Raw genomic sequence first — 57671 nt, 5'->3', positions numbered from 1 at the left:
AACGGCCTTGGTCTCATCGTCAATCGCGCCCTTGATCAGTTCGAGATACCAGTCGCAGAAACTGTTCCACACAAACGCGTAGATGGCATTGGCCGCCGCGTCGAAGCGCAGGTCGGCAAGCGCCTTGTCCAGCGCGGCGACGGTTTCGGCCACTTCGCCAATGATCCAGCGGTTGACGGCAAGCGTGGCAGACGGCGCTTCGTGCGTTACCGAAGCGCCGATGCCGTTGCTCATGGCGAAGCGGGTCGCGTTCCACAGCTTGGTCGCGAAGTTGCGATAGCCCTCGACCCGCCTGTCATCCATCTTGATGTCGCGGCCCTGGCTTTCCATCGCGCTCATGAAGAAACGCAGCGCATCCGCGCCATAGCGGTCGATCAGGCCGAGCGGATCAACGACATTGCCCTTGGACTTGGACATCTTTGCCCCGTCCGCCGCGCGCACGAGGCCGTGGAGGTAAAGCTTGCGCCACGGGACGCTCTGGTCCAGCGGCTTCGCGCCATGCTCGCCCATGAACTCGATGCCCTGCATCAGCATCCGCGCATCCCAGAAGAACAGGATGTCGAAGCCGGAAATGAGCAGGTCGTTGGGGTAGTGCTTGGCGAGGAGGGATGTCCCCTCACCCGTTCGCTCGGCACGAACGGTGGAGATGTGGTCCTCCGGCCAGCCCAGCGTGGCGAAAGGCCAGAGGGCGGAGGAGAACCAGGTGTCGAGGACATCTTCGTCGCGGGTCAAAGCCCTTTCGCCCGCGAGCGCCCGCGCTGCTTCTTCGGTTTCGGCGACGAAGACGTTTCCATCGGTGTCATACCAAACCGGGATCCGGTGCCCCCACCACAACTGGCGGCTGACGCACCAGGGCTGGATATTCTCCATCCAGTTGAAAAAGGTTTTTTCCCAGTTCTTGGGCACGATCTCGACGGCGCCGGAGCGAACGACCTCCATCGCGGGCTTGGCCAGCGTCGCGGCGTCGACATACCATTGGTCGGTCAGCCACGGCTCGATGACGACGCCGGAGCGGTCACCATAAGGCGTCTGGATGACGCGGTCCTCGATCTTCTCCTGCTTGCGGGTTTCCGGGCCATCCTCGCCCTCGACCGTGACCATCGCAAAATCGAGCCGGTCGAGCACACGCATCGCGTCCACGACTTTCGCGCGCGCATCGAAGCGATCAAGACCGAGGTAATCCGCCGGGATCAGGCCGTCCGCCGTCTGCACGACCTTTGCGTCGGCATCGAGCATGTTGAGCATGTCCGCGGGCGCGATCCCCGCGCGCTTGCCGACTTCGAAGTCGTTGAAATCATGCCCCGGCGTGATCTTAACAGCGCCTGACCCAAGTTCCGGGTCGGCATGGTCGTCCGCGACGATCGGGATACGCCGTCCGGTGATGGGCAGCTCGACGAACTTGCCCACGACCGAGGCATAGCGCGGATCCGCGCCGTTCACCGCCACCGCCATGTCCGCGAGCATCGTTTCCGGGCGTGTGGTCGCGACGACGATGTAATCGCGTCCGTCATCCAGCCTCACACCGTCGGCCAGCGGATAACGGAAGTGCCAGAACTTGCCCTGAACCTCGCGGGTTTCGACCTCCAGATCCGAAATCGCCGTCTTGAGACCCGGATCCCAGTTGACGAGGCGCTTGTCGCGGTAGAGCAGCCCGCGATTGTAGAGATCGACGAACACCTTGGTGACCGCGCGGGAGAAATGCGGGTCCATGGTGAACTGCTCCCGGCTCCAGTCCATGGAGCAACCGAGGCGGCGAAGCTGGCCGGTGATCGTGCCGCCGCTTTCACGCTTCCATTCCCACACTTTCTCGATGAACTGCTCGCGCGAGTAGTTCGTGCGCCTGTCTTGCCGCTCGGCCATCTGCCGCTCGACAACCATTTGCGTGGCGATGCCCGCATGATCGGTGCCGACGACCCACAGCGCATCCTTGCCGCGCAGCCGTTCATAGCGGATCATGATATCCTGCAGCGTGTTGTCCAGAGCGTGGCCGATATGCAGGCTGCCCGTGACGTTCGGCGGCGGATTGACGATGGTATAGGGGGCAGCACTCGGGCGTTCGGGCCGGAACAGCCCTTCCCTCTCCCAGTGCGCGTACCATTTCGCCTCAATTGCGGCGGGATCAAAAGTCTTGGGAAGCTCGGTCATGGCCGAGCCTTTAACGGCTGTGCCGCACAGGTCAAATGCGAAGCGCGGGGACGGCTTATCCCCGCCCGTCACCCATCAAAGCGCGCGTCCGGTAATGCGCGCAATTTCCTTGGCGACCATACCCTCGACCAATTCCGGGAGATGGGCGTCGAGCCATTCCTTGAGGAGTGGACGCAGCATAGCGCGCACCAGGCCTTCGAGCGTATTGTCCCCGCCTTCCGGTTCGGGCTTGACGATCATTTGCGAGAGTGTAGCGAGCGATGCTCGAGCCGCGCTTTCGCTGGCTGGTGAAACAATCCCGGCCGTCGGCTGGGTAACCGTTTCGGACTTGATGGTCCGCTTGATCGGGGCGTTTTGGCTCATGGCCGTTTCCAACGCTTCGAATTCCGCGTCGACATCCTGATCGATCTCGGGAAGGCTGTCATCCGCATCATATGGAACGGCTGCCTCGCTCGTCAGCTCGAGAATTTCGTCGACCATCGAAGGCGGATTGTCCTGCACAGACCCCTTCTTGCCCGAGTCGCGTGCGCTGCGCGCTCGCCGTTCGCGGGGTGCGACGGCGGCTTCGGCATCATCGCCATCCTCCGCAATGATACGCTTTATCGACGAAAGTATCTCTTCCATCGACGGTTCCTTGCTCATATCCCCCATCCTGCGACCCTTGTATTAACCATTAATTCCCATGATTTTGCGGGAGAATGGCAGTTTGCGCTGGCGAGTCAACGGTTCTCGTTGCAATCGGTTGCGGCGTGGCATCAAAATCAAAGTCGACCCACTTGCCGCTGACCCGCTTGTAATTGACATTGGGATCGTACAGCGGCCCGCCATCGAGCCCCAGATCGTCCGCCTCGGCGTGCCCCATGGCGGCGAGCAGCGAGAAGCCCGCGACATAGGCGTTACGTTGGGCGACCGCATATTGAACGCGGGCGTTGAGCGCCTCACGCTGCGCGTCGAGAATGTCGAGAATGGTCCGGGTGCCCGCACTGTTCTCCGCGCGCACGCCTTCGAGCGAGAGCGATGTGGAGTCGATCGCCGACCGGGTGGATTCAATCGCCCGCAAGGACGCGCGATGGCTGGCAAACGCAGAACGCGTCTGCGCAATGACGTCCCGTTCGGTCGCGATTTCGCCCTCGATCGCTTGCGCTTCGCGGGCTGTACCCTGCCGTGCGAGCGCCGCAGGCCGTCCACCCTGATAAAGCGGGATCGTAATGTTTGCTCCAACGATGGCCTGGCTGACGGACCCGGAAGGACGCGCCGCGACCACGATCCCGCGTTCGCTGTTCAGATAATCCTGATAGCTGCCCTGCGTGAAGGCGGAGATGCGCGGCAAAACCTGCGCCTTGGCGACGCGCACGTCATAGGCGGCCGCATCGCGAGCCTTCTTCGCGGCCAGAATGTCCGGATTGTCGGTGAGGGCGACCGCTACGGCTGCTTCGGGTGTTTCCGGAAGGCCGGGCAACGGCGGCGGCGTCTCCAGATTCTCCGGCGCACTGCCGACCAGCGCGATGTAATTTTCCCGTGAAGCGATCAGGTTGGCCTGCGCGTTTTCCAGATCGGCCCGCGCGATAGCGAGACGCGATTGCGATTGCGCCACGTCCGTGCGGGTCAGATCGCCGACCTCAAACCGGTCGCTGCTCGCCTGAAGGTTGACGCCCAGCGCGTTCACGTTGTCGAGGTTGAACACGACAATTTCCTGATCACGGATGACGTCGAGATAAGCAGCGACGACGCGCGTGAAGACCGATGCTTCCGTACCGCGCAGGTCCTGCTGGCCAGCCTCTACCCGCAGTTTTGCGGCATTAACGGCGTTGCGGACCGCTCCACCCGAATAGAGCGGCACGTTAATCGTGCTGGACGCGCTTACACTCCGTCGTGGCGTAAAAACACTCGGGCGGTCGAGCAATTCGGCATATTCACCATTGGCCCCGGCGTTCGGCCGCCCATCCGCCTTCTCGATCGCGACATTCTCGTCGATCGCCCGCTGTTGCGCCCGCGCGCCCGTAAGCAATGGATTAGTGCGATACGCCTTGGCAAGCGCCTCGCGCAGTGTTTCCGCGCTGGCCGGAGCGCCCGCCAGCAGCGTCACGGCCATCGCGACCCCAGCTGCCTTGTGAAATCCGTTTGCCTTGCGCATCATGTTACCTTGGAAACGAAGAAACCCGCGGGGATCGCTCCCTGCTTCAGAATGTGAAGGCTTTCGGCCGGACGAAGCCCGGCAGCACGACCATGTCGATGTCCGCCCGCCGCGCGAGACCGATCACGCCACCCGCTTTCCGGCCAACGCACAGGCGCGTCACATTGTTCTCGACGATACCGACGCAGATCCGCGCATCATCGGCCAACTGCGCGGCCAGCGCTGCCGGTATTTCCTCGATCGCTCCGTCGATGATGAGCACATCATAAGGCACCCCTTTGGCCGCGCCCTTTTCGAGCGGTCCGCTAATGGTGGTAACACCCGCACGTGCTTTGGCACCAAGCGAGGTATCCGATTCCACGCTCGTGACCTGCGCGCCCATTTCGGCCAGGACCGCCGCACAATAGCCGGACGCGCCGCCGATCAGCAGCACCTTGTCCCCGGGATTGATCTGCGCCTCGGTCAGCAAACGTCCGGTCGCGAGCGGTGGATTGAGCGCCCGCCCGTTGCCCAGCGACACGGGGCGGTCGATATAGGCCGACGCCCGCCGCTCGTTCGGCACGAAGTCCTCGCGCGCGACACTGCCCATGGCGGCGATGACGGCCGGATCGTTGACGTCGCTGGTCCGCAGCTGGCTGTCCACCATCGCCGACCGCATTGCCGCAAAATCCGTGTCGCCCAATCGAGCCTCCCTTTTAATCCATCATCCGGATCGCACCGCCTCTAATGCAGGACGCGGGCAAGACCAAGCGCGTTTTGCGATCGGCCCTGCATCAGGCGTACTGTCACTGCGCCGTCCAGCCGCCATCCACCGAAATATTTGCGCCGGTAATGTTCGCCGCGGCGTCTGAACAGAGAAACAAGGCGGTCGCCGCGACCTGCTCGACCGTGACGAACTGCTTGGTCGGCTGGCTGGCGAGCAGCACGTCGTTCATCACCTGCTCGCGGGTCATGTTCCGCGCTTTCATCGTGTCGGGGATCTGCCCCTCGACCAGCGGCGTCCACACATAGCCGGGAGAGATGCAGTTGGCCGTGATGCCAAAAGTCGCCGTCTCCAGCGCAATCGTCTTTGTCAGTCCCGCAAGACCGTGCTTGGCCGTCACATAGGCGCTCTTGAAGGGCGAGGCGGTGAGCGAGTGGGCCGACGCCGTCTGGATGATCCTGCCCCATTTCTTCTGCTTCATATAGGGAACGGCGAGCCGGGATGTGTGAAACGCCGAATTAAGGTTGAGTGCGATGATGAGGTTCCACTTGTCGACGGGAAACTCCTCGATCGGGGCGACATGCTGTACTCCGGCATTATTGATGAGAATGTCGACGCCGCCGAACGCATCGGCTGCCTGCTTCATCATTGCCTCGATCTCGTCCGTCTTGGTCAGGTCATGACCGCTGTAGAGCGCCTTCGCGCCGCTCGCCTGTTCCAATGCGACCCGCTCCGCTTCGATCGCCGTCGCGTCGCCAAAACCGTTGATGACCACGTTCGCGCCTTCGCCCGCCAGCGCTTTAGCGTAGGCAAGGCCGATGCCCGACGTCGAACCGGTGATGAGGGCAGTTTTGCCTGTGAGCGTCATACGGGCTTCTCCTTCAGGTGATCGGGGGCGTCAAGATCGAACGCGGCGCTGCGACCGCTCAGGATATTGCGGGCGATCAGGTCACCCTTGTGCATGACGCCGTCAATGGCGCTCTTGCCCTGTTCCCAATGGTCCTGCATCGTTGCGCGTGAGAACTCGAAGTCGCGGGCGCCCCCTTCCCACTCGCGCGTGCGATAGATCAGATGGACGATATTCGCCGATCCGCAGTCCGCCATGGCCCGCGCACTCTGCACATCGGGATCGTCAGCCATTTCGGGCGGTAACTTGTCGAGCACCTTGCCCATCGCCTCTCGATAACGTTGCAGGCGCAGATAGGTGTCGGTGACCTGACGGGTGCGGCTGCTGTACTGGATATCTTTGGCGCGATTATACACATCGCTGAGCTGCTGGGGCAGCGGCCCTTCGGCGGGAAACAGGTCGACCTGAAACGCGAGCAGGTCTCCGCTGCGATGATCGATCACATGAGCAAGCGGCGTGTTCGACACCAGTCCGCCGTCCCAATAATAGTCTCCGTCGATCTCCACGGCCGGAAGTCCGGGCGGCAACGCGCCCGACGCCATGATATGCCGCGCGTCCAGGCGCTTGCCGTGCTTTTCGTGTGTATCGAAATACGCAAAATTGCCGTTGCGCACATTGACCGCCCCGACCGACAGCCGCACGGGTCCGTCGTTGAGCAGATCCCAGTCGATCAGCGCATTGAGCGTGTCCCGTAGCGGCGTGGTGTCGTAGAGGCTGGTCGCCTCGGCACTCCCGGGCGCAGACCAGAAACTGGGCCACAAATGCGGACGAAAGAACCCGGGGACGCCGCCCATCGCCACCGCGGCAGCGGAGGCAATGTGTGATGCCTCGCGGATATGGTCGTTATCGGGAAGCCAGCCGTTCAGGAGCCCTTCGGATACCTGATCCCAAAAGGCGCGCAAGCGCTCGACCCGGCGCTCGGGCGGATTGCCTGCAATCAGTGCGGCGTTGACGGCCCCGATCGAGATGCCCGCCACCCAGTCGATCGTAATGCCCAGCGCCGCAAGCCGCTCATAGACGCCCGCCTGATAGGACCCGAGCGCTCCACCGCCCTGCAGCAGCAGCGCAACCTGATCGGGCAGCGGCATGGCGGCACGGCTCGCCCGACGAACTGGTTGTGGCTGCATATCCATGGTGCACTGCAATATAGGACACTCAGGGCGATCGCCAAGGCATATACGCCACGGTGCACAAAATTCTCCTGATCTCCCGCTCGCGTCACCTTTCTTTGCCACGCGCGTTTCGTCGGGTTAGAACAGTGCCCATCTGTGAAGAAAGGAAGCCGATGCGCCTCGACGACGAACCGGAAAGCTCGAATTTCGAGGTGCAAAGCGGCCATTCCGGCGGCGGGGGCTTTGGAGGCGGCGGTAATCTGCTGGGATTCCTCCTGCCGATGATTGGCAGCCGATTCGGATGCGGCGGCATCGCCGTCGTGCTGGTCCTGTTCGCGGTCATGGGCGGCGGGCTGAACCTCGGTTCGCTGGTGAGCGGGGGAAGCGGCGGCGGGCAGCAGGTCGCCCCCGGCTCAACCGACGCCAGCCAGTTGACGCCGGTCCAGCACTGGTCCCTGAAAGTGCTGAAATCCACCGAGGATGTCTGGGGCAATGTCTTCGCGCAGAGCGGACAGCGGTATGAGCCGACGACGCTCGTCTTCTACACCCAGAACGGCATGTCGGGATGTGGCGCCGCGCAATCGGCCATGGGACCGTTCTACTGCCCCAACGATCGCAAGGTCTATCTCGACACGACCTTTTTCGACGAACTGACCCAACGCTTCGGATCGCCCGGCGACTTCGCGCAGGCCTATGTCATTGCGCATGAGGTCGGGCATCATATTCAGGATCTCGAAGGCACGCTGGGCAAAGTCAATGCGCAGCAGCGGCAGGTGAGCGAAAAGGAAGGCAATGCCCTGCAGGTGCGCGTGGAGTTGCAGGCAGACTGCTATGCAGGCGTGTGGGCGAAGGCGACCGGCCGAATGGAGCCTGGCGATCTGGAAGAAGGCATGACTGCCGCACATGCCATCGGCGATGACACACTCCAGCGCGACGCGGGCCGAACCCCTATGCCCGACAGCTTCACCCATGGCAGCAGCGAAGAACGCATGAAGTGGCTGAAGCGCGGGCTGGACACGGGCGACCCGGCGCAGTGCGACACGTTTTCTGGAGTCTGATCGGTAAAAGGCTGAGTCATGCAGATCGCAGTTTTAACTTTTGATGGCTTTAACGAACTCGACTCATTCATTGCCGCAACGATTCTGAACCGGATGAAACCGTTTGGTTGGTCAGCGCATATCACATCGCCAACGGCGCGGGTCACATCGATGAACGGCGTTACCGTCGAACGGCAGAAGCCCTTGGCATTCGCCAACGAAGCCGATGCCGTATTAATTGGGAGCGGTATAAATACGCGCGCTATTGCCACGGACGCCGAGTTAATGTCGCAAATTAACTTGGACCCGTCGCGCCAAATTATTGGTGCACAATGCTCTGGCACACTCTTGCTCGCGAGGCTTGGATTGATCGGTGATCTGCCGGCATGCACCGATCTGACGACCAAACCATGGGTTATTGAGGCGGGTGTGAATGTGATCGACACGCCCTTTGTAGCCCATGGAAACGTTGCGACTGCTGGCGGGTGCCTCGCATCCCAGTACCTCGCGTTTTGGGTGATAGCGCGCGGTGCATCGCCCAGCGACGCGGAGAATGCGATCTATTACGTCGCGCCGGTTGGTCAAAAAACGCACTACGTTGAGCAGGCAGTGACTGCCGTTAAGCCCTATCTTACTGCCGACACAGAAACGCTAGCCGACTCGGCTGACCCGCGCGCGGGCCTTTCGTAAGTTACCAGCAAAAAAGGCGGACCTTCCGGCCCGCCCTTTCGTTCAATTTCACACCAATCTCAGTAAACCCGCGCCTTCGGCTTGATATACTCGATCTCGTCGGTCAGCGTATATTCGTGGACCGGGCGGGTATCGAGCGTGACGGTGCCGCCCTTGCCGCCCCAGCCGTCGAACCAGCTGATCGTGTGCTTCATCCAGTTCGCGTCGTCGCGATCGGGATAATCCTCGTGCATGTGGGCGCCGCGGCTTTCCTTGCGGTTGTATGCGCCCTCGATGATGCAGCAGGCCTGGCTGACGAGGTTGTCGAGCTCCAGCGTTTCGACCAGATCGGTGTTCCAGATCAGCGAGCGATCCGTCACGGCGATATCGGACATGCTGGCATAGACCTGCTTCATCTTCTCGACGCCCTCGGACAGCAGCTTGTCGTCGCGGAACACGGCGGCGTGCTTCTGCATCGTCTTCTGCATGTCGAGCCGGATCTTCGCGGTCGGCGATCCGCCCTTTGCGTTGCGGAAATGATCGAGCCGGGCGAGCGACAGGTCGGCGCTGTCGCTCGGCAACGCCTTGTGCGCGGTCCCAGCCTTCGTGATGTCGGCAATCCGCTTGCCCGTCGCGCGGCCGAACACCACGAGATCGATGAGCGAGTTCGAGCCAAGGCGGTTCGCGCCATGGACGGACACACACGCCGCTTCACCCACGGCGAACAGGCCGGGGACGACCGTATCCGGGTTCCCGTCCTTCAGCGTCACGACCTCACCATGATAATTGGTCGGGATGCCACCCATGTTATAATGGACGGTCGGCACCACCGGCAGCGGCTGACGCGTCAGGTCGACATTGGCAAACACCTTGCCGGTTTCGGTAATGCCGGGCAGGCGTTCGGCCAGGATCTTCGGATCAATATGGTCGAGATGGAGGAAGATATGGTCCCCATCCTTGCCGACGCCGCGTCCTTCGCGGATTTCCATCGCCATCGAGCGCGACACCACGTCGCGGCTGGCGAGATCCTTCGCGGACGGCGCATAGCGCTCCATGAAGCGCTCGCCTTGGGCGTTGGTGAGGTAACCGCCCTCGCCGCGTGCGCCCTCGGTGATGAGCACCCCCGCGCCGTAGATGCCTGTCGGGTGGAACTGGACGAACTCCATGTCCTGCAGCGGCAGGCCCGCGCGCAGCACCATCGCGTTGCCGTCGCCCGTGCAGGTGTGCGCCGACGTCGCCGAGAAATAGCAGCGGCCCGATCCGCCGGTTGCCAGCACGACATTATGCGCGCGGAAGCGATGGATTGATCCGTCCTCCATGCACAGCGCAATTACACCCCGGCATTCGCCATTTTCCATGATGAGGTCGAGCGCGAAATATTCGACAAAGAAATCAGCGGCATATTTCAGCGACTGCTGGTAAAGCGAATGGAGCATCGCGTGGCCGGTGCGGTCGGCCGCGGCGCAGGTGCGCTGTACCGGCGGACCGGCGCCCATGTTCTGCATGTGCCCGCCGAACGGGCGCTGATAGATGGTGCCGTCGTCGTTGCGGCTGAACGGCAGGCCCGCATGTTCCAGCTCGTATACCGCCGCCGGAGCTTCACGCACCAGATATTCGATCGCGTCCTGATCGCCCAGCCAGTCCGATCCCTTGACGGTGTCGTACATGTGCCAGGACCAGTGATCGGGCGAGTTGTTGCCCAGCGAAGCCGCAATGCCGCCCTGTGCGGCGACCGTGTGGCTGCGCGTCGGGAAAACCTTGGTGATGCAGGCGGTCTTGAGGCCGCTTTCGGCGATCCCCATGGTCGCGCGCAGGCCCGATCCGCCCGCGCCCACGACCACGGCGTCATAGGTGTGATCGATGATCTTGTAAGCGTCGCTCATGCTGCCGGAGCCCCCGTGAATGCAATCTTGGCGATGGCGAAGATGCCGAGCGCGGCCCCGCCAATCGCGTAGAAGTTGAGAAGCACGAACACGCCGAACTTCAGGCCGTCTTCATGCACATAATCCTCGATCATCACCTGCAGACCAAGGCGCAGGTGCCAGAACACACTGATCAGCATCAGCATCATCGGCACAGCGACCAGCGGCGCGGACAGCCACGTCCGCACGCTTTCGTAATCGAGGCCGGGCATGCGCAGGATGCTGATGATCATCCATAGCACCAGCAGGATGTTACCCGCCGCCGTGAAACGCTGAAGCAGCCAGTGATGGGTACCCGACTTTGCCGAGCCAAGACCCCGGACGCGGCCAATGTTCGTACCGTTACCCATCAGATTTTCCCCGCCAGAATGGAGAACCAGATCATCGCCGTTACCGCGATAGCCGCCACCGGGATCAGCAAAGACCAGCTCTTGTTCGTTTTAAGCTCATAGCCCGCGCCGACATCGAGCACGAGGTGACGAAGGCCCGAGAACAGGTGCTGGAAAAACGCCCAGGTCAGGCCGATCATCACAACATAGCCATACCAGGAAGTGGCATGGCCCAGGAACGAGTCGTACGCTTCCTTGCCGCTGGCAGCCGCGACGAGCCACCAGACAACGCTGGCTGCACCGACGATCGCCATTCCGTCACCGGTGACCCGGTGCAAGATGGAAATGGCCATGTGCGGCCCCCATTTCCAGATGGAAAGATGCGGCGACAATGGGCGGCTACGCGGCCCGTTCGATGCGCTTGCCATGCGGTGTCAATTCCCCTGAACGATCTGAATCGGACCCCTTTAGCGCGGGCTTTACCGCGGCGCAAACAATGAAATGGCGGAAAACCTGCCACGGTTGTTATCGCGCAAGGGCGGATATGTGCAGTAAAAAATCACCAAAGATTAACCCCGTTCCTTTATCATCCCCGGTGAACAACGCGAAACGCGAACGACGAGGCGCAGGAACAGCGATGTCAGTCATGCTCGGTTTAAAGGCAGATGCTACGATGAAAGAACGCTTGGCGCAATTCGACCTGGAGAACCGGCTCGCTGACGATGTCCGTGCGCTCAGTGTCCTGCTCACCAACGATTACGACGTCGCCACAGAGCATTTTTTCGATGCGTATGTTTTGCACGGAAATCTGAAAAGCATCCTTAGCGAGCAGGCGCTCGCCACACTCAAAAAGGAATATCGGACCTTCCTCGTCCAGCGTATGACCGATTTCGGCGGCGAAGGCTGGGGAAAGACGATCCGCGACTGTGTCGCACACATGCACAAGCACAACATCCCTGTGCGCGCCCTGCTGATCGCCGTTACGGAGGCAAACGACTTCATAACGGGTATCCTGTGGGAAAAGACCGGAGAAAACGAGGATCTCCGTCGAAGCATGGTGCATACGATGCTTCACGTCGGCATGGTCGAGTCCGAGCTCATCTGGTCCACGGTTGCAGAACGCATCGCCGTCAATGACGAGCAGAACCGCAAGCAAACCACATCGCTTTTCGAGCAGCACATCGCCACAGAAGTCTCCGATGCTTCGCGCCTCGGCGAAAGCCTGAGGGAACAGGCGAAGGACGCGTCGACCGCAACGCGCGGCATGCTGGACAAGGTATCCGAAGTCGCTGCGGCAGCAGAACAGTCCGCCCTTGCCATGCGGGAAGCAGCGCACATCTCGGCGGGGCTGATCCGGGCGATTGACGACACCCGCACGCAGGTCGATAGCGCCGCCGCGGTCGCCCAGCGCGCCGCCGGTCAGGCCGGGGATGCGGTCAGCATGTCCGTTACGCTGTCGGACAATGCGCAGGCGATCGAATCGATTCTCGGCCTGATCCGCGATATCGCGGGGCAAACCAACCTCCTCGCCCTCAACGCGACGATCGAGGCAGCGCGGGCCGGAGACGCAGGCCGTGGCTTCGCGGTCGTCGCGCAGGAGGTCAAGTCGCTCGCCAGCCAGACGGCCCGCGCGACCGACGACATTGCAAGCAAGATTATCGCGATCCAGACGTCCACGCGCCAGTCTCTCGACACCAACCATCGCATTCAGGACACCGTGAACGAGGTCAAGGACGCGGCGGACCGCATCCTCTCCGCCATGGATCAGCAGGCGCAGACCGTCACGATGATCACCGCCGCCGTCGACGAAACGGCGCAGGCTGCCCACTCCATGTCATCCACCGTCGCGACAATCCGCAAGGATACAGAGGTTGTGGCGTCAGAGATCGACCATCTGGAACAGGGCTTCCGCAACGTCGAAGACAAGCTGCGTACACTCAGCACCGCATCGGCCGAATTCGCGCGCAAGGTAGCCTGACACTCGCTTCCGTGCGGTTGACGCCTCCCCAGTCCCGTGGGATGGAGGCGCCATGAGCCAGAGCTGGAAACTGACCCTCCCCTGCACCCGAGCAGAAGCCGAAACACTGAGCGAGGATATGGGACCGCTAGCGGATCTTCCTAACCCGCCGGTGCTGATGACCAGCGAGGTGGTCGAAGACGATCCCCAACAGTGGCAATTGGACGCCTATTTCGATGGCAAGCCGAACGCCCGGACGATCGCGATGGTGCGGCATCTAGTTCCCAGCAGCGAGCACCAGCCTCACGTCCTTGAGAAGCTTCCCGACGAAGACTGGGTGAAAATCAGTCAGGAAGGACTGGCGCCCGTGATCGCTGGCCGTTTTCATGTGCGCAACAGCCTGCATGACCCGATAACGCCGGGTTACATCCCGTTTCTGATCGGCGCCGGGCGGGCGTTCGGCACCGGCCAGCACGAAACCACGAGCGGTTGCCTCGCGATGATCGATTGCTGCCGACGCACCGGCGCGCGCTTTGGCAATATCGCCGATGTGGGAACCGGGACAGGCATCCTAGCCTTCGCGGCCATGCACCTGTGGCCGCAGGCCTATGCCACGGCATCGGACATTGACCCGGCGTCCGTCGAAATCGCGGCGGAAAATGCCGCAATCAATCATGTCCGCCTGGGACCGGGCCTCGGCAGGCTGCGGGTCGTGCAGGCGGCAGGTGTCGACCATGCCGTCATCCAGACACGCGCGCGCTATGATCTGCTCATCGCCAACATCCTGGCAGGGCCGCTGATCGAACTTGCACCATCGCTCTGCGCGGTGTTGGAGGAAGGCGGCACGTTGATTCTTGCCGGGCTGCTCGACACGCAGGCCGATCGCGTGATCGCTGCCTACCGTCGGCAGGGCATGCGGCTGGCCGACCGAATCGATAACGGACAATGGCCTACCCTGCGCTTGCGCAAGCGCCCGACGATCGGCTGGAAACGTCCACGTCGCTGGGCAGCGGAGGATGTCGGCGAAGCGCCGGGTTTCGGAAGCTGGTAGACGCCTATACCGCGACCGGCGCGGCAACATGGCTTTGTGGCGCATAATCGACCACGGCGAAGTCCTCGATCCGGTAATCGAACATGCTCTCCGGCCGACGGGTGAGCTTCAGCCTGGGCGCGCCGGACGGCGTACGTGCAAGTTGCGTTTCAACAAGGTCCGCATGGTTCAGATAGAGGTGAACATCCCCACCATTCCAGATCGCCTCACCCGGCTCCAGATCACACTGCTGCGCGAGCATCCGGGTAATCATCGCCAAAGCAAAGATGTTGAAGGCAAAGCCGAGCCCCAGATCGCAACTGCGTTGAAACAGAAGACCAGACAGGCGTCCATCGGCTACGTGAAACTGATAGGTCATGTGACAGGGCGGCAACGCCATCCCGGCGAGTTCCGCCACGTTCCATCCCGTGAACAGCAGGCGGCGTGATCCCGGATTGCTGCGGATCATTGCAACGAGGTCAGCAATCTGGTTGTGCCCCCGCTCCGCCCGCCGAAACAGCCCCCCCTCCACCGGCTCATAGCGTGGCCAGTCGACCCATTGCGCACCATAGACCGGGCCAAGGTCACCCCATCGCGCGGCGAATGCGTTATCGTTTATAATCCGCTGCTCGAACGCATCACGATCAATCGCCTCGCCCGTCTCGCGCCGATAGTTGTCGAGCGGCCAGTCGGTCCAGATATGCACACCCTGCTCCACCAGCGGCCGAATGTTGGTGTTGCCCGACAGGAACCACAGCATCTCCCGCGCGGCGACCTTCCAATAGATGCGCTTGGTGGTCAGCAGCGGCACGGCCTCGTCGGCCAGCGAGAATCGCATGGTCGCCCCGAAGACCGAGCGCGTGCCAACCCCCGTCCGGTCGATCCGCTCGTCCCCCTCCTCCCAAATGCGCCGCATCAGGTCGAGATATTGCTGCTCATAATGGGGAGTTACGGTCACGATGCCTGGATTCCTGTATAACGGTGGGCACGGTCTAGCCCGCATAGATCGGGAAATCCATGGGGTCGGGGCTTGCTGTCCTCCTCACGTCGCAACTTCCTCCATTTCGGAGGGAAGGAGGGTTCGAAACGGATCAGGAAATGCTGGCGGAACGATATCCTCAGCGATGATGATCGCCGCATGTTCGCGCACGTTCTCTCCCACTTTCACAGCCGCCGAAACGCCGAGATGTCCGTTTTCATCTTCCTGTCCGCACGCGGCGAGGTGGTAGACGTGATGATCCAGGAGGGCGTGATCGACGCCCTGCCCGTTCCCGTCGATCACGTCATTGCGCGAGCACTTGCCGTGCGTGCGCCCCGCCTGCTGATCGGCCATACCCACCCCTCGGGCGACCCCCGGCCAAGCGATCGCGATATCCGGACCACCCGCCAACTGTGCGCAAGGCTTCGGCGGTGCGGAATCACCGTCGCCGACCACATCATCCTCGCCCAAGACAGCTATTTCAGTTTCCGGATGCATCGCCTGCTTTGACGCCTGTCATCGCTCAAAACAATATTCCCCCAGGCGCTTGCATAGCACCAACTCGGCCTCTATAGGCTGCCGCCTGCCTTGCCGGGATCCGCAACGATCCTGGCCCGGTCGGGGAGTAGCTCAGCCTGGTAGAGCACTGTCTTCGGGAGGCAGGGGCCGGAGGTTCGAATCCTCTCTCCCCGACCATTTATCTTCACCGCTACGGTAAGCCGCCTGCGTCGCCGATCCCGGGTACGCGGAGCGGCCGGAGGTCGGCTGATGACGGGTGAAACTTTCTCTATTGTGAGCGCAAAAACTTGTGTCGGACCGGTCCCTTGACAGAACACGCCTTGTCGGGGACTGACCGCAACATGACAAGTGGGGCATGACGATGATCGAACTGATGCATATTCTGCCCGCGCTTGCGCCTTTCATATTGATCGGATTCGCGGCGCAGATGGTAGATGGAGCCTTGGGCATGGCCTATGGCGTCATTTCCAGCACGCTCCTCATCACGATGGGTGTGCATCCAAAGGCAGCCTCCGCCGGCGTGCATGCCGCGGAGACATGCACGACCGCCGTGTCGGCAATAAGCCATATCTATCATCGCAATCTGGACTGGAAACTCTTCGTCCGCCTCGTCATTCCGGGCATCATCGGCGGTGTCAGCGGAGCCTATCTCCTCTCCAACATTGACAGCAGCGCGGTGAAGCCGCTGGTCCAGACCTATCTCGCGGCCATCGGCCTCTGGCTGCTTTGGCGCAGCACCCATGTCATCCACCCAACCGGAAACCCCAAGATCGTCGGCCCGCTCGGGCTGATCGGCGGATTTCTGGATGCTTCGGGCGGCGGCGGATGGGGACCGGTCGTTACCTCGAATTTGCTGCTCCAGGGCAGCAACCCGCGCATGACTATTGGAACGGTCAACACCGCAGAGTTTCTCCTGACGCTCAGCATCAGCGCGACATTTCTCGTCAATCTGGGCTGGCAGGCGTTCACACTCGCGACCACGGGCCTCCTGATCGGCGGTGTCATCGCCGCGCCCTTCGGCGCTTATCTCGCCAAGCGCATTCCTAGTAACCGGCTGCTCTTTCTCGTCGGCACGGTATTGACGCTTACCTCTGCCTATGGCGTGGCAAAGTCACTCGGAGTCCTTGGCTAACCGGCAGACGCGATACACTCCGGACAACAGAAACCCCGCGTAGCCGAAGCCGCGCGGGGTTCGTCACATCCGGGATTGGTTCAATCGCGGGCGGGCGTGTCGAACAAGCGATCCGCTTCGGAGCGATATTCGGGCACCGGCACTTCGCCTTCGTCCGCCACGCGGGCAGCGTCGTCGCGCTCGCGGCGCAGTTCCTCGATCAAGGCCGCGCGCGCGCCGTCCAGGCGCACGTCGGTCGGCGCCTCGAGGCCCGCCTTCTTCGCCGCCTTAGCGACGATCGCGTCCAGTTCCCGTTGCGAGCAAAGCCCCAGGGTGACCGGGTCCTTGGGCACGATGTTGGCGATGTTCCAATGGCTGCGATCGCGGATCGCGGCGATGGTCGTGCGGGTGGTGCCAATCAGCTTGCCGATCGCACCGTCCGAGATTTCCGGGTGGTTCCGCAGGATCCATGCGATGCCGTCGGGCTTGTCCTGACGCTTGCTCACCGGGGTATAGCGCGGCCCCTTGGTGCGGCGAACCGGCTCGCTGCCCTTGGAAATCTTCAGCACATAGTCCGGATCCGCCTCGCCGCGATGGATTTCCTCGACGGTCAGTTCATGCGCGCGAACAGGATCGCGCGGCGTGTACTTGATGCTTGCCGTATCGTCGGCGATCGCCTGCACCTCAAGAATGTGCAGGCCGCAGAACTCGGCAATCTGCGAGAAGCTGAGGCCGGTGTTTTCGATCAGCCAGCAGGCGGTCGCATGGGGCATAAGCGGCTGTGACAAGGGTACGCTCCGGTTCTGGATACAATAAGGGCCACCCAATCCGGGTGGCCGTTTCCGGGAGGAAGATAGGACAAAGTGCGTGCAAGAGCAAGAGGAAGCTGCCGCCACCCAACCTGTATGGCCCGAGCCTATTCCACAGTCAGCACGATCTTCCCCACATGCCCGCCCTCTTCCATCCGTGCATGCGCGTCGGCGGCGCGGGTGAGCGGAAAGCGGCTGTCCATCGCTGGGCGCAACTGACCCGATTCGACAAAGGGCCACACGCTGCGCGCGAGTTCGTCCGCCACCACGCTCTTGAACGCCACGGAGCGCGGCCGCAGGGTTGACCCGGTGATGGTCAGGCGCTTGCTCATGATCTCGGGAATGATGATCTGGGCCTTCGCTCCACCAAGCATGGCGATCGACACATGCCGTCCGTCTGGCGCCAGACATTGCAGATTGCGAGGCAGATAGTCTCCGCCGACCATGTCGAGCACGGCCTCACACCCCTTGCCGCCCGTGATACGCGCGACTTCCGCCACATAATCCTGCGTGCGGTAATTGATGGCGTGGTGAGCGCCCCAATTCTGGGCGGCCGCGCATTTGTCGTCCGATCCGCAGGTAACGATGATCGTCACATCGAACAGGCGGCACAGGGAGATAGCCATGGTCCCAATTCCGCTCGTCCCTCCATGAACCAACACCGTATCGCCCTCGACCGCATAGGCACGCTCGAAGAGGTTGGTCCACACCGTGAAAAGCGTTTCGGGGAGGCAGGCGGCCTCGACCAGATCATAGCCACCCGGAACAGGCAGGCATTGGCCCGCCGGAGCCACGGCATATTCGGCATAGCCGCCGCCAGCAAGCAGCGCACACACCTGCTGCCCGACCATTGCTTCCGTCACACCCGGACCAACGGCCACAACGGTGCCCGCCACCTCCAGCCCCGGATAGGGTGATCCGCCCGGCGGCACCGGATAGCGTCCCATTCGTTGCAGCACATCGGGGCGGTTCACCCCCGCAGCCGCTACGCGGATCAGCACTTCTCCCACACCCGCAGCTGGCACGGGCGCAGTTACGGGCCGCAATACTTCCGGGCCACCGGGCTCGGCTATGGTAATAGCGGTCATCGTCTGCGGTACAGCTTCCACCAATGTCCCACCCGTTTCTGCCCGGGGCCTCCATGCGATAGAGCGCACGAAAAAGGCCGAAAATTCCTTGAACGCCTTATTGACAGAACGGGCGAACGGGTCAACATTTCCCCCATGGACATGGAAGAATATTCGCCGCGGAAGGCGGATGATCCGCTGGCCCTGCTCTTGAAGCAGGACCTCGACCCGTTGTCCGTTTCCGAACTGACCGAGCGCATCGCGCGGCTCGAAGGCGAAATCGTCCGCACCCGGTCTAAAATGGACTTGGCCGTTAACCATAAGGCAAGCGCGGACGCGCTATTCCGAAAATGAAATCGGCCCGCCCTCTCTGCGTGACGATCGATACGCAAGGGCGGTGCAAAAGTTTGACGGCATTCCACGGGGTGGACCTTGATCCTCCCTGCGGGGATGACGACATAGTTAAGGCAATGGGGTGAAAGCCGTTGTCTTGAAGCAAGGACATCTGCTCAGGATGTCAGGAGAACCGTAATGCCGTCGTTTGCCTCTGCCCTGGAAACCACGCTGCACAATGCGTTGACCCACGCATCGGAGCGGCACCATGAATATGCGACGCTCGAACATCTGCTACTCGCGCTGATCGATGACGAGCATGCATCCAAGGTGATGCAAGCCTGCGGCGTCGATATGGGTGAACTGGGGGATGCGGTGACGCATTATCTCGACACCGAACTCGACAGCCTGAAGGTCGAGGGCGACACCGACCCCTCCCCCACCAGCGGTTTCCAGCGCGTCGTCCAACGCGCGATCCTGCACGTACAGTCCTCGGGCAAGGATGAAGTGACCGGCGCAAACGTGCTGGTGGCTCTCTTCTCCGAGCGGGAAAGCTACGCCGTCTACTTCCTGCAGCAGCAGGACATGAGCCGCCTCGATGCGGTGAGCTATCTCTCGCACGGCGTCGGCAAGGGCACGCCTCAGCCCGAAGCACGTCCGGAAAAGGCGGCCGAGGAAGAAAAGAAGCCCGCCGACAAGAACAAGAAGGACAGCGCGCTCGATCAGTTCACGGTGAACCTCAACGAGAAGGCGAAAGAGGGCAAGGTCGATCCGCTGATCGGCCGTTCCTCCGAAGTCGATCGCACGATCCAGATCCTGTGCCGCCGTTCGAAGAACAACCCGCTCTATGTTGGTGATCCGGGCGTGGGCAAGACCGCTATCGCGGAAGGGCTCGCGCGCAAGATCGTCGAGGGGCAGGTCCCCGAGGTGCTGAAGAACGCCGTCATCTATTCGCTCGACATGGGCGCTCTGCTCGCGGGAACCCGCTATCGCGGCGATTTCGAGGAGCGGCTGAAGGCGGTCGTCAACGAGCTGGAAAAGATGCCCGACGCCGTGCTGTTCATCGACGAGATTCACACGGTTATTGGCGCGGGCGCGACCAGCGGCGGCGCGATGGATGCGTCGAACCTGCTGAAGCCCGCTCTGTCGGGTGGTACGATCCGCTGCATCGGTTCGACCACCTACAAGGAGTTCCGCAACCATTTCGAGAAGGATCGCGCCTTGCTGCGCCGGTTCCAGAAGATCGACGTCAACGAGCCGTCGGTCGAGGATACCGTCAAGATCCTGACCGGCCTGCGCTCCGCCTTCGAAGGGCATCATCACGTCAAGTACACGCCGGACGCGATCAAGGCGGCGGTGGAGCTGTCGGCGCGTTACATCAATGACCGCAAGCTGCCCGACAAGGCACTCGATGTGATCGACGAGGTGGGCGCGATGCAGATGCTCGTGCCGCCGAACAAGCGCAAGAAGACGATCACGCCCAAGGAGATCGAACAGGTCATCGCTACGATGGCGCGCATCCCTCCCAAGACCGTTTCGTCAGACGACAAGACCGTGCTCAGCACGATCGAGGCGGACCTGAAGCGGGTGGTGTTCGGGCAGGAAAAGGCAATCGAGGTCTTGTCCAGTGCGATCAAGCTATCGCGTGCGGGCCTACGTGATCCCGACAAGCCGATCGGCAACTATCTGTTTTCCGGCCCCACGGGCGTCGGCAAGACGGAGGTTGCGCGCCAGCTCGCCCATCTGCTCGGCATTCCGCTACAGCGGTTCGACATGTCCGAATATATGGAGCGCCATTCGGTCAGCCGCCTGATCGGTGCGCCTCCGGGCTATGTTGGCTATGACCAGGGCGGCCTACTGACCGATGCGATCGACCAGAACCCGCATTGCGTGCTGCTGCTCGATGAGGTGGAGAAAGCCCATCCGGACCTGTTCAACATCCTGTTGCAGGTAATGGACAACGGCCGGCTGACCGATCACCACGGCAAGACGGTGGATTTCCGCAACGTCATCCTGATCATGACGACCAACGCGGGTGCATCCGACATGGCGCGCGAGGGCATCGGCTTCGGCAATGTCATCAGCAAGGAGGATGCGGGCGACGAGGCGGTGAAAAAGCTTTTCACGCCGGAATTCCGCAACCGTCTCGATGCAATCGTGCCGTTCGGCTATCTGCCGCCCGAAGTGGTCGCACGCGTGGTCGACAAGTTCGTCCTCCAGCTGGAACTGCAACTGGCCGACCGCGACGTCCACATCACGCTCGACGATGCCAGCCGCGCCTGGTTGACCGAGCGGGGCTATGACAAGCTCTACGGTGCGCGCCCGATGGGTCGCCTGATGCAGGAGAAGATCAAGCAGCCGCTGGCCGAGGAACTGCTGTTCGGCAAACTCGTCCACGGCGGCGAGGTCGCGATCCGGCTGAAGGACGATGCCCTGGCGTTCGAGATCACGCCTGCTGCGCCGAAGGCGAAGAAGGGTGCGAAGGCTCCGGTTAAAGACCCGGCAAGGCCTGCGCCCAAGGCGCCGCGGTCCAGAAAGGCGTCGCCTGAAGGATCAAAGCGCGGGTGAGCCTCCTCACACGGCGGGCGGTGGCGGGCAGTTGCCTCGCCACCGTCGCCACCGTTCTTTGCTCTCCCATGACACGCGCTGCGGGATCGGCGGCGGCGGACGGGAAACGCGGCCTGCCGGATGCGCTCGAACTCGCGCTGCCCGGCATGGAGCGCATTGCCTATAATGTCTGGGTCGCACCGGCGGCGAAGGACGTGTGGATCACCAGCTTTACCGGATGGCTGGACGGCCGGATGTGGTATCCTGCCAACGGCTTGATCGTGCGCGGCGCGGATGGGCTGACGCTGATCGATCCGGGCTGGGACCGTGACAGCGGCGAAGCGATCATTGCCTATGCGCGCACCACGATCGGCGGGACCATAGCGCGCGGTATCGCCACCCATTTCCATACTGACCGCGTGGGCGGCGTTCCCGCACTCCGACGAGCCGGCATTCCCGCCCTCGCCGGGCCGCTCACGGTCGCGCTCGCCCGCGCCTATGGCACATCCGAACCGGATCCGATCGCCGCGCTCGCGACGGGCGTGGCGCAGATCGGGCCGGTCGAACTGTTCCTCCCCGGTGCAGGACATACGCGCGACAATATCAGCGTTTGGCACGCGCCCACCCGGACACTCTTCGGCGGGTGCCTCCTGAAGTCTATTACGGCCGATGATCTCGGCAACATGGAGGACGGCGATCCTGCCGCCTACGGCTCGTCGCTTGCGGCACTCAGAGCGCGCTATCCCGATCGCCGCATGACGGTGCCGGGGCATGGGACGGTCGCGGGCGATCCCCTGGCGCACAGCCAGACGTTGGCGGCACGCGCTACGGCAACACGGTATGACCGCTAGTCAGCCGGTTGCGCTGTTGCTCCATGGCTGGATGTCGCATCCCGTCGCGTGGGCCGCACTGGCGCGGGATTTGCGCACAAACGGTTATCGTGTCGAAGCGCCGTTCTATCCCAGCCGCCGCCTGCCACTCTCCCGGATAGCGGCCCGGTTGGCGCAGTGGATGACGGTTCAGGGGCTGGAGAGCGCCCCACGTCTCGACATCATCGGCCACAGCATGGGCGGCCTTGTTGCGCGCGCGCTGATCGCCACGCACCGTCCGCCCAATCTCGGCAGCGTGGTGATGCTCGGTACGCCCAACGCAGGCAGTGAAATCGCCGACTGGCTCAACACGCATCCCGCAGGTCGCATGTTGCTGGGTCGCGCTGCGCCGGTGCTCGTAACACGCCGGGAAGAATGGCTTCTCACCCATCTCGGGCCGGTCGACTATCCGCTTGGCGTCATTGCGGGCAGCCAGGCGCTGTTCGAATCTCCGTTCACCCGCAACCTGCCCAAACCGCATGATGGCAAGGTCAGCGTCGCAGCGACCCATCTGGAGGGACAGAGCGACCATATCGTGTTGCCGATCACCCACAGCATGCTGCCCTTCCACCGTGCCTCAAGGGAACAGGCGCTGCATTTTCTCGCACAGGGCGCTTTTCACTAACGCCTTTGGACGCCCACCCATGTTGCGCTATGCTCCGCGTATCGACCCGCGGAGTATAAGCCATGGACGCACTGATTTTTTACACCAATCCCATGTCGCGCGGGCAGATTGTCCGGTGGATGCTCGAAGAAGTGGGCGTCTCTTATGAACAGCGCCTGCTCGATTACCCATCCGGTATGAAGTCGGCCGAATATCTGGCAATAAATCCCATGGGTAAAGTGCCCGCTATTGTTCACGACGGGAGAGTGGTGACCGAGTGCGCTGCGATCTGCGCCTATCTCGCCGATGCATTTCCCGAAGCCGGACTCGCCCCGCCAACATCCGATCGCGCCGACTATTATCGCTGGCTCTTTTTCGCTGCGGGGCCTGTGGAGAACGCCGTCACCAACCACGCGATGCAATGGAATCCGTCACCGGACCAAAGCCGCACGGTGGGGTATGGATCGTATGAAACGACCATCGACGCGCTGGAGACGGCGGTAGCGGGCAAAAGCTTTGTCGCTAACGACACGTTTTCCGCTGCCGACGTTTACCTTGGGTCCCATATCGACTGGGGGATGCAGTTCGGTACCATTCCCCAGCGCCCCGTCTTCGAACGCTATATCGCTCCGCTGCGGGAACGAGCCGCTTATCGGCGTGCGAAGGAGATTGACGGCGCACTTATCGCCAAGGCCCAACGCCCCGCAGACCGCTAATTATCGCGAACTTGGAACGACGACCGATACGCTCGCTTAGTCGTTCTTGCCCACGTAATAGTCCGCATATTGCCCGCCATATCGGCCGCCATAGCCATAAGGATCACTGAACCCGCCCTCGTAACGGTTCAATATCGTCCCGAGGCACGGCGTGGGCTGAAGTAGGCGCAGGCTGTCCTTCACCTGCTTGCGGTTGGTAACGCCCTGTTCGACCACCAGCATGAACGCGTCGAGGCTCTGCGAGATGATCATCGCATCATCATTGGCGAAGACCGGCGGAAGATCGCAGATAATGGTGGCATTTGAGGGGAGCGCACGCATCGCCTTCACAAGGGCCGCAAACTCTTCCCCCGCCAGAAGCTGCATCGATTCCAGGTCCGTCGGATAGGTGGGAAAGATGCTGAGGTTTGTACCGCTGACTTGCTGACCGACTTCCCGCAGATCCGTGACATCACCGTTCAGGAAATCCGCAATGCCCGCCTTGCCGGACAGACCGAAATAATGCGCCTGCGACGCGCGACGAATGTCAAGATCGAAAAGATAGGTCTCCCGCCCCGGAACGCGCGACAGGGTGGCGGCCAGATTGGCGGAAAGAAAGGACTTGCCCGCCCCCGGCGAAGACGACGTGATGCCGATAAGCTTCCAGCCATTGGCCTGAAGCTTTTTTTCCACCTGCGTGCGTAGCAGGCTGAACGGGCGGGCAGCAATATGCCGCGCCTTGAAGCCCACGATCCGCGTGTCTTTCAGATGGGTCGCGTCAGGCACGAATTCCGGCAATTCTTCCGCACCGGGGATCCGGACGGGGCGCGCCGAAACCGACGAGGACGCAACGTTATTGTCTGACACGCCAACGACTCCTGTACTGCCTGCTCTCGGGCGGTTGGTTTCCAAACTCATGCCATTTTTTCCCGCCGCCCGAACGGCCATAGCCGCCGGTACCAGGCAAGCTTCTGTTCCTTGAGCGCGCGCACGGTCGGCACCACGACGAGCGGCGGTTCACCGAGGATTTCCTGAAGCGCGTCGACGTCACGGATGGGACGAAGCAGGATTTCAATGCCCAGTACCAACATCAGGCCCAGCCCCAGGCCCCCGGCCAGCCCCCCTGCCATCAACATCGGACGGTTGGGCGAAATCGGCTTGTCAGGCACCACGGGAGGATCGATGACGGAAAGGCGTTCGCCCTGTTGCGAGTCCTCAGCCTTCTTACCGGCCTGCGCGTTCAGCAACCGGCCGGAAATTCCCTGATATTGCGAATAGAGCGTATCGAGCCGCTGCTGGAGTTGCGCTATCTGCTCGGTGACCACCGGTGCCTTGGACTGCGCGCCCATGGCAGCCGACATTCGCGCGGAATCCTGTGCCCGTGCCGACTGTAGCGCGGCGATCTGGCGATTGTTGAACGCGATCTGCTCGTTGATATCGTCCACGGGCTGCTTCGTTTGGTTGCTGGAAGCCAGACGGCGCGCCTCGGCCAGTCGCTGTTTGGCCAGCACCACGTCGGGATGGCTTTCGGAATAGCTTGCCCGCGCCGATGCCAACGCGGCCTCTGCCGATGACACCACAGGGTCGCGATCCGCCGACGTCCTTGCCATAGACCGCTGGCTGTTGAGTACCGAATTGTCACGCTGGAGAGCGGCAATCTGTGCATCATAGCTGCCGCTGTTCCCGCCGATCATCGTCATGCCGGCGCTGGACAGGACCGACCCGTTACGCGCCTTGATGCCCGAGATTTGCGTCTCGAGCACCGAAATCTGGGCCTGCACATCGGCCGCCTGGTCGGTCAGGAATTGCACGGTGTTGGCAGCCTGTTCGGCGGTCGCGGTGGAATCGATCTCCAGCACGCGCTCCGTCAACGCCTGCGCGACAGCCTGCGCCTTGACCGGATCAGAATAGAGATACTGCATCGAGAAGGCGATGGTGCTCTTGCGACCACTGCCCGCCTGCTGGATTTCCGCCGTCACCGGATCGATCTGGATCGACCCCCGCATCTGCTCGATCACTTCCGAAAGCGAGGAGCGCCGCAGTTCATCGCTGTACAATCCGTTCGTCTGGATCAACTCAATCAATTGCGGGCGGCTCATCACCTGCTGGCGGATTTTCGCCATGCGCTGGTCCACTACCCCTGACGTGTCGGCATCAGTCACCGCTTCGGGAAGCAGCGGAGCTTCGACGAGCAGAACGGCTCGTGACTGATACTTGACCGGAAGCACGAATGCCGCAACCACGCCCACCAGCGCAAAAACGATCGCGGGGATGATGAGGAACCATTTGCGCTGCTTGAGAATCGCCGGAATGTGCGAGAGCAGCGATCCACCCTCAACCTGCGCCTCAATCCGGTCTGATACGTCAAGATAGGAATTCATCGCAGGCTTCCGATCCTCATTTTTACCCCGACACTACCGAAATAATTAGCCGGACGATTCACCACCGACTTGAAGCTATCCGTGTATCCCGCCGAAACAAAGGCGCTCAGCCGTGGGGAAAGCCGCCGACTGAGCGATGCGTTGCTGGACAGATAATCGAGCGTGCTCGCGCCCGTACCGTTCGATTCTGAAGAGCGGGAATAGGACGCAAAAAGGCTGGCGGTCGTGCGTTCCGAAAGGCGACGGCTGTAGGAGGCACCGAGCGAAGTCTGCGTCGAAAGGCCAGCGAGTGACGAGGGCACAACGGAACGGGACGCCGTGATGCACAGGCTGCCGAGACTCTGCAACTCGCAGGCGGACAAGGAGCCGGAAAAGGACGTCGTCTGCTCCTTGCCAACAATATTATGCTGGTCGGAGAGGCTTACGCCCGCTGCCGCATTGATGGTCCAGCGGCTGTTGGGCTGCCAGTTTACGGTCAGCTGCGGCGAATAAATCGTGCCATCACCCTGACGGCGCGACAAATAATCCGACACGGCGACACTCATCGATGCACCGATAGACAGGCGCGCATTGAGCGAGCGTTGATAGCCGATCTGCCCCCGGCCGTAATTATACTCGCGCAGATTACCATTATTGCCATTGAACCGCGTAGCAGCGCCGGAAATTCCAACGTTCACACGGTCGCGCGCGGACAGCGCACGATCGATCGATGCGTCGCCCTGGTACGTGATCTGCCGATCCCGGAACCCATTTGCGAGCACAGGATCGAGGACCGGAGGAAGGTTCGGATCGACGATGCCGCCATTGCCGACCACCGGGCTCAGCGCCAACTGGTTCGAATTAAGGATCGCGCTCGAAAAGCCGAGACCAAACCGAAGACCGGTGCGCGGATCAAGCTTGGTGTCTACGGCAAGGTTTGCGCCGAAATTTGTCGTGCTGTCATAGATCCGCGAATATTCGGTGTGGTTGATGTTGCCCGAGAGCCGCGTGGTGCTCTTTTCGGTACGCCACAGCACGAACGGGTCGGCGGACACCACCGCGCTCGCGGACGACGCCTTGCCGGTTGTGGATGAATAGGGGTTGCTCGAATATTGTGCGTTGGCCGAAACATCGGCCCCAATCATCGTTTCCCCGATAGCCTGCGATGTCCCTGCCAGCGAGCAGAGCAGCGCAGTTCCTTTGACCAGACGCGTAACCATGCCCAGCCTCTCCCCTTTGTTGTTATGAATATCTGACATCACGGAACGATAACCGTATCACCGCTTTCGATGTCCGGAATAATCCCCCTGGCGAGATCCTGCTGCGAGACATTGCCCTTGAGCACCGATCCCAGCCGCCCCTTGATGATGACGGGGCCGTTTGCGGTCTTACGGATGATCGAGATGTTATCGAGGTTCGCAAACTCATCCGCGCCGCCCGCGAGGCTGAGCGCCTCCAGCAGGTTGACGAAACGTCCGGGCGTGAATGTGCCCGCACCCTTGACTTTACCGACGACGGAAAATTGCAGACCCGACGGGGACTTCACCGAAACGGTAACCTGCGGAACCTGGCCGCGATACTGGCTTTCCAGCCCCTTCGAGATGGCTGCCTCGAGCTGCGAAGGCAGTTGCCCCTGCGCCATGATCTGACCGGCTAGCGGGAACGAGAACGTACCGTCCGGGAGCACCCGGATCACGCGCTGCAAACGCTCTTCGCCCCAGACATACACTTCGATCTCGTCACCGGCATTAATGCGGTAGGACGGCGAACCCGGCTGCGCCCGCGCAGCGGCTTGCTGCGCAGCAGCAACATTCGGAGTCAAAGCAAGCAGGCTCGCTGCTGCCGCCACGATAATAGCTTTCGACACTTTTTCTAATCCTTGTATCGTTCAAAACGGCTCGTGACCGGCTATATATCACAGCCTCATAGACTTGCTATCCAAAAGCGAGGTTAACGTCCATTCCGCCGATATATCGGCAGTCTGGCAGATGTCATGTTGCGATGCCATGTAATTTGCGCTTAGAGAATAACGGCTTTTGCGTCAGGACAATTGGTCGAACATGCCCCGGGTTTCAGGTTGGAAAATTTGCCGTGCTGCTTTTGTCGCCTCCCTCGGGCTGCTCGCAGCGTGCGGGCATTCCCAGGAGCAGGCAGCGCAGGACGCAATGCTTGCCCAGACGCTGCTGGAAGCGGGCAACCTGCCTGGGGCAAACATCATCATCATGAGAGCGATCAGCGAGCGGGACGATGTGGCCGACTATTATGTCCTGCAAGGTCGCATAAACCTGGCGCTCAAAAAAAACGACGCCGCACTGCAATCCTATTCCCAGGCACTGGATCTCGACGCCAGCAATGTGGACGCGCTGACGCAGTTTGCGTTGCTCAACGCACAATATGGGCAAACACAGGCGGCCAATGACGCGGCGGACCGCCTGCTTGTTCTGCAACCGCAGTCGCTCGTGGGGCATCAGGTCAAGGCACTAGCCGCCCTCACCCGCAACCGCTTTGCTGATGCCACAGAATATGCCGACAAGGCCCTCGCCCTGGCTCCGGGCGACGAAGGCGCCAGCGCGATCAAGGCGCGTATTCTGGCGAAGCAGGGCAAGATCCCCGAAGCACGCGCGCTGATCGACACGGCGCTTATCAGCAAAGGCGAAACGCCGCTGCTGCTGACGACGCTTCTCAACATCAACCGGAAGGCTGGTGACGCGCAGAAGATGGTGGCCAATTACCAGCGCCTGATGCCGATCGTAGAAGATGATCTGGATGCGCAGGTCGATTATGCCAATTTCCTTTACAAGACCGGCAAGGCGGATACCGCGCGGCCCATATCGGCCCGCGTGCTTGCTATCCCGACGGTCACATCGGCCCAGGCAGAACAGGTCTTTCGCATGTGGTCGGAATATGATTCCGATCCGCTGGACGCCAAAACCCAGCGCGCCATCGGCGCATCGCCCAATCTTCCGGTCGTCAGGGCGACCCTGCGTACCTTGCTGCTCAATGGTCTTCCCGACGCCGCTCTCGGGGTAATGAATGCGGTGCCAGCGGACAAGAGCCAGGGGATCAGCGCGATCCGCGCCCAGGCGCTCTACGCCAAAGGGGATATCTCCGGGGCTAAGTCTCTGATGCTGCAGGCTCTCCGGGAGGATAAGAACAACCCCGACGCGCTGCTGTTGCGCGGGATGATGGAGTTGCGGTTCCGGAACACGCCAAAGGCTATCGTGGATCTGCAATCGGTGATAAGCGATGATCCGCTCAATCCGGCCGCTTATGACAGTTTGGCCAAGGCATTTGCTGCCCAGCGGCGCCAGTGGCGCTCGCGGCAGCTTTATGAAGAGGCTCTTCAGAAAATGCCGCAAAACCTGTTTTTATTAAAACAATATTTGCAGTTTCTACACAGTTCCGGTGATAACAGCCGTGCGATGAACGTCGCACGTCAGTTCACACGCACGAGCCCCGCTTCGGTCCGGGCCTGGAGCGAGTTCGCCGCACAATGCCGCGCGAACAACGATGCTTCCTGCTTGCGGGAAGCTCAAGCCGGAAACGCGACCGCCGCCACGCTCTTTGCTCTGGACGATCCGCCCGGCGTGTCATCCAGGCGTGGCCTGTTCGGAAAAATATAATGATCCCAGCCGATCTCAACAAACCCAAGCGTAACAAATATGTGCGCTTCACGTCGAACGTGCTCCGCTCGGGCGGTATCATCAACGACGTCCTGTGCTTCCTGCTGTCGTTCGGGCTCGCCCGTCTCTATTATTCCTGGTATTGGGGCTATTATCTCGACGTGCATCTGCACGTCACCGCAGCCATCGTCATGGCGATCAACTTCTTCCTGATCCGCATTTCCCGCGACGCGTACTCGGCGCTGCGCGGCGAAGGCGACGACATGGGTCGGGGCACGCTGGTCGACTTTCTCGTCGCAATCACGCTGACAGCGTTTACCATCACGCAATTCGGCATGATCCGCGAATTTTCGATCCGCTTCGGTCTGATCTTCATCGGATGCAGCTTCATTATGCTGTTGCTGAGCCGCATGATGCTACGCCGCCTGATGTGGCGGATGATGCGCGCAGGGCATATCGGCCAGCGCGTTGCCATTTATGGAGCGGACCGCGAGATCACGGGGCGGGTTCTTGAGTTGCTGGAGATCGAGCGGCTGCCGCACATCAACGTTATCGGCTTTGCAGACGACCGCAAATCGCGCGTGGATACCGCCGCACTGGATAACGTTCCCTATCTGGGCGGCTTCGACAGCCTTTTGGCTCTGGCCCGTGAAGGCAGGCTGGACCAGCTCATTGTTGCCCTCCCCCACGTCCGGGATGACCGGCTGAAAGAAATCGTTGCACAGCTTAGCGCCGGAGCCATTGACGTGTGCATTATGCCGCGCGAATTCCTCATCCTGCGTGACCGCTATCGGGTCAATTATATCGGCTCGCTTCCCGTGCTCAATGTATGGCAGCAACCGATGCGCGATTTCGATGGAGTTCTGAAGGAGTTTCAGGACCGCGTCCTTGCCCTCATTGCGCTCATCCTGCTTTCGCCGCTGCTGATCGCCACGGCCATTGCGATCAAGATTGACAGCCCTGGCCCGCTGCTGTTCCGTCAGAAGCGCTTTGGCTTCAACAATCTTGAGATCGACGTTCTCAAATTCCGGTCGATGTACGTCAACAAGCAGGACGTCAGCGGAGCGCAGCGAACGCGCAAGGGCGACCCGCGCGTCACCCGGGTAGGCCGGTTCATCCGCCGGTTCAGCATTGACGAGTTGCCCCAGCTCATCAACGTGTTACGTGGCGAGATGTCGATTGTGGGGCCGCGGCCCCATGCGACGGAAATGCGTGTGGGGGACAGCTTCTATTACGATGCCGTCCATGGCTACGCCGCCCGCCATAGGGTGAAGCCCGGCATTACCGGCCTGGCGCAGGTGCGCGGGCTACGCGGCGAAATCGATACGATGGACCGTGCCAAGAAGCGCGTCGAATACGATATCTATTACATCGAAAACTGGTCGCCGCTGTTCGACATGCGCATCATCCTGGAAACCTGTATCAAGCTGGTCTGGGATCGGCATGCCTATTGATGCGGCGTCAGGCCGTGACGCAACAACAGCCATTACTCCAGACTGGAGCCGGGAGCACAAGCGGGCGTTGCAATGGTATCCGTCTCGTTCGTTCCTTGCCGCGATCCGGAGCCACCAGCGCTGGTCGGGCCATAACCTGTTCCACGGGTTCATGCGTAAAATCGCGAAATGGCGCCACCGGTTCTGGTCCGTGGTTACCGGGTGCGACATCCCGCTGGACGCCAAAATCGGTGGAGGTCTGCTGATCCCCCATCCCCATGGCATTGTAATCCATCCCAACAGCGTCGTCGGACCGAATTGTCTGATCTTCCAGCAGGTGACGCTCGGCTCCAACAGCAGAGGGGTGCCAGTGCTGGGCGCGCATGTCGATGTCGGAGCGGGCGCGAAAATCATCGGGCCGGTCACGATCGGCAATTACGCCCGGATTGGCGCGAATGCAGTGGTTGTCGACGACGTTCCGGAAGGCGCGACGGTTGTGGGTATCCCGGCGAGGGTCGTGGCGCGGTGACCGGGTCGATGCCCTCCTGTGCGGTGGTGATGGTCAACTACCGCACGCCGGACGAGAGCATAGCGTGCATTCGCTCGCTCGTCGCGGAGCGGGAGAACGTGCCGGACCTGACGGTCACGCTGGTCGACAATGCATCCGGAGACGGCTCTCCCGACATTCTCGCCCTCGCGCTCTCGGACCTCATCGCCGACGGCTTCGTCACGCTGTTGCCGCTCGCGCTCAACGGTGGTTTTGGCTGGGCGAACAACCAGGCGATACTGAGGCTGTTGGCAACTGACGCACGGCCCGACTTCGTGATGGTCCTTAACCCGGACTGCATTATCGAGCCCGGTGCGATAAGAGCCTTGATCGACGACATGCGCGATCATCCCCACGGCGGCGCGTGCGGCAGTCTCCTGCTGAACCCGGACGGGGGCAAGGCCGGCTCGGCCTTCCGCGACCACAGTATCGCCACCGAGTTTGTCCGGGGCACCCGGTCACACAGGATCGGCCGGATGCTCGGTCTTCGGCCGATCTTCGTCGACACCGACGAACCTGCCGACGTGGCCTGGGTCGCGGGGGCAGCCTGCCTGTTCCGCACCGCTGCGCTGGAACAGGCAGGCTTGTTCGACGACGGCTTCTTCCTGTATTTCGAAGAAGTGGAGTTACTGCACCGCTTGCGGCAGCACGGCTGGTCGGTCCGCTACGTCCCCACGAGCCGGGTCATGCACATTGGCGGTGTCTCGACGGGTGTCCGGTCCGGGGATGGGCCGAGTGCGAAGGCCCTTCCCCGTTACTGGTTCGAATCGCGCAGGCGGTATCTGGCCCGTACATCGGGCGCGGGCACCCTGTTCACCGCGAACATCGCCTGGCTAGTGGGCGACCTGATCGCCCGTGTGACATCCTTCCTGCCCCCGTCCCGCCGTCGATCCTTTTCCGGACGGGGTGACCGGGCACAGTTGCTCGCAAGCGGGTTGACGCCCCGGCCGCAGGATGCAGTTGATGCCATTGCCCGTGTGGGCGATGCTCCCGGCGCCCCTCCCCGCTGGCAGTCGTTCAAAGCATGAGCCTCCCCCCGTCATCGGACGCCGGGTCCGTCGGCATCGTCGCCATCGGGCGGAACGAGGGTGCGCGGTTCGTCGCCTGTCTCGCTTCCCTGCCGCGCGGCCTGCCGGTCGTCTATGTCGATTCCGGGTCGACTGACGGAAGCCTCAAGCGCGCGCGGGAAAGCGGCGCGTCGGTCGTCAATCTGGATACATCAACAGGCTTTACCGCAGCACGGGCCCGTAACGCCGGGCTTTATCGGCTGCTCGCCGACCATCCTTCCATCCAATATGTGCAGTTCATCGACGGCGATTGCGCTCTCGATGCCGATTGGCTAACTGCTGGGCTGGCCGCACTGACCAAGGAGCCGGGCTTGGCGGTCGTATTTGGACGCCGTCGCGAAATGCATCCTGAAGCCAGCATCTATAACGCACAATGTGACCGCGAATGGGATGTCCCGGTCGGCGAAGTGCGCGCCTGTGGTGGGGATGCGCTGATGCGTGTCGCTGCGGTGACGGCGGTTGGTGGTTATACCGAGGCGCTGATCGCTGGAGAGGAACCCGACCTTTGCCTCCGCATGCGGGCCAAGGGGTGGAAGATCCGTCGCATCGCGGCGGAGATGACGCGGCATGATGCCGATATCCACGACATCCGTTCCTGGTGGCGCCGAACCAAGCGGTCCGGACATGCCTATGCCGAACATGTCTGGATCCACGGCAAGAATGCCGATCCCTCCTGGGTCAGGCAATGTGCGAGCTTGGCGATCTGGGGGCTGGCATTTCCTGCATTCGCCCTAGTTGGTCTTTTTGCGGCGTTGGTTGCGCCGGTTGCGCTGGTCGTTCCCACCGCCATTCTGATGCTTTACCTCGTGCAATTCGCCCGGCTGCGCGCCCATCTGCGTAGGGGTGGACTAACGCCGGGCGCCGCGCGAGCGGACGCGGCACTCCTCCTCTTGGGAAAAGTCGCCCAGGTTTCTGGCGCACTGAGTTTTCTCTGGCACCGGCTTACGCGACGGCGCTCCGCCCTCATCGAGTACAAAAGATGACAGGGCCCCATCCGACCGAGCCATCATCGGCAACCGGCGTTCCCGGCCTGTGGACCCTCATCCGCGAAGATTATCGCAGCCATAACCGCGACTGGACACTTCCCGGTTTTCGCACTCTCGCCGTCTACCGCTTCGGCGTGTGGCGCATGGGAGTTCGCTTCCTGCCGTTGCGCGCGCTTTTCCGCATTGCTTACCGGGCGATGTTTCGTCACTGTCGCAATGTTTACGGGATCGAACTTCCCTACACCGCCCGGATCGGGCGCGGCGTCATTATCGAGCATCAGGGCGGCATCGTCATCCATGGTAACACAGTGATCGGCGACAACACGATAATCCGGCAGGGTTGTACTTTCGGAGTGCGCCGGATTGATCGCCCAGGTGAAGCGCCGGTCGTCGGCTGCAACGTCAATATCGGGGCAGGTGCGGCGCTGCTCGGCGCGATCCACGTAGGCGACAATGCCGCGATCGGCGCCAATGCCGTGGTTCTCCACGATGTGCCGGCAGGTGCGCTGGTTGTTGGCATGCCCGCGCGGGTGGTCGAATGCGGGAACAGGGCGCCTCATGCCAAATAAGATTGCCTATGCCGCGCTGCTGCTTTGGCCGATCATTACGATCATCCTTTTTCAGGCGATGCCGCTGCGGCGCGCACTGATCTGGTCGTTACTGGGCGCTTACATGTTTCTGCCCGTGCGTACGGGTTTCGATCTGCCCGGACTGCCCAATCTCGACAAGAGCACCATTCCCAACGTTTGCACGCTGGTGTGCGTCGTGCTCTTCAGCCGGGAAAAATATCTGCGGATGCCCAAGAGCGGAACAGTGGTTCTGCTGATGGCGATCTTCTTCATTTCCCCGCTGCTGACCGGTTTCAACAATCGGGATCCGATCATCCTGTCGCAAAGCTCCATACCGGGAATGACGATGTATGACTCGCTGAGTGCAATGTTCACCCAAGCGTGCACGCTCATTCCGTTCATTCTCGGCTATTCGCTGTTGAGCCGGAGCAGCGATCATCAGGAAGTCTTGCGGGCGCTGGTGATTGCCGGGCTGATCTATTCCCTTCCGACCCTGTGGGAGGTCCGCTTCAGCCCGCAGCTGCATGTCCAGCTCTACGGATTCTTTCCGCATGAATTTATCCAGGCGATCCGCAGCAACGGCTATCGCGCGATCGTCTTCATGGGGCACGGCCTGCTTGTTTCCATCTTCACGTGCATGTGCCTTCTCGCGGCCGTCGGGCTGTGGCGTCAAAAGGTTGCGATCCGTCGCGTTCCGCCTCCGGCGGTAGCAGGCTGGCTTTCCTTTGTGCTGGTCATGGCCAAATCCAGTGGCGCGATCATGTTCGGCACCATTTTCGCACCCATGCTGCTCTTCATGCGGGCGCGACCCTTGTTGACGATCATGACGGGTCTCGCCCTCGTCCTGTTGACCTATCCGGCCCTCCGTGGAACGGGCATTATCCCGGTGAAGGAGATATTGTCCGCCACCGCAAGCGTCAGCCAGGACCGCGCGGACTCGCTTGGCATCCGGATCTACAATGAGGAAAATCTGCTTGCCAAGGCTAACCAGCGGCCATTTTTCGGCTGGGGGACCTGGGGCCGCAACCAGATTTATGCGACTGGCTGGACAGGTGACGGCCAAGCCTCGATTACGGACGGCGTGTGGATCATCGTCGTGGGTCAATATGGCTGGGTCGGTTACACCGCCTGCTTTGGCCTACTGTGTGGAGCGTTTCTAATTGCCTATCGTGCGCGACGAACCCTAGGGAACGCCTATGCCACAATCAGCCTCCTCATGGTGCTCATGGTCAATCTGCTCGATCTCATTCCCAACTCTTCGCTTAATCCCTTTACCTGGCTGCTTGCCGGGTCGCTCAGCGGCCTCAGCCCACATATGATCCGCCGCGTACGTCGCCAACGCGCCGCGCCGCCTGGCGCTCCCATCAGCGAAAGCCTCCAACCGGGGAAGATTGCCTGAATGCCTGTTCCGTCCGATACCCCCCGCAAGATCTATGTGGTGATGAGCGCCCGCTCGCTGCCTTACGCGCAATGCTGCCTCGAAAGCCTTGCGCGTAACGCCATCGAGCCGATCGACGTAACTCTGATCACCGACGACCCGTCGGATAAAAAGGCTCTGACCACCGTTGTCGAAGCTTTCGGCAAAAATCCCGGTCAGCGTTGGACCGTGTTCGACAAGGCCGATGCGGACGATCGTGCCTCTCTACTGTACGCCGATTTTCCAGCGATCCGGCAGTTCCGCGAGGGGCACCCGTGTTGGCGCAAGATTACCGATCCACCCCTGTTCGCGCAGGCGGGCGAGGAGATGATCATTCTCGATCCCGACGTGTATTTCCCCAACCGGTTCTGCTTTGAACCCACGCCCGCCCAGGGCCTTTTGTTGATGTGGCAACGTCCCAACTGCCTGTTGCCCGAGGCGACTGTGCGGACAGCGTTCGAAGCAGATATCCCGATGGCCGATCACACCGACATCGGTGTCGCCCATGCTCGCTTCCCACTCGACTGGGCCTTCCTCAATCGGCTGATCGTCGAACTCGGCGGGGACGCTCTTCCCCGGTCCATGCATGTGGAATCGATCATATGGGCGGCTCTCGCCAAGGAGAGCGGCGGGGCCTATCTTGATCCTGCAACCTGGTATTGCTTCGCGAACAGCGTCCCTTCCCGCCTGCGCCGCCGGTTTGGGCAAAGCGGCAACGACACGCTGGCTGCGCTTGACATCGCGCATTTCAAGTGCATCCACGGCGGGGGTGTGGCGAAAAATTGGTTCCCCGAAGCGGAGCGCGCGGGCATCCTCTCAGGCAAGGCGACGCTTGATGCTCCCACGCCCGCCAAACCCTATGTGGATTTCCCCCGCGCGAAGTTCGAACGTAAGTTTGCCTTGCGTCGGTTGGCTGCGCGGCTCGGATTATACCGGATTCTGGGTAGCGAATGATGCATCCATCGGCCGATGAGCCGGGGCAGCTGGAACGGCCCCGCATCCTTCTGGTGGCGCCGAATATTTCCCGCCGCATGGGTGGCGAGGCGATCAAGGCACTGATGATTCTGGAGGGTCTTCTCGCCATGGGATGCGACGTGGTGCAAATTACGCATGCGCGGGTGCGCGATGAGATGCGCGCCACGAACGCCAACCTCAATGTCCATTATGTCGAAGACGGACCGGTGCAGAAGCTTCTGTATCGCCTGCGGTTGGACTGGGCGCTACTCTGGCTGGGCGCATGGCTTCTTCACCGCAAGGCGCGACAGGTCGCACGCGACTTCCAGCCTTGGATCGTCCATTTCACCTCGCCGATCTCACCCAATATTCCCTATTTCCGGTTTCCTGGAGTGTCGGTGGTCATTGGGCCACTCAATGGCAATATCCTTCATCCGCCCACCTTTGCCGATCGCGAGACTTGGGCCAAGCGCGTCGGACAGAAGATCCTTGCACCCGTGCAAAAAATTTCGGGCCTTTTCTTTCGCGGAAAACGCTCTGCTTGCCTCCTCATTTCAGGAGGGGAGCGCACGGTCGACGCTTTGATGCTGGGTGGATGCCGCCGCGAACAGATGGTGTTCACACTCGACAGCGGGGTCGACCCCCAGCTCGTTACCTGCCCCGCAATGACTCATGACGGTCCCAACTTCCGTTTCGTGTTTCTCGGTCGGCTCGTTCGCTACAAGGGGTGCGACCTGGCAATCCGCGCGCTGAAATCCGTTCCGCAGGCGCAGCTCGATATTATCGGCGATGGAGAGGAGCGGCGAGCTCTCGAAGACCTGGCGCGCAACGATGGCGTCCAGGATCGTGTTCGCTTTCTGGGATGGGTGCCTGGTGGCGCGCAGCTATTCGACCGTCTGCGGTCCTATCGCGCCTTTGTGTTCCCGTCGCTCGCGGAAGCCAATGGGATCGTCGTGCAGGAAGCAATGATGCTCGGCCTCCCGGTTATCGCGGTGAATTGGGGTGGTCCCGCCGAACTTCTCGATGACGATACGGGGGTCCTTATCGAGCCGGTGGACGAGGCGCGCGTAATCTCTGAATTGGCCGTTGCAATGGCCCGCCTGGGGGCGGACGGAGAAGCGGCAAACCAACTCGCGGTGGCCGCACGCGACAAGGCAGAGCGCGCCGGGTTTAGCTGGCCGGATCTGCTCCATCACTGGCTAACTATTTATGACGCCGCCACACTGCCAAGCGCGAGCCGCAGTTTTGCGCAAGCGTTAGAGCTGCTTAGGCGCGCGCAACTTAACCCTGAAAAATAATCCGGCGACCGGCGGGCGTTGTGCTGGCCCACAAATCGTTCGCAAACCGCTTGAGTTTTGGAAGGGCGTCCTCAATCCGAGGCTGAATGGAAGACATGCGGACGAGCACACCATCGGGATAATAACCCGCAACATTATCTTCCAGCATGGCGATTCGCTGCTCGCCCCAATTTAGCGGGTATTTCTTCCCCACACGGGTCCAGTAAAGGATGTTTTCCTTCCGCTGCATAGACTGGGCTTCCACAACGCGCGATGCGACCTGCGGGCCACCGGGGATCGCCACGTTTGTCGGGGTCGAACTCAGAATGTCGAATCCGGCCACGCGATAGCAGACTTCCGGACGATGAACCTGTACTTCATCAATCTGTCGGCTATTGTACGCCACCAGAAACATCACGGCTTCACCCGCATCATTGCTGTAAACGCGCGTAACGATGTGCTCGTACAGTTTCTTGGAGAGTTCATCCTGTGGGGGCATGATCAAAGCGCCACTGTCCGCTGCATGCCAGCCTCGAAACAACTTCGGCAGCATCGCTTCCAGTTGAGCCTTACTGATATAGGGGTAGCGACGCTGAGGCATGCGTGCACGGGCCACGCCACCCGTGGCGAGCAGAGCGCAGCCCATCAAAAGGCTGCGACGGGAGAAACCAAATCCGCCCTGAGCCGTCGATTCGTCGTTCAAACTGGCAACCTCACCCATATTTTTCAGATTGTGGCAGATATTGTTAAAGATATTAGCAGCAGCAACAGCACAACGGAAGATTTATTCGCAGTTTTCGCGCAGGCCCTGTCTCATTCTGGATCACCACCCCAGCACCGTCGCAACCGAAATATAGCGCAAACCGTGCACTGTCCGCCAGTCTTGGGTGCACGTAAGTAAAAGGTTAATATGAGGTTCACGTGTCTATGACATGAACCCGCCAAGGGAGCCGGGGTTAATTTTTTTTAACGAATTCTGCTTTGAGTTCCAGCAACTTCAGGCTTTTCCGCGGTTTTGCGGATGCCGCGCTGCCGACATTTCGGGCGTGCGGGCTTAACAACCTTTTAACCAGGTTTCTCCATGCCGGATTATAAGTTGCCGGGATACAGATACACCGAGCCGATGGGCGGCTGATCACTGTAACGAACGGATTGATGCATGTCTTCAACATCGACAAACAAATTGACGGCGCGCCTAAAAAATGGTGCAAGTACGCGTAGTATGCTCATAGCGGCCATTTCTATTGCTGTTATCGGCACCGGATACGCCGAAGTAACAACAAGTCAGTCAAGCACCATGGCGAGAACTATTGTAGCAATTCCTGTTAGCTTTGCGACGTTCCTATCGATGATGCTGGGCGGATCGGGAAGTGTAACTCTTAACCCGTCAAAACCCACCCCGGTCGTGCAGAATCCACCGGTACTCACGCCGACGCCTGCTCCCAAACCGGCGGGGGTTGGCATGCAGTTGGGTGTCAACGTCAACGCCCAGTCTTACTGGAGTGGTCAGCGATCATTTTCAAACCTCTTGTACGCCTCAACCTGGGCGCTGGCCGAAACCAAGAAGGGCATCTACTTCGAAGCCATGCCTGCCGAACGGCTCGATGCGAGCGGCAACGTGAAATTCCTGAATCCCGGCGACTACGGTATTAAGCTGATCACGCCCCCGCCAGCGCTGCGCTTTGGCAAACCCGTCAATATTCGGTGCACGTTCCTGGGCAAGGGTGAACTGAGCGCGGGCAATGGCCCGGTCAACAATGTCGTAACACAGAGCAATGGTGTAACATTCACTTGGCATCCTGTTGCTGGCGCCGACCCCACCGCCTACATTGAACCGATCCATCTTCGTGTTGTGGCAACAGATCCAAGCAACCCAGTCCGTCGGCTCGATTGCCGGGAAACAACAGCTTCGCCTGACGCCATTTTCGATCCTGCCTTTATCGCTTCGTTCGCACCATATCGTGTGGTGCGGTTCATGGAATGGCAGGGGGTAAACTCCAACAACAAGGTCACATGGGCAACCCGCGCGACGGTGAACACCGAAAATCTCTCAGGACCGGATGGTCCCCCGTTGGAATATCTGGTCGCGTTGGCCAATCAGGCGAATGTGGATCCCTGGTTCTCCATCTCGTGGAACGCCGACGATGATTATGTGCGTCGTTACGCAACCTATGTTCGCGATAATGTCGATCCGTCACACAAGATTTACGTCGAGCTGTCGAACGAGGTCTGGAACGGACAGTTCCCTGTTTATCGCCAGGCTGCCACTGAAGGACTCGCGGCAAAGCTTGCTGGGGACGAGTTCAAGGCCGCCATGTTGCGCTATGCACAAAAGACCACTTCGTTCATGAAAATCTGGACGGAAGTATTCGCGCAACAGCCGAACCGTATTGTCCGCGTTGTTTCCAGCCAGAACGCCAACCCGTGGGTGGCAGAGCAGATACTCTCGTTCCCGGGCACCGCAGATTATGTCGACGCGTTGGCGACGGCACCGTATTTCGGCCACGACGCCTTCAACGGCGCGAACGCGACAGCCCAAGATCTGGGAGCGCTTTTCGCATCGCTGAAGACTAGCATGGATGCTGCTTTCACGTCCTCACAGGGCAACGCTGACCTCGCCGCAAAGTACAAGAAACGCTTCATCGCCTATGAAGCGGGCCAGCACCTGGTGTCGAATACCGACGAACGTCACCTCGTCATGAACCGCGATCCGCGTATGGGTGAGATGTACGCCCGTTATCTCGCGGCGTGGAAGGCCCGGTTCAACGACGTGATGATGCTCTATTCGGACACGGGCAGCTATTCCCGATACGGCGCCTTCCCGATGATGGAATATCCTGGTCAGCCGCTCGCGCAAGCGCCCAAGGCTGCTGCGGTGAAGACCTTCGCCTCGACGCTGAAATAAGGCGAGGCCCGCACACACACATAGAACGCCGGGGTGGAGCGATCCTCCCCGGCATTTTTTTGTCCGTCGCAGGAATTCAGTCTCCGCGCCCCGTGCGCTTCCATTGGGTTTCGGGCGCCCGAACCAGCTTGAGATAGACCGGCAGCTTCCACGCGATGTAGAGCGGGATACGCAGCAGCATCGCCCCTCTCAACATCTGTCGGCCATTGACGGCCCAGGCCGCCACCAGCGCCAGTCCACTCGCCCCCAGCAGCAACGAAAGGGTGATCAGGGGTATCTCGCTCGCCCCCAGCAGCCATAATATGGCGGCGACACCCCAGACCCCCACCGCAACCATCATCAGCAGTGCCAGCGGCGGCACGCACAGATTGAGCGCCAGCCATAACCGGCGCGGCGAACCCGTACGGACTGCCTCCCCCAGCAACGGGATAGCCGTGCGTCTCGCCGTGTCGATGAAGCCGTGCTCCCAGCGGGTACGCTGCTCCAGCGTGTCCTCGCCTGACGCAGCCCGGCTCCATGTCCGAGCATGCTCGAGGAAGCGGGGTGTGTGGCCCTTCCGGGTCATTTCGATCCCGAGTGCAAGATCCTCCACCAGATCGCCGGAGGCGAGCGGTGCGGTCGAAAAAATGGTCCACGGAAAGGCCATGCCTGTGCCGCCAAGAACAGCTGGCGCGCCCAGTCGCGCCGCCCCCCGCTGCCGTACCAAATTCTTGACCAGAAACGCAAAGTTGGAAATCTGCACCATTGCCGCACCATCGGGTTGCGGCCGCATGAGATAGCAGGATTGCACCGGAACACCGTACTCGACTGCCGCCTGCGCGAGTTGCGTCAGGGCGTCGTCCTCTACCTCGCAATCGGCGTCCAGAACAATCACGCATTCGGGCGGATCGCCCGCCAGTGCATCCCGACCATATGCCAGCGCGTAGCCTTTCCCCCGACGGTCGGTATCCTGCCGTTCCACCACATCTGCGCCCAGACCACGGGCGACAGCCGCCGTGTCGTCGCTGCAATTGTCCGCGACAACCAGCAGACGCATGTCATCATTCAGAGCGGGGGCGAGGGCAGAGATAATCGCCGGGATCCCGCGCGCTTCATTGTGGGCGGGCATCAGGATCGCAGTGCGGAGGCGTGCCCCTTGCTTGTTCTCATCGGGACGGCGGCGACTGGGCACAACCCCAAGTGTGACCTCCACCAACAGCACCCAGAGTGCGGCTCCCACAGGGGCAACCAGCATCCAGGAAAGCGCGGACAAGGCAATCAATGTGCGTGCTCCATAGCTGCGGAACGAATAAGCTCAAGCATCTGCGCACCGTTCTTTCCGGCATCATGGCGTGCTAGCACCCGGCCGCGCCCGACTTGACCCATAGTCGCGAGCCGGTCGACGGGCGCTTCCAATGCTTCGACCATGGCATCGGCCAGCGCGTTGACATCCCCAGCCGGAACAAGCCATCCGCACTGATTATCCACCAGTTCCGGCGTACCCGCAATCGCACTCACGATTACAGGGCGTTCCAGCGCCAGCGCTTCCATGATGACGACCGGCAGCCCTTCAGCAAAGCTCGGCAGCACCATCGCGCGGGCCGCGCCGATCTCGTGACGGACGCGATCGGCACTCGCCCACCCTGTGATCGTGATGCTGTCACCAAGACCCAGTGCCGCGATGCGCACTTCGATTTCGCCGCGCATCTCGCCGTCGCCCACCAATGTGAGGTGAAAATCGATGCCACGCGCCTTTACAGCCGCTGCGGCCTCGATCAGCAGCGGAAGGCCCTTCTGCGCCGATAGCCGCGCTACGCAACACAAACGATGCTCTTCCGGTAAGGGAGTGGTCGCCATCGGCGCCGTGAAAATCCCATCCACACCGCAGCGGACAACTTCGATGCGAGGCCAGTCTTTATAGGCGCTCCACCGCATCAGCTGGCTACGACCAAAGCTGCTGATGCCCACGCAGAACGCCGCATCGGTAATCTTGCCACGGAGGTCAAACTCGCGGGGATTGTCGAACTCGTCGGGCCCATGAACCGTAAAGCTGTAACGCGCTCCACCCAGCAAACGCACCAGTCGCGCCACGGCGGTCGGATTGGTGCCGAAATGAACGTGCAGATGCTCGATCCCCTCGGCCCGCAGGCGTTGCGCCAGCCATGCGGCTTCCACCAAATAGGCGCAGTGCCGCACGAATGTCCGCCCGCTCGCGCGGTACATGCGAAACGCGCACCCGACCGCACGAAGAAAGGCCCCGGGTCGCAGCAAAGCCGTTGTGATCGTCGCGCTCAGCAGTGCGACAGCCCCCTGCCCCAGGACGACTTGGGTGAGCGCGGCCTCTGCACGGTCTGTGGGATCCGGCAGCTCGGATGCGGGACGGCGTATCGAATAGCGCTTCACCTCCGCGCCAGCCGCCTCGACCGCGAGAATCTCCCGCCGGATAAAACTGTGGCTGACAGCGGGATATTGAGTGGTGAGGTATGCGATTTTCATAGCAGCACCCCGATCGCCAGATCCGCGCCATGCCTTCCAGACAATAGCTTCATATGCTCCTCCGCGCCCACGCCGGAAGTTGCCAATGCTTCAGGTACCCCATCACCCGTGCCTTCAAGGGAGCCAGCACCGGATCGAACCAGAAAACCGCCAATGCCAGCGCGCAATAAAATGCTCCTAGCCCCATACCCCGCAGGACAATCTGTACAAACCCGATCGCGCCAAGCGGATCGGGGACGAAGCGCATGTAGACTGCGATCGTCACCACACCGCACAGCACGAAAGGCAACACCACCCGATAATAATCACGCTGGCGCACCACATCGGCCCTGAACGCTAGATAGACGCTGATCGGAAGCGTCACCAGCATCACGACCGAGTAGGCAGCCGCCATCGCGACAACGCCGAAACGCAGCGAAACAAGGAACGCGACCGCGAAAAGGGCCGTCGTGATCGCCCCGGACCATAGGAGGCCCCTCATATCCCGCCGCGCCATGAAAACGGCGTTCAGCACGGACGTGTTGAACAGCATGATCGAGGGCGCCAGATACAGGATTACCATGCCCGATTTATCCCAGCCGGGGCCCAGCAGGAAATGAACCATGGCTACTGACAGGCAGGTGAACACCGCCGCGACCAGCCCGTTCCCCATCGATGCCACGGCAGCCGCATCGAGCACATTGCGCTTCCAATAGTCAGCGTCGTGCTGCGACCGGCTCAGCAGAGGCATCAGCACCATCGCGATCGGCAGACTGGCAAAGAGCTGCAAGGTGTAGAAAAGATTATAACCGCGGCTGTAAAATCCCAGTTCCCGGGCGCCCCACCACCAGCCGATCAGACCATTGTCGAGCTGCCTCTGAAAATAATTGTTGATACCGTTCCCGGTAATCCCGACGCCCATGCTCACTTCCTGCCGGGCCATGCTCCAGTCAAGCGTCCAACTAGGCCGCCAGTCGCAGAAGCGCCACGACAAAAAGGTGGATATCAAGGCCCCTATCACCGCCTGCATCACGAGGCCCCAATAGCCGATACTGGTGAAGCTGATGAACAGGATCGCAGTGATCAGGCCGATGAGCTGCCCGACGATGGACGCGCATTGGATGGCGAACCAGTTCATGCTGCGCGACAGCAGCGCGTTGTGTTGCGCCCCCGCGGCCGTTATCGGCAGGGCAACGGCCAGCGCCATGGTGATTAACGTCACGCGCGGGTCGCTGAACACCCAGGCCGCAACCGGCGCCACCGCCATTGTCACCGCCATGAGTGCCAACCCGATCCCGATATTGATAAACATGAGCGTGCTGACCCATGTCTGTCCGATACTGGGCCGCTGAACGGTGGAGGTCGAAAGGCCCATGTCGGCGAACATGCTTACAAAACTCGTAATCGTGCCCGCCATGGCGATCAGCCCGAAATCGGACGGTCCCAGTAAGCGAGAGAGAACTGCCGTTCCGCCAATCGCAATGACCATGCGGACGACCTGTGCCGATATCGAAATAACGCCGCCGCGTACGGCGCGCTTTCCCCAGCCGCCGCCTTCCGTCGAGGCGTTGAGCACCCGGGCATTGCGTTCGTCGCGGGTCAGGAAGGGCTTCATCAAAGACCTGCTCAAAGAGTACCATCAACCTGAAGCAGCGCGCACCTTAGCGCTGTCTGGGCGTTGGTCACGGCGCTATTCGTGTTGCGTTGCAAACACAATGGAATTTACCAAAGCCCTCCCGCTGCCGCGCAGAATAATGCATGTTGGCACTGCACTGGGCATATCTCCATTACGCTGCACCTTTCGCAACGAACACTAGAAACAGCACAGAAGCGGTGATCATCACCAGCGTCGCTCCCCAGCCCCACGCGCGCTGCCTGCGCGAGGCCGTCAATCGCCCCATCGCGCGCGGGTTGGCAACGATCATCATCATCATGACCATCAGCGGTCCTGCCAGCACGCCATTGACAACTGCCGCCCAGTAGAGTGCCCGCGCCGGATCGATGCCGATGACATTGAGAGATGCCCCCGCCAGCGTCGTGGCAGCAATGGTCCCGTAAAACAGCCGGGCAGAGAGCGGCTTGGCATCGAGGCTTCCGGCGATCCCCGCCATCTCCGTCACCGCATAGGCCGCCGACCCAGCGAGTACGGGAACCGCGAGCAACCCGGTTCCGATGATGCCGACGGCGAACATCGCGAAGGCAAACGGACCGGCGATCGGCCGCAGCGCTTCGGCCGCCTGCGACGATGTCGTAATGTTGTGCACGCCACTGGCGTTCAGTGTTGCCGCCGTCGCAAACACGATAGCGAGCGAGATGATCGTGCTGAACGCCATGCCCGTCAGCGTATCCACCTGGATGCGCCGCAATTCCGGCCCCGCCGTCCGGGGCGTCAGACAGAGAGGCTTGGCGTGATGGCGATGCTGTTCCTCGATCTCCTGTCCGGCCTGCCAGAAAAAGAGATAGGGGCTGATCGTGGTACCCAAGATCGCGACGAAGGCCGTGGCATAGGCCACATTAAGCTGGATTTCGGGAACCACCAACGACCGGATCGCATGAAGCCAGGGGACATGAGCGACCACCACAACGGCCACATAAGTAAAGAGCGTAAGCGTCGTCCATTTAAGGATCGACGCGTAGCGGGGGTAGTTCAGCACCACCTCGAGGACGACGCACATGATGCCGAACAACAAGGTGTAAAGGCCAGGATTGCCGCCGACAAGAAGTTCGAGCGCCGCCCCCATTGCACTGAGGTCCGCGCCCAAATTAACGATGTTGGCCACCAGCAGCAGCGACACCATCGTCCACAGCACCGGGCGTGGGTAATGACGCCGCAGATTGCGCGCGATGCCCGCGCCCGTCACCCGTCCGATCTCCGCCGCAATCTGCTGAATCACGACCATCAGCGGGAAACTCAGGACGAACGTCCAGGCAAGGCCATAGCCGAATTCCGCGCCGATCTGGCTGTGTGTGCCGATACCGCTGGGATCATCATCCGCGGCGCCGGTAATCAGCCCAGGTCCGAGCGACTTCAAGAACAAGCGGACGCGGGACGGCCCGTTGTCACTGGTCGATGCGGGGCTGTTCATGACACGAGAGTGGCACGCGCGTCGACGCGCTGCAATGGCGCCGGCACAAGAGACTAGCGTTTAGTCCTACACAGTTGCGATCGTAGCGATGCGCGCTGAATTACACCCTTCATCACAAAAAAAGAGGCGCCGGTCCGCAGACCGACGCCCATTCCGCTCACCTGAACAGGGATTCAGGCGAAACTGACCGCAACACGGCGGCGGCGACGCAGGGCAACACCCATGGCGCCGAAACCAGCCAGCATCATCGCCCACGTCGTGGGCTCAGGAACAGCATTGGTCGCAAGGTTATCAAATTCGAACGAATTGCCGCCAGACCGAAAGATCGCACCGATGATCGACGGATCGCCCGCTTCGACCGAATAGTTTACGCGACCATTCGAACCGATGCTGGTCTGGCTACCGGAAGCAACACCCAGACCATTTACAATCTGGCTACCCGACAAAAGGGTCGAAGGACCGCTCGAAAAGAGCAACTCAAGCGAGTTGTACTGGTCAAGCGAACCCAGCACGAAAGAGAACAGCGTCGATGCTGCAAAGTTGATCTCGTAGACGCCGCCGGTCAGCACCGTTCCAAAACCGCCCGTGCTGTCGAAAGCCGGACGGGCTGCCTGGCCCGACACATTCGTATCGTACACCGTTGCATTGGTGCCGAGCGACGAGCCCGGAGCCAGTGCATCGAAGTTCTGAATGACGGTCGTTCCGACCGGTTGCGCGGACGCACCGCCCGTATAGCCAACCACCAGAGCAGCGTGCGCCGGAGCCACCACTGCCGCAGAACTCAACAGAGCAACTGCAAAAAATTTCTTCATACTCAATCTCCAGAATTGCTGGCTTTTTAACTTACGAACGCCTGTGGGCCCTCAATGAACGCGACGTCGGCTCGTTAATCAATGGCCGGTTAGGCTCTAAAACTACCGGAAAAGGGAGATGTGTCCATAAAGAATCGGTTAACTATGTCCTTTTGTGGGACAGTCTGCCCCCAAAAGGGGACGAAATGCATATGGAACCTTTTTGGTTTTGTGCGTTGCAGCATCGTTTACCAAAGCCCCTCGCTTTTCATGCTGCAACGCATTAACGGCGGCAAACATGGATCATCACATACACATTATCGGTGGCGGACTAGCGGGATCGGAAGCGGCGTGGCAATTGGCCCGTGCAGGCTTTTCTGTACGCCTTTCGGAGATGCGCGGATCGGGTGAAATGACCCCCGCTCACCAGACCGACAGCCTCGCCGAACTGGTCTGCTCCAACAGTTTTCGTTCGGATGACGCTACCAAAAACGCCGTCGGACTGCTGCACCAGGAAATGCGCGACCTCGACTCACTTGTAATGGCCCAGGCGCATGAGGCGCGTGTGCCGGCCGGATCAGCCCTCGCGGTCGACCGTGATATCTTTTCCGCCCGGGTTACCCAGGCTTTATCCGCTCATCCCGGGATCACGATCGTGCGGGAGCGTGTCGATACGCTACCCCTTTCCGGCCCAACGATCGTCGCGACGGGGCCCCTCACCGCAGCGCCCTTGGCCGAAACGATTGGCGCGGCAACGGGGATGGATGCGCTCGCCTTTTTCGATGCCATCGCGCCTATCGTGTACCGTGACAGCGTCGACATGAGCATTTGCTGGATGCAATCACGCTGGGACAAGGTCGGCCCGGACGGCGACGGCAAGGACTATATCAACTGTCCGATGGACAAGGCCCAATATGACGCCTTCGTTCAGGGCCTGCTCGACGGCGAGAAAACCGAGTTTAAACAATGGGAGAAGGACACGCCCTATTTCGAAGGGTGCATGCCCATTGAGGTCATGGCGTCGCGCGGTACGGAGACACTACGCCACGGCCCGATGAAACCCGTGGGGCTGGACAATCCGCGCACCGGCCGTTGGCCCTATGCCGTGGTTCAGTTGCGTCAGGACAACGCGTTGGGCACGTTATGGAACATGGTTGGCTTCCAGACCAAGCTCAAGCACGGGGCGCAGGTCGAGCTGTTCCGCACGATCCCCGGGCTGGAACGGGCGGAATTTGCCCGACTGGGCGGTCTTCACCGCAACACGTTCATCCAGAGCCCCAAGCTGCTCGATCCGACGCTGCGCCTCAAATCCGCGCCCCATATCCGTTTTGCGGGACAGATGACGGGGTGCGAAGGCTATGTCGAGAGCAGCGCGATCGGCCTTCTCGCCGCGCGGTTCGCCATCGCCGAGCTGACCGGTCGTCCCCTTGCCCCGCCACCGGTGACGACGGCAATGGGCGCGCTCCTGTCCCATGTAACGGGCGGGGCCGATGCGGAAACGTTCCAGCCGATGAACGTCAATTTCGGGCTGTTCCCGCCTCCAGAGGGGAAGGTCCGCAAAAACCAGCGCAAGGAAGCCTACACGGCTCGGGCGCGGACGGATTTCAGCGAGTGGATCAGAGCGCAAGGTTTGCTGGAGACCGCCTGAACTCCTTCACGACCCGCTGCATTTGCAGTGGGGCTTTGCCGACCGCTTCGGTGCCGTTATGGCAAATTCTGCAGGCGTCAGTTTGCCGTCGCGGTTAACATCCGCGCCGTCGAAACGATCGGCCGTCGCCACAGCCCATTCCTCGAACGAGAGCAGATTGTTTCCGTCAGCGTCGAGCTTCTTGAAATCTTTCGTCCGGGACGACAACATCTCCGTGCGGGTGATGGTTCCATCGCGATTGCGATCATAGCGTCCGAAGCGCCGCGCCTCCCGATCCTGCGGCCGTGCTTCGGGCAGCAGAGGCGGTGGTGCCCCGAACGCGTTTTCCGTCCCTTCCGGCAGAAGCTCATCAGCCGCGCTGATGGCCGATAGCGGGCGGGGAAACGGGCGCGCGCTGTCCGCGCGGGTCTGCCACCACAGCAGCCCGCCGGTTACCAGCAGCAAACACGCGATCACTCCCGCAACAAAGCGTCCCATTGCCATACTCCCCTGCCCCGTTTTCTACCCTTGCTCACCGCCTTTAGCGACCCAGAAATTGCGCACGCAGCACCCTCGCGTAGAGACCCGGCGTCATATGCGACGGGCTTGGGCGGCCGCGCGCAACATCCTTATGGCTCAACAGCGCAAGAATGCGGGTCGGGCGGGGCAATGCACGACCGTCCGCGGACAAAGCGAACGAGGCGGCCTGCCGAAGCACAATATCCCGCCGCTCGCCCGGTCCGAGCTGCCCGGCCAGATCCCAGAGCGCCCACGCCGCGCCGGCCTTCTCATTCTGGGGCCCTATCGCTTCCTCGGCGGCTCCGACTGCGCCGAACAGCCCGCCCCCCCGCAACCGCGCGAAGGCCGTGACCGCCTCTTCCCAGCCCTCTCCGCTGTCTCCCGCCACACAAAGTTCCTCCCAGCCGTCGACGATACGCACGAGGTGGTCCTCACATGCGGGAAACGCCGACGCGCTGCGCAACGCATCGGCGAGCGGTTCTCCTCGCCCCTTTGTCCCGTCGCGCAACACATCCCGCCACCACGCGAGGCGCATCTGCCCGATGATCGGCTCGCGTACTGAAAGCACGATGCGTCCGCATTTCCGGTCCAGAGCAAAGATCCGTCGTAACATCAGCGGGTTACGCCGGGCGGCCGCGGCAACGAGCCAATCCAATGGCGTCAAGCTCTTGAAACTGTCCCGCACGGCTGTCCTTCTAACCTTTTGTTAACCCGATCCGCCTAAGTTCCACGCGCGGTTCCGTGGCATATCGCGGATACGGGGCATGTCTGTCCAGCTTATGCAATCGGCCGCGCGGTGGGAAATGGAACTCGCGAATGGCACGAACGAAGATCGCTCAAAAGGGATTTCTTGCCCGTCTGGCCCGCAGCCAGAGCGGCAACGTCATGGCGATGACCGCCGCAGCCATATTCCCAATGATGGGCCTGATCGGCGCAGCGGTCGACATGGGTCGCGTTTACGCCGTCAAGTCGCGCCTACAGGCGGGCTGCGACGCGGGCGCACTCGCGGGACGCCGCACCATGGGCACCGGCCAGTGGAGCGATAACAGCGGCCTTGCCAACACCGTTGCACTGAAAACCTTCGACCTCAACTTCCCGAGCGGAACATTCGGGTCGGACGCGCCGACGCGCAGTTTTACCGAAAGCGATGGCACTGTGACGGGCACGGCCACCGTAGCTGTGCCCATGACCCTGATGCGGCTGTTCGACAAGCCGACCAAGACTATCACGGTGACCTGTGACGGGCAGATGCGTATTCCCAATACGGACGTGATGTTCGTGCTCGATAACTCCGGGTCGATGAGCCAGGTCATTCCTGGAGACACCACCGGCCGGACCAAGATCGTCGGACTGCGCCTCGCGATCAAATGCTTCTATGAGGCGCTGGCGAAACGCAATATTGACGACGTGACCCACGATGAGTGCGGCACCGATGCGGATCCCAGCGGCGGCCTGTCGTCTCAAGTGCAGCTGCGCTTCGGTTTCGTAAACTACGACCATATGGTCAATGTCGGCAAATTGCTGCCCAACGACTATATGGTCGACAGCGCCACTTATCAGTCGCGCGTCGCAAACACAGAACAGGTTTGGGCCTGGACACTGGGAACGGCCACAACGCCGAACTATGGGGCGTGGAGCGCCACACCCGACGGCTACTCCGACCCGTCCTCGTACGGCAGCACATACACGGTCGTTTCGGCTGCGAACACGACGCTGGCTGACCTACTCAGCTATCCTAAGCAAAACACATCGGTCAATTCCGCGACCTGCGATCTGCTCAATCAGTATGGCAGCCATAACAAGTTGGTAGGCATAACCGAATCATACGGAACGCCGGCGACCCCCACCTACACTCCGTCTGATAATGATCCTCCTGTATACCCAGCAACGGCGCAGAACCAGAATGTCAGCCGGACACGGACCACGACAGTGTCAAAGGGCTTTCGCTACCGCTGGTTTAAAAATGGTTCGACGACGAGTTGCTGGCTCGAAAGCGCTAATGCAAACACTGCGAGCAACGCGCACAAATACACCCAGACGCAAACCGGCACCGCGTCTAAGCCGATCAACTGGACCCCCTACAACCGCATTGTCGACTGGACGTACAAGCCGGTCACGTTCACCGTATCCTCCCTGAAACTGGGCGACAGCAGCTGGGGTAGCAGCGTTTCGCTGCCGATCGGCCAGTCTAGCGCGACCTCTGTCAAGCTCTCTGGATCGAACACATCGACGTCCATCCGGCAGGTCGCCAACACCTCGGTTGCCTGGAACGGCTGCATCGAGGAACGGCATACCTTCAAGAACACCGATGGCGACGGTTCCGACGACTGGCCTATTGGCTGGACAAACAACCCCTCGACACCAGGCGACGCGACAGACATGGATATCAAGATGACGCCGTCGATCGCGGACGACAACACTCGCTGGAAACCGGCCCTTCACGCTGCCGTATGGGGTCGGCAGACCACGCTGGACAGCTCTGGAAACTGGAGCGGTGGCTGGACGCATAACAACGTTACGGGCGCGATTTCTTCGAATCGTAACCTATCGTCCAACAGCTGTGTCGCCGCCTCGCGCAAGCTCGCTGCCTATCCCGACGATGCGGGTGCGGCCAACTTCAAAGCCTATATCAACAGCCTTACGCCTAACGGCAACACCTATCACGACATTGGCCTGCTCTGGGGTGCGCGGCTGATGTGGCCCGACGGCATTTTCCGCAGCGAAAATGAAACGACGCCCGGCGGCGCGCAGATTACCCGGCACATGATCTTCATGACGGACGGTGACACGGCGAACACACCCAACAACTATACCAGCTATGGCATTGATTGGTGGGACCAACGTCAATTTAACACCGACGTGACTGCCGCCCAAATGGAAGCTAACAATAATGCGCGCTCCAAAGCCCTGTGCAAAGCAATCAAGAACAAAAACATCACTCTATGGGTGATTTCGTACGGAAACGGCGCAAACGTCGATACGAATAATCGTCTGAAGGAATGCTCCTCTGGGGATGCCTATTTTTTCTCGGCAGCCGACACCACGCAGTTGATCAAAAAGTTCCGCGAGATCGCCGACCGTATCGCCAACCTGAGACTGACGGGCTGAGGTGGGTATGAAGAAATTCTGGCCTGCACTGAAACAGGATGAAAAGGGCGCGGCGGCAGTGGAATTTGCCGTAGTCAGCACCGCGTTTCTGACGCTGCTGATGGGCGGCTTCGACATGGGCCACACCCTCTATACGCAGGCCGTGATGCAAGGGATCGTGCAGAAGGCGGCACGAAATTCGTCGCTAGAGACGGGGACCAGCGCCGCCAAGCAGGATGAACTCGACGCGGAGGTACGCGCGGCTGTCAAAGACCTCAATAAAAGTCTAACCGACAACGACATCCAGATTACCCGAAATTATTATCATGATTTTACAACCGCTGCAGCGAAGACGCCGGAGGACGTGGGCGGCGATGGCGTATGCAGCCCGGGCGAGAAATATTTCGACCGCAACTTCAGCGGTTCGTATGATTCGGATGGCGGCGCTAACGGCCAAGGCGGAGCAAAGGACGCCGTCGTCTACAGCGTCTCCACCACCTATCCGCGACTCTTTCCCGTGGCGACGCTGGTCGGCGCCTCACCCAATGTAACCATCACCGCAACCACGCTGCTTGCAAACCAGCCCTACGGTGAGCAAGCGAGCGGCGCGATCCCGCAACTGGATTGCCCATGAGGAGCACCATCGCTCCTCGCCGCGTCATGCGTACCCTGCGCCGCCTGCGCCGCGACACCAGTGGCCTCGCGCTCGTGGAATTCGCCTATGTGACGCCCATCATGCTGCTGCTGATCTGCGCGGGCGGCGAGTTGGCCAACTATTCGATCACGGCCATGCGGCTGTCGTCGCTCGCGCTTCAGGTGGCGGATAACTCCGCACGTATCGGCACAGGCGACCCGAGCCAGGTGAAGGTCATTACGGAAGCGCAGGTCAACGACATATTGCAGGGTGCGCTCGCACAGGCGGGCAACCTCAATATCAACGGAACCTATACGGAGAAGCAGGCGGACAACACGACCCAGGTCAAGAACAAGGCCCGGATCATCATTTCCAGCCTGGAACCCGACCCGGTTAACGCCGGGAAGAATTACATCCACTGGCAGCGCTGCTACGGTCTCGCCACCGACTACACACCCCAATATGGTGAGGAGGGCGACGACAATCTCGACGGCATGGGTCCGGCGGGGCGGCAAGTTACAGCACCGACGGGCACCTCCATCATGTTCGTGGAAGTCCACTATCGCTACGAACCGCTTTTCCCGGTCCTGCGATCGGGCATGTTCGGCCTGATGACCTATCGCAATTTCGATTCCGTCGCGGCGATGGTGGTGCGCGACGATCGCAACACCACCCTCGACAACACGGCGGGCGCACCCGTCTCGACCTGCACCTGACCGGACCGAAGCCCGGCCAGCTCCATCAGCGGTAACACACCTTCTTCGCCGCCGCGATTACGCGCGCGCTGTCAATCAGCGCCGCTTTCTCGAGATTGGCGGCATAGGGCAACGGCACGTCTTCGTTCGTGACGCGCAGCAGCGGCGCGTCGAGGTCGTCGAAACCCTGTTCCATCACCACCGCGGCTAGCTCGCTCGCGATCGAGCAGGTCGGCCAGCCTTCCTCGACCACCACGATGCGGTTGGTCTTTTTCAGGCTTTCGAGCACCGTCGCGGTATCGAGCGGGCGCAGCGTGCGCAGGTCGATGACCTCCGCGTCGATCCCGTCACCCGCCAGCGTCTCCGCCGCTTCGAGCGCAAGGCCGACGCCGATTGAGTAGCTCACCAGCGTCACATCCTTACCCGGCCGCATGATCCGCGCCTTGCCGATCGGCAGGACGAAGTCGTCGATCTCCGGGACGTCGAAGCTGCGGCCATAGAGCAGCTCGTTTTCCAGGAACACCACCGGGTCCTGGCTGCGGATCGCCGCCTTCAGCAGGCCCTTGGCGTCGGCCGCATCATAGGGCGAGATGACGATCAGGCCCGGCACGCTGGCGTACCAGGGCGCGTAATTCTGGCTATGCTGCGCGCCCACACGGCTCGCCGCGCCGTTGGGGCCGCGGAACACGATGGGGCAGCGCATCTGGCCGCCCGACATATAGTTGGTCTTTGCGGCAGAGTTGATGATGTGGTCGATCGCCTGCATCGCGAAGTTGAACGTCATGAACTCGACGATCGGGCGCAATCCGCCCATCGCCGCGCCCGTGCCGACACCGGCAAAGCCATATTCCGTAATCGGCGTATCGATGACCCGACGGGCGCCGAATTCCTCCAGCAAGCCCTGGGTCACCTTGTACGCGCCCTGATACTCGGCGACTTCCTCGCCCATCACGAACACCCGGTCGTCAGCGCGCATTTCCTCGGCCATCGCGTCGCGCAGCGCCTCGCGTACCGTGAGCTTGACCAGTTTCGTGCCATCCGGGATCGTCGGATCGGTCACGGCCTTCGCCTCGCTGGCAAGATTTGCTGTGCCGGATTCCGCCTTCTTCGGCGCGGGAGCCGCTTCAGGAGCGGCGGGTGGCGCGCTCTCCTTCGCAGCGGGCGCGGGCGGGGACGCGGCCTCTGCCGCCCCTGCCCCCCCTGCCTCACCCTGCATCGTCGCGATGACGGTGCCGACCTTCACGCCCTCTGCGCCTTCGGGCACCAGAATCTCGCCGATCACGCCCTCGTCGACCGCTTCGAATTCCATCGTCGCCTTGTCGGTTTCAATCTCGGCGAGCAGGTCGCCCGATTTCACATCATCGCCAGCCTTGACCAGCCACTTCGCCAGCGTTCCCTCTTCCATCGTGGGGGACAGCGCCGGCATCTTGATTTCAATTGCCATCAATATTGCTCCACCAGCACGTCGGTATACAGTTCGGACGGATCGGGCTCGGGCGATGATTCCGCGAAATCAGCGCTTTCGGTTACGATCTTGCGGATGGACTGATCGATGGATTTGAGCTCGTCGGCAGACACGCCAGCAGCTTCAAGATATTTCTTCACGCCCTCGATCGGGTCGGATTTATCGCGCATTTCCTGCACTTCCTCACGCGAGCGGTACTTCGCCGGATCGGACATGGAGTGGCCGCGATACCTGTAGGTTTTCATTTCCAGCAAGATTGGCCCGTTGCCCCCGCGCACCCATTTGAGCGCTTCTTCGGTGGCGCCGCGCACCGCCAGCACATCCATGCCGTTGACCTGGAGTCCGGGAATGCGAAAGCTTTCGCCACGCCGGTAGAGCAGATCCTCCGCCGACGAGCGGTTCACTGACGTGCCCATGGCATACTGGTTGTTCTCGATCACGAAAATGATCGGCAGCTTCCACAGCTCTGCCATGTTGAAGCTCTCGTACACCTGGCCCTGGTTGCTGGCGCCGTCGCCGAAATAGGCGACACACACGCCGCCATCGCCGCGATATTTATGCGCGAAGCCCAGCCCCGTGCCCAGCCCGACCTGCGCGCCGACGATGCCATGGCCGCCGTAGAACTTGTGGTCGACGCTGAACATGTGCATCGACCCGCCCTTGCCGCGGGAAATGCCCGCCTCCCGACCGGTCAGTTCGGCCATGATGACATTGGGATCGATCCCATAGGCGAGCATATGGCCATGGTCGCGATAGCCGGTGATCACGCTGTCCTTGCCCGGTTCCAGAGCGGACTGGATACCGACGGCCACGGCTTCCTGACCGATATAGAGGTGGCAGAAGCCGCCAATCAGACCGAGGCCGTAAAGCTGGCCCGCTTTCTCTTCAAACCGGCGGATGAGCACCATCTGGCGGTAGAACTCGAGCAACTCGTCCTTGCTCGCCTTATAGTCCTGCGGAGTATCGGGAACGGGGCGGTTATGATCGCCGCCCGCAGACGCGCCTGCCGCCGTTTTAGGCTTGGCTGTGCGCGGTGTGGTGGATTTGGCCAAAGGAGGAACCCTTCGTGGTTTTCATGGGGAGGAACGTCCCCATTATCAGCCCACCGCCAAAAATCCAACGCATTCTGACGCACAAAACTGCGCCATATCGCTCTATTTCAGGGGAACGACGACCTCGTCCGGGTGCCCGACGTTCAGTTCACGGCGGACCAGCTCGTCAACCATGTCGGGGTCGACGTGCCGCGGGTCGAGCCGCTCCACCCGGTTGGCGATGCGGGCGCGCTCGGCCTGCACAACCTTCAGCTCGGCGCGGCTGTCATGCAGCTGACGCGTGTAATCGCCCCACGCAAGAATGCCATTGGAACCCAGCACCGCATAGCCGAGCAGCACCGCGAGCAACAGGATCGCCAACGTCGGCCCAAAGGCCGACGTGAAAAGCATCCGAAGTTTTGCAAGCTGCGCCATAGACCTTTTGAATCACAGCCTGATTCCGCTGGCAACCGAAAAATGGTTAACAGCGCGATTTTACGACAGATTGATGACGGCGCAGGCCACGCCTCGCCCTATCCGATCACCGAAAGATCGACCGCCCCGCATACACCGCGATGTCGCCCAGCTCTTCCTCGATGCGGATCAGCTGGTTGTATTTCGCCAAGCGGTCGGACCGCGCGAGCGATCCGGTCTTGATCTGGCCGCAGTTGGTGGCGACAGCGAGGTCGGCGATGGTCGCGTCCTCGGTCTCGCCCGAACGGTGAGACATGACGGCGGTGTAGCGGGCGCGCTGCGCAAGCTGCACAGCGGCCAGCGTCTCGGTCAGCGTGCCGATCTGGTTGACCTTCACCAGCAGCGAGTTCGCCAGCCCCTGCTCGATACCCATGGCGAGACGCTTGGGGTTGGTGACGAACAGGTCGTCACCAACCAGCTGGCATGTGCTTCCAATCTTGTCGGTGAGCGCCTTCCAGCCCTCGAAATCGTCTTCGCCCATGCCGTCCTCGATCGACTTGATCGGATAGCGGGCGACGAGATCGGCAAGGTAGTCCGCCATTTCCAGCGGCGATAGGCTCTTGCCCTCACCCACCATCTCGTACTTGCCGTTCTTGAAGAATTCGGTCGAAGCGCAATCGAGCGCCAGCACCACATCGTCACCCGGCGTGTACCCCGCCTTTTCGATCGACTGCATGATGAAATCGAGCGCGTCGGTAGTCGAAGCGAGATTGGGCGCAAAGCCGCCCTCATCACCCACCGACGTCGCCAGCCCCTTGTCGTGCAGGCCCTTCTTGAGCGTGTGGAAGATCTCCGCACCGATCCGCACCGCATCGGCTAGGCTGTCCGCACCGACCGGCATGATCATGAATTCCTGGAAATCGATCGGGTTGTCAGCATGCTCGCCGCCGTTGATGATGTTCATCATCGGAACGGGCAGCACGTGCGCGGACACACCGCCGACATAACGATACAGGGGAAGGCCGCGCGCATCCGCCGCCGCCTTTGCGACCGCAAGGCTCACGCCGAGGATCGCATTCGCGCCAAGACGGCTCTTGTTGTCCGTTCCATCGAGCGCGATCATCGCCGCGTCGACTTCACCCTGGTCTTCCGCGTCGAGACCGATCACGGCTTCCGAAATCTCGCTGTTGACGGCTTCGACCGCCTGCAACACGCCCTTGCCGAGGTAGACGCTCTTGTCCCCATCGCGCTT

At 61.2% G+C, this 57671-nt stretch carries 53 protein-coding genes and 1 tRNA gene (2 of these 54 running past the window's edge); 26 read left to right on the top strand and 28 right to left on the bottom strand.

What is annotated here, in order from left to right; translation table 11 throughout:
* From FHS92_RS01120 to FHS92_RS01095, 6 genes are all read right to left on the bottom strand, one after another.
* Positions 1-2145: the 5' portion of a valine--tRNA ligase gene (locus FHS92_RS01120; protein WP_184076732.1), read on the bottom strand. The gene continues 615 nt to the left of window position 1, outside the view; the window shows 2145 of its 2760 coding nt (coding positions 1-2145); its start codon is at positions 2143-2145; its stop codon lies beyond the left edge, outside the window.
* A 75-nt stretch (positions 2146-2220) separates the two neighbouring features.
* Positions 2221-2796, bottom strand: a complete 576-nt coding sequence (locus FHS92_RS01115; protein ID WP_184076730.1) for a DUF2497 domain-containing protein — start codon at positions 2794-2796, stop codon at positions 2221-2223.
* 22 nt (positions 2797-2818) lie between these two features.
* Positions 2819-4282 (bottom strand): TolC family outer membrane protein, encoded by a 1464-nt coding sequence (locus FHS92_RS01110; RefSeq protein WP_184076728.1) that lies wholly within the window; start codon positions 4280-4282, stop codon positions 2819-2821.
* Positions 4283-4325: 43 nt separating this feature from the next.
* On the bottom strand, positions 4326-4961 hold the full coding sequence (locus tag FHS92_RS01105; protein WP_184076726.1) for a protein-L-isoaspartate O-methyltransferase family protein: 636 nt from the start codon (positions 4959-4961) through the stop codon (positions 4326-4328).
* Between the two features lie 103 nt (positions 4962-5064).
* On the bottom strand, positions 5065-5850 hold the full coding sequence (locus FHS92_RS01100; RefSeq protein WP_184076724.1) for a 3-hydroxybutyrate dehydrogenase: 786 nt from the start codon (positions 5848-5850) through the stop codon (positions 5065-5067).
* Positions 5847-7022, bottom strand: coding sequence for a patatin-like phospholipase family protein (locus tag FHS92_RS01095; RefSeq protein WP_184076722.1), 1176 nt, complete (start codon positions 7020-7022; stop codon positions 5847-5849). Before FHS92_RS01095 ends, FHS92_RS01100 begins: the two co-directional genes overlap by 4 nt.
* Before the next feature lie 152 nt (positions 7023-7174).
* On the opposite strand from FHS92_RS01095, the gene ypfJ reads away from it, so the two are divergent.
* Positions 7175-8059: a KPN_02809 family neutral zinc metallopeptidase gene (gene ypfJ, locus FHS92_RS01090; protein ID WP_184076720.1), complete on the top strand. Its 885-nt coding sequence runs from the start codon at positions 7175-7177 to the stop codon at positions 8057-8059.
* 18 nt (positions 8060-8077) lie between these two features.
* On the top strand, positions 8078-8728 hold the full coding sequence (locus FHS92_RS01085) for a DJ-1/PfpI family protein (protein ID WP_184076718.1): 651 nt from the start codon (positions 8078-8080) through the stop codon (positions 8726-8728).
* 59 nt (positions 8729-8787) lie between these two features.
* On the opposite strand, the gene sdhA is transcribed toward FHS92_RS01085, so the two are convergent.
* From sdhA to sdhC, 3 genes are read right to left on the bottom strand one after another with little or no spacing between them, the layout of a single operon-like run.
* Positions 8788-10590, bottom strand: a complete 1803-nt coding sequence (gene sdhA, locus FHS92_RS01080; RefSeq protein ID WP_184076716.1) for a succinate dehydrogenase flavoprotein subunit — start codon at positions 10588-10590, stop codon at positions 8788-8790.
* The gene (gene sdhD / locus FHS92_RS01075; RefSeq protein WP_184076714.1) at positions 10587-10979 is read right to left on the bottom strand and encodes a succinate dehydrogenase, hydrophobic membrane anchor protein; all 393 of its coding nucleotides are present in this window, start codon (positions 10977-10979) and stop codon (positions 10587-10589) included. The genes sdhA and sdhD overlap by 4 nt, the downstream gene beginning before the upstream one ends.
* Entirely contained in the window at positions 10979-11386 is a 408-nt protein-coding gene (gene sdhC, locus FHS92_RS01070) for a succinate dehydrogenase, cytochrome b556 subunit (protein ID WP_184076712.1), read from the bottom strand. Before sdhC ends, sdhD begins: the two co-directional genes overlap by 1 nt.
* Before the next feature lie 245 nt (positions 11387-11631).
* Between sdhC and FHS92_RS01065 the strand changes: the two genes are divergently transcribed.
* Together FHS92_RS01065 and FHS92_RS01060 are read left to right on the top strand one after the other, a co-directional pair.
* Positions 11632-12936 carry a methyl-accepting chemotaxis protein gene (locus FHS92_RS01065; RefSeq protein ID WP_184076710.1) on the top strand — a complete coding sequence of 435 codons (1305 nt, stop codon included), beginning with the start codon at positions 11632-11634 and terminating at the stop codon, positions 12934-12936.
* 52 nt (positions 12937-12988) lie between these two features.
* Complete coding sequence (locus tag FHS92_RS01060) at positions 12989-13966, top strand: 50S ribosomal protein L11 methyltransferase (RefSeq protein ID WP_184076708.1); 978 nt, start codon at positions 12989-12991, stop codon at positions 13964-13966.
* 4 nt (positions 13967-13970) lie between these two features.
* Here FHS92_RS01060 and thyA read toward each other — a convergent pair whose 3' ends face one another.
* On the bottom strand, positions 13971-14903 hold the full coding sequence (gene thyA, locus FHS92_RS01055) for a thymidylate synthase (protein ID WP_425506211.1): 933 nt from the start codon (positions 14901-14903) through the stop codon (positions 13971-13973).
* A 180-nt stretch (positions 14904-15083) separates the two neighbouring features.
* On the opposite strand from thyA, the gene FHS92_RS18710 reads away from it, so the two are divergent.
* From FHS92_RS18710 to FHS92_RS01040, 3 genes are all read left to right on the top strand, one after another.
* Positions 15084-15434 carry a JAB domain-containing protein gene (locus FHS92_RS18710; RefSeq protein WP_184076704.1) on the top strand — a complete coding sequence of 117 codons (351 nt, stop codon included), beginning with the start codon at positions 15084-15086 and terminating at the stop codon, positions 15432-15434.
* A 109-nt stretch (positions 15435-15543) separates the two neighbouring features.
* Positions 15544-15620: transfer RNA gene (locus FHS92_RS01045), tRNA-Pro, on the top strand.
* A gap of 184 nt (positions 15621-15804) precedes the next feature.
* Positions 15805-16575, top strand: coding sequence for a sulfite exporter TauE/SafE family protein (locus FHS92_RS01040; protein ID WP_184078662.1), 771 nt, complete (start codon positions 15805-15807; stop codon positions 16573-16575).
* 80 nt (positions 16576-16655) lie between these two features.
* Here the strand turns inward: FHS92_RS01040 and FHS92_RS01035 are convergent, their stop codons facing one another.
* Together FHS92_RS01035 and FHS92_RS01030 are read right to left on the bottom strand one after the other, a co-directional pair.
* Complete coding sequence (locus FHS92_RS01035; RefSeq protein WP_184078660.1) at positions 16656-17327, bottom strand: DUF1013 domain-containing protein; 672 nt, start codon at positions 17325-17327, stop codon at positions 16656-16658.
* 143 nt (positions 17328-17470) lie between these two features.
* On the bottom strand, positions 17471-18451 hold the full coding sequence (locus tag FHS92_RS01030) for an NAD(P)H-quinone oxidoreductase (protein ID WP_246351794.1): 981 nt from the start codon (positions 18449-18451) through the stop codon (positions 17471-17473).
* 135 nt (positions 18452-18586) lie between these two features.
* Between FHS92_RS01030 and FHS92_RS18200 the strand changes: the two genes are divergently transcribed.
* The 5 genes from FHS92_RS18200 (at position 18587) to FHS92_RS01010 (ending at position 23499) form a co-directional block, all read left to right on the top strand.
* The gene (locus tag FHS92_RS18200) at positions 18587-18784 is read left to right on the top strand and encodes a DUF1192 domain-containing protein (protein WP_246351719.1); all 198 of its coding nucleotides are present in this window, start codon (positions 18587-18589) and stop codon (positions 18782-18784) included.
* Positions 18785-18961: 177 nt separating this feature from the next.
* Entirely contained in the window at positions 18962-21331 is a 2370-nt protein-coding gene (clpA, locus tag FHS92_RS01025; RefSeq protein WP_184076700.1) for an ATP-dependent Clp protease ATP-binding subunit ClpA, read from the top strand.
* The gene (locus FHS92_RS01020) at positions 21328-22161 is read left to right on the top strand and encodes an MBL fold metallo-hydrolase (RefSeq protein ID WP_184076698.1); all 834 of its coding nucleotides are present in this window, start codon (positions 21328-21330) and stop codon (positions 22159-22161) included. The genes clpA and FHS92_RS01020 overlap by 4 nt, the downstream gene beginning before the upstream one ends.
* Entirely contained in the window at positions 22151-22804 is a 654-nt protein-coding gene (locus FHS92_RS01015; RefSeq protein WP_184076696.1) for an esterase/lipase family protein, read from the top strand. Before FHS92_RS01020 ends, FHS92_RS01015 begins: the two co-directional genes overlap by 11 nt.
* Before the next feature lie 62 nt (positions 22805-22866).
* Positions 22867-23499, top strand: a complete 633-nt coding sequence (locus tag FHS92_RS01010; RefSeq protein WP_184076694.1) for a glutathione S-transferase family protein — start codon at positions 22867-22869, stop codon at positions 23497-23499.
* A 36-nt stretch (positions 23500-23535) separates the two neighbouring features.
* Here the strand turns inward: FHS92_RS01010 and FHS92_RS01005 are convergent, their stop codons facing one another.
* From FHS92_RS01005 to FHS92_RS00990, 4 genes are read right to left on the bottom strand one after another with little or no spacing between them, the layout of a single operon-like run.
* The gene (locus FHS92_RS01005; protein WP_184076692.1) at positions 23536-24345 is read right to left on the bottom strand and encodes a nucleotide-binding protein; all 810 of its coding nucleotides are present in this window, start codon (positions 24343-24345) and stop codon (positions 23536-23538) included.
* A gap of 47 nt (positions 24346-24392) precedes the next feature.
* A complete protein-coding gene (locus FHS92_RS01000; RefSeq protein WP_184076689.1) occupies positions 24393-25859 on the bottom strand; it encodes a GumC family protein in 1467 nt (488 codons plus the stop codon).
* Complete coding sequence (locus FHS92_RS00995; protein WP_184076687.1) at positions 25856-27058, bottom strand: TonB-dependent receptor; 1203 nt, start codon at positions 27056-27058, stop codon at positions 25856-25858. Before FHS92_RS00995 ends, FHS92_RS01000 begins: the two co-directional genes overlap by 4 nt.
* A gap of 38 nt (positions 27059-27096) precedes the next feature.
* Positions 27097-27705, bottom strand: a complete 609-nt coding sequence (locus FHS92_RS00990) for a polysaccharide biosynthesis/export family protein (RefSeq protein WP_343056613.1) — start codon at positions 27703-27705, stop codon at positions 27097-27099.
* 298 nt (positions 27706-28003) lie between these two features.
* On the opposite strand from FHS92_RS00990, the gene FHS92_RS00985 reads away from it, so the two are divergent.
* The 9 genes from FHS92_RS00985 to FHS92_RS00945 are packed head-to-tail and all read left to right on the top strand — an operon-like array spanning position 28004 to position 37732.
* Positions 28004-29461, top strand: coding sequence for a tetratricopeptide repeat protein (locus FHS92_RS00985; protein ID WP_221230845.1), 1458 nt, complete (start codon positions 28004-28006; stop codon positions 29459-29461).
* Positions 29461-30915 carry an undecaprenyl-phosphate glucose phosphotransferase gene (locus FHS92_RS00980; protein ID WP_184076683.1) on the top strand — a complete coding sequence of 485 codons (1455 nt, stop codon included), beginning with the start codon at positions 29461-29463 and terminating at the stop codon, positions 30913-30915. The genes FHS92_RS00985 and FHS92_RS00980 overlap by 1 nt, the downstream gene beginning before the upstream one ends.
* On the top strand, positions 30905-31423 hold the full coding sequence (locus tag FHS92_RS00975; protein ID WP_184076681.1) for a serine O-acetyltransferase: 519 nt from the start codon (positions 30905-30907) through the stop codon (positions 31421-31423). Before FHS92_RS00980 ends, FHS92_RS00975 begins: the two co-directional genes overlap by 11 nt.
* Positions 31420-32469, top strand: coding sequence for a glycosyltransferase (locus FHS92_RS00970; RefSeq protein WP_184076679.1), 1050 nt, complete (start codon positions 31420-31422; stop codon positions 32467-32469). Before FHS92_RS00975 ends, FHS92_RS00970 begins: the two co-directional genes overlap by 4 nt.
* A complete protein-coding gene (locus FHS92_RS00965) occupies positions 32466-33491 on the top strand; it encodes a glycosyltransferase family 2 protein (RefSeq protein ID WP_184076677.1) in 1026 nt (341 codons plus the stop codon). The genes FHS92_RS00970 and FHS92_RS00965 overlap by 4 nt, the downstream gene beginning before the upstream one ends.
* Positions 33488-34063 carry a serine O-acetyltransferase gene (locus FHS92_RS00960; protein WP_184076675.1) on the top strand — a complete coding sequence of 192 codons (576 nt, stop codon included), beginning with the start codon at positions 33488-33490 and terminating at the stop codon, positions 34061-34063. The genes FHS92_RS00965 and FHS92_RS00960 overlap by 4 nt, the downstream gene beginning before the upstream one ends.
* Positions 34053-35462, top strand: a complete 1410-nt coding sequence (locus FHS92_RS00955; protein ID WP_184076673.1) for a hypothetical protein — start codon at positions 34053-34055, stop codon at positions 35460-35462. Before FHS92_RS00960 ends, FHS92_RS00955 begins: the two co-directional genes overlap by 11 nt.
* Entirely contained in the window at positions 35463-36434 is a 972-nt protein-coding gene (locus tag FHS92_RS00950; protein ID WP_184076671.1) for a hypothetical protein, read from the top strand. It begins immediately after the preceding gene.
* Complete coding sequence (locus tag FHS92_RS00945) at positions 36431-37732, top strand: glycosyltransferase family 4 protein (protein WP_184076669.1); 1302 nt, start codon at positions 36431-36433, stop codon at positions 37730-37732. The genes FHS92_RS00950 and FHS92_RS00945 overlap by 4 nt, the downstream gene beginning before the upstream one ends.
* Here FHS92_RS00945 and epsI read toward each other — a convergent pair.
* Entirely contained in the window at positions 37716-38414 is a 699-nt protein-coding gene (gene epsI, locus FHS92_RS00940; protein ID WP_221230844.1) for an exosortase-associated protein EpsI, V-type, read from the bottom strand. The genes FHS92_RS00945 and epsI overlap by 17 nt on opposite strands.
* 456 nt (positions 38415-38870) lie before the next feature.
* Here epsI and FHS92_RS00935 point away from each other — a divergent pair, with 456 nt between their 5' ends.
* A complete protein-coding gene (locus tag FHS92_RS00935) occupies positions 38871-40616 on the top strand; it encodes a hypothetical protein (RefSeq protein WP_221230843.1) in 1746 nt (581 codons plus the stop codon).
* A gap of 76 nt (positions 40617-40692) precedes the next feature.
* On the opposite strand, the gene FHS92_RS00930 is transcribed toward FHS92_RS00935, so the two are convergent.
* The 5 genes from FHS92_RS00930 to FHS92_RS00910 all read right to left on the bottom strand — a co-directional run bounded on the left by FHS92_RS00930 (position 40693) and on the right by FHS92_RS00910 (position 46968).
* On the bottom strand, positions 40693-41877 hold the full coding sequence (locus FHS92_RS00930) for a glycosyltransferase family 2 protein (protein ID WP_246351712.1): 1185 nt from the start codon (positions 41875-41877) through the stop codon (positions 40693-40695).
* Positions 41874-43091, bottom strand: a complete 1218-nt coding sequence (locus tag FHS92_RS00925) for a glycosyltransferase (RefSeq protein WP_184076662.1) — start codon at positions 43089-43091, stop codon at positions 41874-41876. The genes FHS92_RS00930 and FHS92_RS00925 overlap by 4 nt, the downstream gene beginning before the upstream one ends.
* A 49-nt stretch (positions 43092-43140) precedes the next feature.
* Positions 43141-44685: a lipopolysaccharide biosynthesis protein gene (locus FHS92_RS00920; protein WP_184076660.1), complete on the bottom strand. Its 1545-nt coding sequence runs from the start codon at positions 44683-44685 to the stop codon at positions 43141-43143.
* 172 nt (positions 44686-44857) lie between these two features.
* A complete protein-coding gene (locus tag FHS92_RS00915) occupies positions 44858-46156 on the bottom strand; it encodes an NRAMP family divalent metal transporter (protein WP_184076658.1) in 1299 nt (432 codons plus the stop codon).
* A gap of 173 nt (positions 46157-46329) precedes the next feature.
* A complete protein-coding gene (locus FHS92_RS00910; RefSeq protein ID WP_184076656.1) occupies positions 46330-46968 on the bottom strand; it encodes a PEPxxWA-CTERM sorting domain-containing protein in 639 nt (212 codons plus the stop codon).
* 277 nt (positions 46969-47245) lie between these two features.
* Here FHS92_RS00910 and trmFO point away from each other — a divergent pair, with 277 nt between their 5' ends.
* On the top strand, positions 47246-48595 hold the full coding sequence (trmFO, locus tag FHS92_RS00905) for a methylenetetrahydrofolate--tRNA-(uracil(54)-C(5))-methyltransferase (FADH(2)-oxidizing) TrmFO (protein WP_184076654.1): 1350 nt from the start codon (positions 47246-47248) through the stop codon (positions 48593-48595).
* A 6-nt stretch (positions 48596-48601) separates the two neighbouring features.
* On the opposite strand, the gene FHS92_RS00900 is transcribed toward trmFO, so the two are convergent.
* Together FHS92_RS00900 and FHS92_RS00895 are read right to left on the bottom strand one after the other, a co-directional pair.
* The gene (locus tag FHS92_RS00900) at positions 48602-49072 is read right to left on the bottom strand and encodes an EF-hand domain-containing protein (protein ID WP_184076652.1); all 471 of its coding nucleotides are present in this window, start codon (positions 49070-49072) and stop codon (positions 48602-48604) included.
* A gap of 43 nt (positions 49073-49115) precedes the next feature.
* Complete coding sequence (locus FHS92_RS00895) at positions 49116-49748, bottom strand: squalene/phytoene synthase family protein (protein ID WP_221230842.1); 633 nt, start codon at positions 49746-49748, stop codon at positions 49116-49118.
* Positions 49749-49978: 230 nt separating this feature from the next.
* Between FHS92_RS00895 and FHS92_RS00890 the strand changes: the two genes are divergently transcribed.
* Genes FHS92_RS00890 through FHS92_RS00880 form a run of 3 tightly spaced genes read left to right on the top strand, consistent with a single transcriptional unit; the run spans position 49979 to position 53530 of the window.
* Positions 49979-52201 (top strand): pilus assembly protein TadG-related protein, encoded by a 2223-nt coding sequence (locus tag FHS92_RS00890; RefSeq protein ID WP_184076647.1) that lies wholly within the window; start codon positions 49979-49981, stop codon positions 52199-52201.
* A 7-nt stretch (positions 52202-52208) separates the two neighbouring features.
* The gene (locus tag FHS92_RS00885) at positions 52209-52814 is read left to right on the top strand and encodes a TadE/TadG family type IV pilus assembly protein (RefSeq protein WP_184076645.1); all 606 of its coding nucleotides are present in this window, start codon (positions 52209-52211) and stop codon (positions 52812-52814) included.
* Positions 52811-53530: a TadE/TadG family type IV pilus assembly protein gene (locus FHS92_RS00880; protein ID WP_184076643.1), complete on the top strand. Its 720-nt coding sequence runs from the start codon at positions 52811-52813 to the stop codon at positions 53528-53530. The genes FHS92_RS00885 and FHS92_RS00880 overlap by 4 nt, the downstream gene beginning before the upstream one ends.
* Positions 53531-53555: 25 nt before the next feature.
* On the opposite strand, the gene FHS92_RS00875 is transcribed toward FHS92_RS00880, so the two are convergent.
* From FHS92_RS00875 to eno, 4 genes are all read right to left on the bottom strand, one after another.
* A complete protein-coding gene (locus tag FHS92_RS00875) occupies positions 53556-54953 on the bottom strand; it encodes a pyruvate dehydrogenase complex E1 component subunit beta (protein WP_184076641.1) in 1398 nt (465 codons plus the stop codon).
* A complete protein-coding gene (pdhA, locus tag FHS92_RS00870; RefSeq protein ID WP_184076639.1) occupies positions 54953-56026 on the bottom strand; it encodes a pyruvate dehydrogenase (acetyl-transferring) E1 component subunit alpha in 1074 nt (357 codons plus the stop codon). The genes FHS92_RS00875 and pdhA overlap by 1 nt, the downstream gene beginning before the upstream one ends.
* Positions 56027-56128: 102 nt before the next feature.
* Positions 56129-56440 (bottom strand): FtsB family cell division protein, encoded by a 312-nt coding sequence (locus tag FHS92_RS00865; protein WP_184076637.1) that lies wholly within the window; start codon positions 56438-56440, stop codon positions 56129-56131.
* Positions 56441-56546: 106 nt separating this feature from the next.
* Positions 56547-57671: the 3' portion of a phosphopyruvate hydratase gene (eno, locus tag FHS92_RS00860; RefSeq protein ID WP_184076634.1), read on the bottom strand. The gene runs 150 nt beyond the window's last position; only the last 1125 of its 1275 coding nucleotides appear in the window; its start codon lies off the right edge, out of view — the gene reads right to left on this strand; the stop codon is at positions 56547-56549.

The sequence above is a fragment of the Sphingobium subterraneum genome (assembly GCF_014199435.1).
Classification (GTDB): domain Bacteria; phylum Pseudomonadota; class Alphaproteobacteria; order Sphingomonadales; family Sphingomonadaceae; genus Sphingobium; species Sphingobium subterraneum.
The sequence above is the reverse complement of the archived record's forward strand: the minus strand, read 5'-3'. Positions and strand labels throughout refer to the sequence as shown.

Coding starts and splice junctions, on each gene's coding strand:
- FHS92_RS01035 (WP_184078660.1), bottom strand. CDS start 17,327: ATGCCCCATGCGACCGCCTGCTGGCTGATCGAAAACACCGGCCTCAGC.
- sdhA (WP_184076716.1), bottom strand. CDS start 10,590: ATGAGCGACGCTTACAAGATCATCGATCACACCTATGACGCCGTGGTC.
- sdhC (WP_184076712.1), bottom strand. CDS start 11,386: ATGGCAAGCGCATCGAACGGGCCGCGTAGCCGCCCATTGTCGCCGCAT.
- FHS92_RS00865 (WP_184076637.1), bottom strand. CDS start 56,440: ATGGCGCAGCTTGCAAAACTTCGGATGCTTTTCACGTCGGCCTTTGGG.
- FHS92_RS00925 (WP_184076662.1), bottom strand. CDS start 43,091: ATGAAAATCGCATACCTCACCACTCAATATCCCGCTGTCAGCCACAGT.
- FHS92_RS00975 (WP_184076681.1), top strand. CDS start 30,905: ATGCCTATTGATGCGGCGTCAGGCCGTGACGCAACAACAGCCATTACT.
- FHS92_RS18200 (WP_246351719.1), top strand. CDS start 18,587: ATGGACATGGAAGAATATTCGCCGCGGAAGGCGGATGATCCGCTGGCC.
- FHS92_RS18710 (WP_184076704.1), top strand. CDS start 15,084: ATGTTCGCGCACGTTCTCTCCCACTTTCACAGCCGCCGAAACGCCGAG.
- FHS92_RS00935 (WP_221230843.1), top strand. CDS start 38,871: ATGTCTTCAACATCGACAAACAAATTGACGGCGCGCCTAAAAAATGGT.
- FHS92_RS00880 (WP_184076643.1), top strand. CDS start 52,811: ATGAGGAGCACCATCGCTCCTCGCCGCGTCATGCGTACCCTGCGCCGC.
- FHS92_RS01010 (WP_184076694.1), top strand. CDS start 22,867: ATGGACGCACTGATTTTTTACACCAATCCCATGTCGCGCGGGCAGATT.
- FHS92_RS00885 (WP_184076645.1), top strand. CDS start 52,209: ATGAAGAAATTCTGGCCTGCACTGAAACAGGATGAAAAGGGCGCGGCG.
- FHS92_RS00955 (WP_184076673.1), top strand. CDS start 34,053: ATGCCAAATAAGATTGCCTATGCCGCGCTGCTGCTTTGGCCGATCATT.
- FHS92_RS01100 (WP_184076724.1), bottom strand. CDS start 5,850: ATGACGCTCACAGGCAAAACTGCCCTCATCACCGGTTCGACGTCGGGC.
- FHS92_RS01015 (WP_184076696.1), top strand. CDS start 22,151: ATGACCGCTAGTCAGCCGGTTGCGCTGTTGCTCCATGGCTGGATGTCG.
- FHS92_RS00890 (WP_184076647.1), top strand. CDS start 49,979: ATGGCGATGACCGCCGCAGCCATATTCCCAATGATGGGCCTGATCGGC.
- FHS92_RS00875 (WP_184076641.1), bottom strand. CDS start 54,953: ATGGCAATTGAAATCAAGATGCCGGCGCTGTCCCCCACGATGGAAGAG.
- FHS92_RS00960 (WP_184076675.1), top strand. CDS start 33,488: ATGACAGGGCCCCATCCGACCGAGCCATCATCGGCAACCGGCGTTCCC.
- FHS92_RS00920 (WP_184076660.1), bottom strand. CDS start 44,685: ATGAAGCCCTTCCTGACCCGCGACGAACGCAATGCCCGGGTGCTCAAC.
- FHS92_RS01085 (WP_184076718.1), top strand. CDS start 8,078: ATGCAGATCGCAGTTTTAACTTTTGATGGCTTTAACGAACTCGACTCA.
- FHS92_RS01000 (WP_184076689.1), bottom strand. CDS start 25,859: ATGAATTCCTATCTTGACGTATCAGACCGGATTGAGGCGCAGGTTGAG.
- FHS92_RS00910 (WP_184076656.1), bottom strand. CDS start 46,968: ATGAAGAAATTTTTTGCAGTTGCTCTGTTGAGTTCTGCGGCAGTGGTG.
- FHS92_RS00950 (WP_184076671.1), top strand. CDS start 35,463: ATGCCTGTTCCGTCCGATACCCCCCGCAAGATCTATGTGGTGATGAGC.
- clpA (WP_184076700.1), top strand. CDS start 18,962: ATGCCGTCGTTTGCCTCTGCCCTGGAAACCACGCTGCACAATGCGTTG.
- FHS92_RS00945 (WP_184076669.1), top strand. CDS start 36,431: ATGATGCATCCATCGGCCGATGAGCCGGGGCAGCTGGAACGGCCCCGC.
- FHS92_RS00995 (WP_184076687.1), bottom strand. CDS start 27,058: ATGGTTACGCGTCTGGTCAAAGGAACTGCGCTGCTCTGCTCGCTGGCA.
- FHS92_RS00965 (WP_184076677.1), top strand. CDS start 32,466: ATGAGCCTCCCCCCGTCATCGGACGCCGGGTCCGTCGGCATCGTCGCC.
- FHS92_RS01030 (WP_246351794.1), bottom strand. CDS start 18,451: ATGACCGCTATTACCATAGCCGAGCCCGGTGGCCCGGAAGTATTGCGG.
- sdhD (WP_184076714.1), bottom strand. CDS start 10,979: ATGGGTAACGGTACGAACATTGGCCGCGTCCGGGGTCTTGGCTCGGCA.
- FHS92_RS01115 (WP_184076730.1), bottom strand. CDS start 2,796: ATGGGGGATATGAGCAAGGAACCGTCGATGGAAGAGATACTTTCGTCG.
- ypfJ (WP_184076720.1), top strand. CDS start 7,175: ATGCGCCTCGACGACGAACCGGAAAGCTCGAATTTCGAGGTGCAAAGC.
- FHS92_RS01095 (WP_184076722.1), bottom strand. CDS start 7,022: ATGGATATGCAGCCACAACCAGTTCGTCGGGCGAGCCGTGCCGCCATG.
- FHS92_RS00980 (WP_184076683.1), top strand. CDS start 29,461: ATGATCCCAGCCGATCTCAACAAACCCAAGCGTAACAAATATGTGCGC.
- FHS92_RS01065 (WP_184076710.1), top strand. CDS start 11,632: ATGAAAGAACGCTTGGCGCAATTCGACCTGGAGAACCGGCTCGCTGAC.
- FHS92_RS01040 (WP_184078662.1), top strand. CDS start 15,805: ATGATCGAACTGATGCATATTCTGCCCGCGCTTGCGCCTTTCATATTG.
- FHS92_RS01060 (WP_184076708.1), top strand. CDS start 12,989: ATGAGCCAGAGCTGGAAACTGACCCTCCCCTGCACCCGAGCAGAAGCC.
- FHS92_RS01110 (WP_184076728.1), bottom strand. CDS start 4,282: ATGATGCGCAAGGCAAACGGATTTCACAAGGCAGCTGGGGTCGCGATG.
- trmFO (WP_184076654.1), top strand. CDS start 47,246: ATGGATCATCACATACACATTATCGGTGGCGGACTAGCGGGATCGGAA.
- FHS92_RS00985 (WP_221230845.1), top strand. CDS start 28,004: ATGCTTGCCCAGACGCTGCTGGAAGCGGGCAACCTGCCTGGGGCAAAC.
- FHS92_RS00900 (WP_184076652.1), bottom strand. CDS start 49,072: ATGGGACGCTTTGTTGCGGGAGTGATCGCGTGTTTGCTGCTGGTAACC.
- FHS92_RS00915 (WP_184076658.1), bottom strand. CDS start 46,156: ATGAACAGCCCCGCATCGACCAGTGACAACGGGCCGTCCCGCGTCCGC.